Annotated in this window: 44 protein-coding genes (1 of these 44 running past the window's edge); 15 read left to right on the top strand and 29 right to left on the bottom strand. The window is 49.0% G+C overall.

Annotation, left to right across the window (positions count from 1 at the left end):
- The 5 genes from uppS to rpsB form a co-directional block, all read right to left on the bottom strand.
- Window positions 1–556: the 5' portion of a polyprenyl diphosphate synthase gene (gene uppS, locus SPL68_RS15620; RefSeq protein ID WP_323816101.1), read on the bottom strand. Its footprint begins 179 nt before the window's first position; the window shows 556 of its 735 coding nt (coding positions 1–556); the start codon lies at window positions 554–556; its stop codon lies off the left edge, out of view.
- A 145-nt stretch (window positions 557–701) separates the two neighbouring features.
- On the bottom strand, window positions 702–1,259 hold the full coding sequence (frr, locus tag SPL68_RS15615) for a ribosome recycling factor (RefSeq protein WP_323816100.1): 558 nt from the start codon (window positions 1,257–1,259) through the stop codon (window positions 702–704).
- The gene (pyrH, locus tag SPL68_RS15610; protein ID WP_323816099.1) at window positions 1,256–1,990 is read right to left on the bottom strand and encodes a UMP kinase; all 735 of its coding nucleotides are present in this window, start codon (window positions 1,988–1,990) and stop codon (window positions 1,256–1,258) included. Before pyrH ends, frr begins: the two co-directional genes overlap by 4 nt.
- Before the next feature lie 201 nt (window positions 1,991–2,191).
- Window positions 2,192–3,061, bottom strand: a complete 870-nt coding sequence (gene tsf / locus SPL68_RS15605) for a translation elongation factor Ts (protein WP_323816098.1) — start codon at window positions 3,059–3,061, stop codon at window positions 2,192–2,194.
- Window positions 3,062–3,192: 131 nt separating this feature from the next.
- Window positions 3,193–3,930: a 30S ribosomal protein S2 gene (rpsB, locus tag SPL68_RS15600; RefSeq protein WP_323816097.1), complete on the bottom strand. Its 738-nt coding sequence runs from the start codon at window positions 3,928–3,930 to the stop codon at window positions 3,193–3,195.
- 322 nt (window positions 3,931–4,252) lie between these two features.
- On the opposite strand from rpsB, the gene uxuA reads away from it, so the two are divergent.
- Entirely contained in the window at window positions 4,253–5,443 is a 1,191-nt protein-coding gene (gene uxuA, locus SPL68_RS15595; RefSeq protein WP_323816096.1) for a mannonate dehydratase, read from the top strand.
- A gap of 69 nt (window positions 5,444–5,512) precedes the next feature.
- Here the strand turns inward: uxuA and SPL68_RS15590 are convergent, their stop codons facing one another.
- Together SPL68_RS15590 and SPL68_RS15585 are read right to left on the bottom strand one after the other, a co-directional pair.
- Complete coding sequence (locus SPL68_RS15590; protein ID WP_323816095.1) at window positions 5,513–6,433, bottom strand: ZIP family metal transporter; 921 nt, start codon at window positions 6,431–6,433, stop codon at window positions 5,513–5,515.
- Window positions 6,434–6,445: 12 nt separating this feature from the next.
- Complete coding sequence (locus tag SPL68_RS15585) at window positions 6,446–7,057, bottom strand: superoxide dismutase (protein ID WP_323816094.1); 612 nt, start codon at window positions 7,055–7,057, stop codon at window positions 6,446–6,448.
- Between the two features lie 230 nt (window positions 7,058–7,287).
- On the opposite strand from SPL68_RS15585, the gene map reads away from it, so the two are divergent.
- The 8 genes from map to dapE all read left to right on the top strand — a co-directional run bounded on the left by map (window position 7,288) and on the right by dapE (window position 16,202).
- The gene (gene map / locus SPL68_RS15580; protein ID WP_323816093.1) at window positions 7,288–8,058 is read left to right on the top strand and encodes a type I methionyl aminopeptidase; all 771 of its coding nucleotides are present in this window, start codon (window positions 7,288–7,290) and stop codon (window positions 8,056–8,058) included.
- A 120-nt stretch (window positions 8,059–8,178) separates the two neighbouring features.
- On the top strand, window positions 8,179–10,869 hold the full coding sequence (locus SPL68_RS15575) for a [protein-PII] uridylyltransferase (RefSeq protein ID WP_416377438.1): 2,691 nt from the start codon (window positions 8,179–8,181) through the stop codon (window positions 10,867–10,869).
- A gap of 17 nt (window positions 10,870–10,886) precedes the next feature.
- Entirely contained in the window at window positions 10,887–12,086 is a 1,200-nt protein-coding gene (dapC, locus tag SPL68_RS15570) for a succinyldiaminopimelate transaminase (protein ID WP_323816190.1), read from the top strand.
- Entirely contained in the window at window positions 12,083–12,754 is a 672-nt protein-coding gene (gene nth, locus SPL68_RS15565) for an endonuclease III (RefSeq protein ID WP_323816091.1), read from the top strand. Before dapC ends, nth begins: the two co-directional genes overlap by 4 nt.
- 124 nt (window positions 12,755–12,878) lie before the next feature.
- Window positions 12,879–13,220 carry an ArsC family reductase gene (locus tag SPL68_RS15560; RefSeq protein WP_323816090.1) on the top strand — a complete coding sequence of 114 codons (342 nt, stop codon included), beginning with the start codon at window positions 12,879–12,881 and terminating at the stop codon, window positions 13,218–13,220.
- 18 nt (window positions 13,221–13,238) lie between these two features.
- Entirely contained in the window at window positions 13,239–14,270 is a 1,032-nt protein-coding gene (gene dapD / locus SPL68_RS15555; RefSeq protein ID WP_323816089.1) for a 2,3,4,5-tetrahydropyridine-2,6-dicarboxylate N-succinyltransferase, read from the top strand.
- 95 nt (window positions 14,271–14,365) lie between these two features.
- Window positions 14,366–15,067 (top strand): YebC/PmpR family DNA-binding transcriptional regulator, encoded by a 702-nt coding sequence (locus tag SPL68_RS15550; RefSeq protein WP_323816088.1) that lies wholly within the window; start codon window positions 14,366–14,368, stop codon window positions 15,065–15,067.
- A gap of 1 nt (window position 15,068) precedes the next feature.
- Window positions 15,069–16,202: a succinyl-diaminopimelate desuccinylase gene (gene dapE, locus SPL68_RS15545; protein ID WP_323816087.1), complete on the top strand. Its 1,134-nt coding sequence runs from the start codon at window positions 15,069–15,071 to the stop codon at window positions 16,200–16,202.
- A gap of 118 nt (window positions 16,203–16,320) precedes the next feature.
- Here the strand turns inward: dapE and SPL68_RS15540 are convergent, their stop codons facing one another.
- Entirely contained in the window at window positions 16,321–16,956 is a 636-nt protein-coding gene (locus SPL68_RS15540; protein WP_323816086.1) for a class I SAM-dependent methyltransferase, read from the bottom strand.
- Window positions 16,957–17,160: 204 nt separating this feature from the next.
- Window positions 17,161–17,577 (bottom strand): hypothetical protein, encoded by a 417-nt coding sequence (locus SPL68_RS15535; RefSeq protein ID WP_323816085.1) that lies wholly within the window; start codon window positions 17,575–17,577, stop codon window positions 17,161–17,163.
- A 437-nt stretch (window positions 17,578–18,014) separates the two neighbouring features.
- On the opposite strand from SPL68_RS15535, the gene SPL68_RS15530 reads away from it, so the two are divergent.
- From SPL68_RS15530 to SPL68_RS15520, 3 genes are all read left to right on the top strand, one after another.
- A complete protein-coding gene (locus tag SPL68_RS15530; RefSeq protein WP_323816084.1) occupies window positions 18,015–18,743 on the top strand; it encodes a lipoprotein intramolecular transacylase Lit in 729 nt (242 codons plus the stop codon).
- A gap of 363 nt (window positions 18,744–19,106) precedes the next feature.
- Window positions 19,107–20,315, top strand: a complete 1,209-nt coding sequence (locus tag SPL68_RS15525; RefSeq protein WP_323816083.1) for an RtcB family protein — start codon at window positions 19,107–19,109, stop codon at window positions 20,313–20,315.
- A gap of 19 nt (window positions 20,316–20,334) precedes the next feature.
- Window positions 20,335–20,541: a hypothetical protein gene (locus tag SPL68_RS15520; protein ID WP_323816082.1), complete on the top strand. Its 207-nt coding sequence runs from the start codon at window positions 20,335–20,337 to the stop codon at window positions 20,539–20,541.
- Between the two features lie 11 nt (window positions 20,542–20,552).
- Here SPL68_RS15520 and SPL68_RS15515 read toward each other — a convergent pair whose 3' ends face one another.
- The 8 genes from SPL68_RS15515 to SPL68_RS15480 all read right to left on the bottom strand — a co-directional run bounded on the left by SPL68_RS15515 (window position 20,553) and on the right by SPL68_RS15480 (window position 28,094).
- A complete protein-coding gene (locus SPL68_RS15515; RefSeq protein ID WP_323816081.1) occupies window positions 20,553–21,053 on the bottom strand; it encodes a VOC family protein in 501 nt (166 codons plus the stop codon).
- 132 nt (window positions 21,054–21,185) lie between these two features.
- Window positions 21,186–22,358 (bottom strand): lytic polysaccharide monooxygenase auxiliary activity family 9 protein, encoded by a 1,173-nt coding sequence (locus tag SPL68_RS15510; protein WP_323816080.1) that lies wholly within the window; start codon window positions 22,356–22,358, stop codon window positions 21,186–21,188.
- A 372-nt stretch (window positions 22,359–22,730) separates the two neighbouring features.
- A complete protein-coding gene (locus SPL68_RS15505; RefSeq protein WP_323816079.1) occupies window positions 22,731–23,768 on the bottom strand; it encodes a Gfo/Idh/MocA family oxidoreductase in 1,038 nt (345 codons plus the stop codon).
- A gap of 44 nt (window positions 23,769–23,812) precedes the next feature.
- Window positions 23,813–24,271, bottom strand: coding sequence for a DUF4442 domain-containing protein (locus SPL68_RS15500; protein WP_323816078.1), 459 nt, complete (start codon window positions 24,269–24,271; stop codon window positions 23,813–23,815).
- Window positions 24,272–24,487: 216 nt separating this feature from the next.
- The gene (locus tag SPL68_RS15495) at window positions 24,488–25,282 is read right to left on the bottom strand and encodes an ABC transporter ATP-binding protein (RefSeq protein WP_323816077.1); all 795 of its coding nucleotides are present in this window, start codon (window positions 25,280–25,282) and stop codon (window positions 24,488–24,490) included.
- A gap of 2 nt (window positions 25,283–25,284) precedes the next feature.
- On the bottom strand, window positions 25,285–26,286 hold the full coding sequence (locus SPL68_RS15490; RefSeq protein WP_323816076.1) for a FecCD family ABC transporter permease: 1,002 nt from the start codon (window positions 26,284–26,286) through the stop codon (window positions 25,285–25,287).
- Between the two features lie 22 nt (window positions 26,287–26,308).
- Window positions 26,309–27,190, bottom strand: coding sequence for an ABC transporter substrate-binding protein (locus SPL68_RS15485; protein WP_323816075.1), 882 nt, complete (start codon window positions 27,188–27,190; stop codon window positions 26,309–26,311).
- Window positions 27,183–28,094: an ROK family protein gene (locus SPL68_RS15480; protein WP_323816074.1), complete on the bottom strand. Its 912-nt coding sequence runs from the start codon at window positions 28,092–28,094 to the stop codon at window positions 27,183–27,185. The genes SPL68_RS15485 and SPL68_RS15480 overlap by 8 nt, the downstream gene beginning before the upstream one ends.
- 190 nt (window positions 28,095–28,284) lie before the next feature.
- Between SPL68_RS15480 and SPL68_RS15475 the strand changes: the two genes are divergently transcribed.
- The 3 genes from SPL68_RS15475 to SPL68_RS15465 are packed head-to-tail and all read left to right on the top strand — an operon-like array spanning window position 28,285 to window position 29,981.
- A complete protein-coding gene (locus SPL68_RS15475; RefSeq protein ID WP_323816073.1) occupies window positions 28,285–28,671 on the top strand; it encodes a PilZ domain-containing protein in 387 nt (128 codons plus the stop codon).
- Between the two features lie 44 nt (window positions 28,672–28,715).
- Window positions 28,716–29,087 (top strand): PilZ domain-containing protein, encoded by a 372-nt coding sequence (locus SPL68_RS15470; protein WP_323816072.1) that lies wholly within the window; start codon window positions 28,716–28,718, stop codon window positions 29,085–29,087.
- 54 nt (window positions 29,088–29,141) lie between these two features.
- Window positions 29,142–29,981 (top strand): substrate-binding periplasmic protein, encoded by an 840-nt coding sequence (locus SPL68_RS15465; protein WP_323816071.1) that lies wholly within the window; start codon window positions 29,142–29,144, stop codon window positions 29,979–29,981.
- A 48-nt stretch (window positions 29,982–30,029) separates the two neighbouring features.
- Here the strand turns inward: SPL68_RS15465 and radA are convergent, their stop codons facing one another.
- From radA to SPL68_RS15405, 12 genes are all read right to left on the bottom strand, one after another.
- A complete protein-coding gene (radA, locus tag SPL68_RS15460) occupies window positions 30,030–31,400 on the bottom strand; it encodes a DNA repair protein RadA (protein ID WP_323816070.1) in 1,371 nt (456 codons plus the stop codon).
- Window positions 31,400–32,320: a PDC sensor domain-containing protein gene (locus SPL68_RS15455; protein WP_323816069.1), complete on the bottom strand. Its 921-nt coding sequence runs from the start codon at window positions 32,318–32,320 to the stop codon at window positions 31,400–31,402. Before SPL68_RS15455 ends, radA begins: the two co-directional genes overlap by 1 nt.
- Before the next feature lie 169 nt (window positions 32,321–32,489).
- On the bottom strand, window positions 32,490–34,871 hold the full coding sequence (locus SPL68_RS15450) for a hypothetical protein (RefSeq protein ID WP_323816068.1): 2,382 nt from the start codon (window positions 34,869–34,871) through the stop codon (window positions 32,490–32,492).
- A 228-nt stretch (window positions 34,872–35,099) separates the two neighbouring features.
- Window positions 35,100–35,618 (bottom strand): hypothetical protein, encoded by a 519-nt coding sequence (locus SPL68_RS15445; RefSeq protein ID WP_323816067.1) that lies wholly within the window; start codon window positions 35,616–35,618, stop codon window positions 35,100–35,102.
- Window positions 35,615–36,226, bottom strand: coding sequence for an OmpA family protein (locus tag SPL68_RS15440; protein ID WP_323816066.1), 612 nt, complete (start codon window positions 36,224–36,226; stop codon window positions 35,615–35,617). Before SPL68_RS15440 ends, SPL68_RS15445 begins: the two co-directional genes overlap by 4 nt.
- Window positions 36,223–37,527, bottom strand: coding sequence for a TolC family outer membrane protein (locus SPL68_RS15435; RefSeq protein ID WP_323816065.1), 1,305 nt, complete (start codon window positions 37,525–37,527; stop codon window positions 36,223–36,225). Before SPL68_RS15435 ends, SPL68_RS15440 begins: the two co-directional genes overlap by 4 nt.
- A gap of 65 nt (window positions 37,528–37,592) precedes the next feature.
- Entirely contained in the window at window positions 37,593–38,951 is a 1,359-nt protein-coding gene (locus tag SPL68_RS15430) for an HlyD family type I secretion periplasmic adaptor subunit (RefSeq protein WP_323816064.1), read from the bottom strand.
- Window positions 38,948–41,182, bottom strand: a complete 2,235-nt coding sequence (locus SPL68_RS15425; RefSeq protein WP_323816063.1) for a type I secretion system permease/ATPase — start codon at window positions 41,180–41,182, stop codon at window positions 38,948–38,950. The genes SPL68_RS15430 and SPL68_RS15425 overlap by 4 nt, the downstream gene beginning before the upstream one ends.
- Window positions 41,183–41,185: 3 nt before the next feature.
- Window positions 41,186–55,261, bottom strand: coding sequence for an Ig-like domain-containing protein (locus SPL68_RS15420; RefSeq protein ID WP_323816062.1), 14,076 nt, complete (start codon window positions 55,259–55,261; stop codon window positions 41,186–41,188).
- 431 nt (window positions 55,262–55,692) lie between these two features.
- A complete protein-coding gene (locus SPL68_RS15415; RefSeq protein ID WP_323816061.1) occupies window positions 55,693–56,118 on the bottom strand; it encodes a hypothetical protein in 426 nt (141 codons plus the stop codon).
- A 794-nt stretch (window positions 56,119–56,912) separates the two neighbouring features.
- Window positions 56,913–57,422: a demethoxyubiquinone hydroxylase family protein gene (locus SPL68_RS15410; protein ID WP_323816060.1), complete on the bottom strand. Its 510-nt coding sequence runs from the start codon at window positions 57,420–57,422 to the stop codon at window positions 56,913–56,915.
- Window positions 57,423–57,481: 59 nt separating this feature from the next.
- On the bottom strand, window positions 57,482–57,671 hold a 190-nt coding region (locus tag SPL68_RS15405; RefSeq protein WP_323816059.1), incomplete at its 5' end, for an IS3 family transposase.

Genomic DNA, 57,671 nt, shown 5'->3' with positions numbered 1-57,671 from the left:
CTTCGCCACCGGTGCGAATCAACAAATCCAAGGGTGGTAAATCAGCAAGGGATGTTTGCGCATCCAGCGTGTCTTCGGTGATAGCTGCAGCATCCAGCTCCCCTGCCACCACTTGCTGTGCAAGTTTTTTAGCCGCTTGGGCTATATCCCAACGGCCGCCGTAATCGGCTGCGATCACCAAGGTGGTTTTACCGCCACGGGTCAGCTCTTCAGCAGCTTCTATCGCTTTTTGGATGGAGGGACTAAAACGCTCACGATTGCCAATCACACGCAGAGCAACGCCTTTCTTTTTCAGCGCTTTAGCTTCATTTTTCAGATACAACAAAAACAGCGACATCAATGCTTCCACTTCTACCGGCGGACGGCGCCAGTTTTCGCTGCTAAATGCAAACACGGTAAGCACTTCGATCCCGACATCCTGACAGGCTGACATCACATCGCGAATGCGCTCAACGCCGACTTTATGGCCGGAAACACCCGCCATACCGCGTTGCTTGGCCCAACGATTATTGCCATCCATGATGATCGCCACATGGCGAAGACGTTTGTCAGTCACGCAGAGTCTCCCGGTAGCAGGCTTTATCGCTAGATACGACAGCCCGTTTTTGCTTTTTGTAATAGTGAATTTGAATGCTTATATAGTGCATGGGTGGAGAGATTGGGCTTGTCGGCTCACGACAAACCCAATCAGGTGATGCAGATTAAACAGCCATCAGATCCACTTCTTTTGCCGCTAAAGCCTTGTCTACTTCAGCGATGAACTTATCGGTAATTTTTTGAATTTCATCCTGCGCACGACGATCATCATCTTCACTAATCGCTTTGTCTTTCAACAAGGCCTTAACATCGCCAAGCACATCGCGACGCACATTGCGCACTGCAACACGACCGTTTTCTGCTTCAGCACGCGCTTGCTTGATGAAGTTTTTACGGGTCTCCTCAGTCAGCATTGGCAGCGGAATACGGATCAAACCATTGTTGGTTGACGGATTCAAACCCAAATCTGACTTCATGATCGCCTTTTCAATCGCCGGAACCAGATTGCGCTCCCAAGGGCTGATCGACAGGGTGCGAGCATCTTCAATATTGATATTGCCCACTTGCGCCAAAGGCGTAGGGTTACCGTAGTAATCGACCATAATGCCATCCAACAAGCTTGGATGCGCGCGGCCAGTACGGATTTTATTGAAGTTCAAACCCAGCACTTCAACGGCTTTTTTCATGCGCGCTTCAGCGTCTTTTTTGATGTCATTAATCATGATTTATCCTCTTCAATCAAAGTACCCTCGTTGCTACCCACAACGATATTCAATAATGCACCGGTTTTATTCATGCGGAATACACGCACTGGCATGTCGTGCTCGCGGCACAAACAGATAGCGGTTAAGTCCATAACACCCAGTTTTTTGTCCAGAACTTCGTCATAAGACAGACGATCATACTTGGTGGCAGTCGGATCTTTTTTAGGGTCGGCAGTGTAAACACCATCAACCTTAGTGGCTTTTAATACGATGTCCGCATCAACTTCAATGCCGCGCAAACAAGCGGCAGAGTCGGTAGTAAAGAAAGGATTACCCGTACCGGCAGAGAAAATAACTACCTCACCAGAATTCAAGAAACGTACCGCACGGCGGCGATCATAGTGCTCAACCACACCACTCATAGGGATGGCCGACATAACACGGGAAGAAATATTGGAGCGCTCCAAGGCATCGCGCATCGCCAACGCATTCATTACGGTCGCCAGCATCCCCATGTGATCGCCAGTCACGCGATCCAATCCAGCTGCACTCAAGGCTGCACCGCGGAACAAATTTCCACCACCGATAACCAATCCAACCTGTACACCAATGCCTACTAACTGGCCTATTTCCAGGGCCATTTTGTCGAGAACCTTAGGATCAATCCCAAAACCTTCAGTACCCATCAGCTCCTCACCGCTGAGCTTCAACAAAATACGCTTGTACTTTTTATCTCTCGGGCTGGACATAAATGCTCTCCAAAACAATGAGTTAGCCGCTAATCCCCCCTTCAACCGAGGGTCGAAAAAATCGGTGCAGTGTAACAGAAAAAAAGCACCCGAGTGTCGCCCACTCCGTCTCTTTTTCAGACCCATCCACTCAGTAGACGACCAATAAAAAACCCGCACAAGTCACCCTGTGCGGGTTTTAGAGCAATCAATAAAAGCGAATTAGGCTTTTGATGCAGCTACCTGTGCAGCAACTTCAGCAGCGAAGTCAACAACTGCAACTTCGATACCTTCACCCACTTCCAAACGCACAAAGCTCTTCACAGTTGCGCCAGCAGCTTTAGCGAACTGAGCAACAGTTTGCTCTGGATTTTTAACGAAAGGCTGATCAACCAAGCTAGCTTCTTTCAAGAACTTGCTGATACGACCGCCAATCATCTTCTCAACGATTTCAGCTGGTTTGCCAGCCATGTCTGGTTGAGCACGGATAATTTCTTTTTCTTTCTCTACCACATCAGCCGGCATTTGATCAGAGCTAACCACGGTAGGGTTAACTGCAGCCACGTGCATAGCGACATCTTTAGCGGTTTCTTCGTTGCCACCTTCCAATTGAACCAATACCGCGATGCGGTTGTTCAAGTGCAGGTAACCACCAACCACACCACCATCAACAATACTGATGCGACGAACACTGATTTTTTCGCCAATTTTTTGAACCAAAGCTTCACGAGCCGCTTCCAACTCACCCGCCATTACTGCAGCAACGTCGGTTTGCTTGGTAGCAAAAGCCTTATCCAACACAGTGTTTACAAAAGCAAGGAAGCCCGCATCGCGCGCAACAAAGTCAGTTTCAGAGTTAACTTCAATCACCACGCCATAGCTGTTGTCTGGCGCCACTTTAACCGCAACAACACCATCAGCCGCAGTACGACCTTCTTTTTTAGCTGCTTTCAAACCAGATACTTTACGCAGGTTTTCAATTGCCAGCTCGATATCACCATTGGCTTCACCCAAGGCTTTTTTACATTCCATCATGCCCAGACCAGTACGGTCACGCAGTTCTTTTACCAGTGCAGGAGTAACAGCGCTCATGGTTAATTCCTCAAAATAAAAGTGTTCGAATTCAGTTTGAAAAAAGGGGGCCTAGCCCCCTCTTCCGACAACTCAAGCAGCCTGCAATACAGGTTACCCGAGCTTTATGGTCGTTTGATTACTACCGACGATTATTCCGCAGCGCCTTCAGCAGCTACGTACTCATCTTTGTTTGGAACAGAAGAAGCAGACTTGCTACCTTCCAGACAAGCATCAGCAACAGCAGAAACGTACAACTTGATTGCACGAATAGCGTCGTCGTTACCTGGAATTACATAGTCAACACCTTCAGGGTTGCTATTCGTATCAACGATACCGATAACAGGAATACCCAGCTTGTTAGCTTCTTGAATAGCGATGCGTTCGTGATCAACGTCGATTACAAACATTGCATCCGGCAGACCAGCGATACCCTTGATACCACCGATTGAACGCTCCAGCTTCTCCATATCGCGAGTGCGCATCAGAGCTTCTTTTTTGGTCAACTTGGTGAAAGTACCATCCTGACTTTGAGCGGTCAGGTCAGACAAACGGCGAATAGACGCACGAATGGTTTTGTAGTTGGTCAACATACCACCCAACCAACGGTGGCTCACGAAAGGCTGGCCAGCACGTTCAGCCTGCTCTTTGATGATTTTTTGCGCAGCGCGCTTGGTACCAACAAACAGAATTTTTTTCTTTTGAGAAGCCATTTGCTGCACCAAAGCCAAAGCTTCGTTGAATGCAGGAACGGTGTGCTCAAGGTTGATAATATGGATCTTGTTACGTGCACCGAAGATGTATTTGCCCATCTTTGGGTTCCAGTAACGGGTTTGGTGACCGAAGTGGACACCGGCTGACAACATGTCGCGCATGCTTACTTGTGGCATTTTAGTATTCCTACTGGGTTAGGCCTCCATATATCCCGCTCACCAACCAGCATGTTTACATGTGCAAACATTAGGCACCCAGGTTTTGCGTGTCGATATATGTGTGACGTTTGTTAATTAAGGATTTCTCTTATTTCAGCCCGGATTTAGCCCAAGCCCGAAAAAGAGGCGCGCTTTATACCACAGATAATCGAATTAATATACCGGAAACTAAATGGCCAGCTATTTTTGCCCATCAAGATCCCACCTAATGCACTAGGCCTCCCCTCTCTCAACTTGTATACTAGTGAAATCACTTATCACAACGACCGAGAAACCCATCATGAAAGAAACCTGGCGCTGGTTTGGCCCTAAAGATACCGTCAGCCTGGAAAATATTGCGCAAGCTGGAGCCACAGGCATTGTGACTTCCCTGCACCACATCCCCACAGGCGCAGCATGGCCCATGAAAGACATTCTTGAGCGCAAGCAATTAATAGAAGCAAGTGGACTTGAGTGGGCAGTGATTGAGAGCATCCCGCTGCACAACGACATCAAAACCCGCACCGGCAACTATCAGCAATATATTGATAACTATAAAGAATCTATCCGTAATGTCGGTGCAGCTGGTATTTATGATGTCTGCTACAACTTTATGCCAGTGGTGGATTGGACTCGCACCAACCTGAATTACACCCTACCCAATAATGCTCGCGCACTACGTTTTGAGATGAGCGATTTTGCCGCTTACGATGCATACATCCTGCAACGCCCCGGCGCAGAAGAATCCTATCGCCCCGACGTGCTCGCCAAAGCCAAATCCCGCCTGGACGCAATGAGCACAGAAGAAAAAGTTTTATTGGAAAAAAACATCATCGCCGGACTACCGGGCGGAGAAGGCTCTTATGATCGCGAAGGCATACGCGCTGCTATCGACCTATTCATCAAAATGGGCGATGAAGGCATGCGCGCCAATCTCTTTGCCTTTTTGCGCGAAATAATTCCTGTCGCCGAAGAAGCAGGTGTACGCATGGCCATTCACCCAGACGACCCACCTTTTTCACTATTTGGATTACCGCGCGTAGTATCTACCGCCGACGATGCTCGTGCCCTGCTCAATGCAGTACCCAGCCAGTCCAATGGATTGACCTTGTGCGCCGGCTCCTACGGCGCGCGCTGCGACAACGATCTGGTTGCCATGGCAAGTGAATTTGGCGAGCGCATTTATTTTGTTCACTTGCGCAATATCAAGCGCGAGGAAGACGGCTCCTTCTTTGAATCCGATCACCTGGATGGCGACAACGATATGGTCGGCTTGATTGATGCACTATTAAATGAAGAAGAACGCCGCACCAAAGCCGGGAGCAATCTACCCGCGATTGCAATGCGCCCCGACCACGGCCATCTAATGGGCGATGAAATTGGCAAAACCGGCATCAACCCCGGCTACTCCTATGCAGGACGCATGAAAGGACTGGCCGAATTACGCGGCGTTATTCATGCGCTTTCAACACTGCGCGCTCGTGCAGTCTGATCCAGCCCATAAAACACCTCAAATGATAAAGGGCGCATGAGCGCCCTTTATCATTCATTTATAACTCAATTAATGAAAAGAGTTATCAAGCACCATCATTAAGATAAAACCAATGGTTAAGCCTGTAGTCGCATGGATTTCATGACCCTTGCGATGAGACTCGGGAATTATCTCGTGACTAACGACAAATAGCATTGCCCCAGCCGCAAAACCAAGCCCCCAAGGCAATAACATCGCCGAATGGCCGACAATTCCAGCACCAAGCAATGCACCCAAAGGCTCTACCAAACCAGAAGCTGCACCTATCAGCACAGCCATAGTGCGCGAATAACCGGCTCCCAATAAAGCTGCAGCGACAACCAATCCCTCGGGAATATCCTGGATGGAAATACCCGTCATCAACGCATTTCCCTCTTCCAAACCGCTGGCGTATGCCACACCAATCGCCCAACCCTCGGGCAAATTGTGCAGAGTGATAGCAAACACAAACAGCCAAGTGCGACGGATAACGGAAGCCGGCCCCTCCACCCCCTTAATAAAGTGCTCATGAGGAAGGCGACTATCGATAAACAGCATCAACATGCTGCCGACAAACAAACTGAGACCAATAGTCCCAGCCGCCTGCCAGCCCTGCATACCCAATCCGCGAGCAGCATCCAAACCGGGCAATATGAGTGAAAACGCACAGGCCGCCAGCATAACGCCGGCACCAAACCCGAGCAGACTATCCTGAAACTTAGTGGAGAGATTGCGAAAAAGCAGTATCAGTGCCGCACCCAAGGCAGTACAGCCAGCGGCGATAAAACCGCCACCCAATGCTGCAGGCGCATTGGGCATAACCATCAATTTGCTCCAGCCCGCATAGATAAGCACTGCCAATCCAAGCAGATTGATAGTCAAACCAAGCGTGCGCCGAACAAATGAGACGCGCACCCAGCTCACAAAAGCGGCCACAAACCCGGTATTTTCACTAGAGGTCATATTGCTCATTTACCACACCAATTAAGCCAAGGCGCTCGCATAGCGTCGCTCAACTTCCGACCAATTAATCACATTATAGAAAGCGGCAATATATTCAGGGCGACGGTTTTGATAGAGCAGATAATACGCATGCTCCCACACGTCCAGACCCAGAATCGGTGTATTGCCGCTCATTAGCGGACTGTCTTGATTACCACTACTTTCAACTACCAATTTCTTTTCCGGTGTAACAGAAAGCCACGCCCAGCCACTACCAAAACGGGTTAATGCGGCAGCAGTGAATGCCTGCCTAAATGAATCCAAGCCGCCCAATTCACTATTGATCGCAATCGCCAAAGCCCCGCTTGGCTCACCACCACCTTCCGGCGACATCACCTTCCAAAACAAACTGTGGTTCGCATGGCCACCGCCGTGGTTGCGCACTGGATCACGCAATTTTTCAGGCAAATTTTGAATCCCAGAAAGCAGCTGCTCCAAACTGTAGCTTTCGTATTCCGTCTCCTTGATAGCTGCATTCAAATTGGTGATATAAGCCTGATGATGCTTGCTGTGATGAATCTCCATGGTCTTGGAATCAATATGTGGCTCCAATGAGTCATAAGCGTAATCAAGTGGCGGCAGTGTGTAAGTCATAGCGATCAAAGCTCCTGTGTCGATCCATATTCATTCAAAGAAAGTAGTATCTTACACCCATAAATGCAATTAATTATCATTAATAAATATAAAATACTTTTATTTGAAGAATAAAAACTGACTATGGATTACCCCTGATTTGATAATTGCCGCGGATTTTGGTCAAAAAAAAGCATGAATCGTTTAGAATGCTGCAACTTTATATTCACCTGTTGAGATGCCCTGAATTCATGTCAGTAATTATCAAAACCCCTGAAGAAATCGAAAAAATGCGCATCGCTGGCCGAATGGCCGCTGAAGTGCTGGAAATGATTGGTCCGCACGTCCAACCTGGCGTAACAACCGAGGAGCTGGACAAGCTCTGTCACGATCACATTGTGAATGTGCAGAAAGCCATTCCTGCTTGCCTTGGCTATCGCGGATTTCCAAAATCGATTTGCACCTCGGTCAATCAGGTGGTGTGCCACGGCATCCCTTCCGACAAAAAAGTCCTCAAATCAGGCGATATCATCAACATTGATGTCACCGTCATATACGAAGGTTTCCACGGCGACACCAGCGCCATGTATTTCGTTGGCACACCAGCGCCACATGCAGAGCGATTGGTTAAAGTCACGCAAGAATGCATGTACAAAGCGATCAAGTTGGTAAAACCCGGTTGTCGCTTGGGTGATATAGGTCACGTCATTCAGCAACACGCAGAAGGCAGCTACTACTCTGTAGTGCGTGAATACTGCGGCCACGGTATTGGTAAAGGCTTCCATGAAGATCCGCAAATTCTGCATTACGGGCGCCCCGGCACCGGCATGGAATTAAAAGAAGGCATGGTGTTCACCATTGAACCCATGATCAACGCTGGCAAACCGCAAACCAAGTTAAAAAATGATGGCTGGACCGTAGAAACCAAAGACGGCCGTCTCTCTGCGCAATGGGAACACACCATGGTTGTAACCAAAGACGGCGTAGAAGTCTTAACCGCTCGCACTGGCGAAGTTTTTTAAGCGATGAGCCTGCCTGATTTTTTAAAACGGGTTTTCAATAAACCCGCTCAAGCATCCAAAACAAACGAAACCGAACCCAATACCACTGCGCAGTCCACAGTGCAGGAATCCAGCAAACCCATGCTTATTAATGCGGTGCCCTATTTCGAACGGCCATTGTTTTTCTTTGACCAAAGTCGATTTCGCCGCGCCTTGGGCGAGCAACCCATCATTACCGTTTTCAAGGATGCAATTAACGCAGCAGGCACCCAATCCAATCGTCGTTTCATTGAAGGTGAGGACATTCGTACGCTGGTCTATGAGCGCGCATTATTTATCGATTGCGTTCTTCATTACGCATGGCACCAATTCAACTGGCCAGAGAGTATCAGCCTCGAAGCCGTAGGCGGTTATGGCCGTGGCGAATTGCATCCGGGTTCCGATATTGATTTATTGATTTTGCATCGACCAGAAGTGTTTGAAAGCTGCAAAGACAATATCGAAAAGTTTCTGACACTGTTGTGGGATATAGGCTTGGAAATCGGTAGCAGCGTTCGTACCGTTAAGCAAACTATTGATATTGCCAGCACCGATATCACCGTCGCGACCAATATTATGGAGTCGCGCACGCTGGTGGGCGATCAATCACTGCGCTACGAACTACTGCAAGCATCCACGCCCGATAATATTTGGCCAATCGAAGAATTCTTTCGCGCGAAATATCAAGAGCAACTTGATCGCCACAAAAAATACAACGACACCGAATACAACCTCGAACCCAATATTAAAAATGCCCCGGGCGGTTTGCGTGACATTCAAACTATCAACTGGGTTACCAAGCGCTACTTCGGTGTACGTACCATTAAACAGTTGGAAGGCAAAGGCTTTTTTACTGACGAAGAATTTTCGCTGCTCAATTCAGGCGAAGAATATTTGTGGCGAGTACGCTATGCGCTGCACATGATTGCCAAGCGCCCCGAAGAGCGTTTGTTATTTGATTACCAACGAGAGATCGCCAAATTTTTTGGCTATACCGATGACAAAGAAGGTCTCGCGGTTGAGCAGTTCATGCACAAGTACTATCGCACTGCACTTGCGCTACGCGAACTCAACGATGTAGTGCTGCAATTTTTGTCGGAAGCGATTTTACAGAAAGGCAAAACCAAAAATGTGGTGTCGATTAATGAGCGCTTCCAATTGCGCGACAATTACATCGAAGCTACGCACACCTATGTGTTTGAAGAAAACCCTTCAGCATTGCTGGAAATTTTTGTGCTTATGGCACAAAACGCGCAAATCGAAGGTGTACGCGCATCCACTATTCGCTGGATTCGCGAAAGCCGCCACCTGATCGATGACAACTTCCGCAACAATCCCAAAAACACCCAACTGTTTATCAAATTGCTGCAATATCCAGCAGGTTTGGTTGAGCAGTTAAAACGCATGTCGCGCTACGGTATTCTCGGTTTGTATCTCCCTGAATTCGGTCTGGTCACGGGCCAGATGCAGCACGATTTATTTCATATCTATACCGTTGATGCACACACCCTAAAAGTGGTGCAAAACATGTGCAATTTCTTGCTGCCATCAGCAAAAGATGATTTCCCGGTAGCAGCAACCATTATGACGCGCCTGCCAAAACTGGAGCTGCTTTATATTGCTGGTTTGTATCACGATATTGGTAAAGGTCGCGGTGGCGATCACTCAACACTCGGCGCAGTAGATGCAGAAGAATTTTGTGTGCGCCACGGCATATCGCCACGCGAAACACGCCTGATCTGCTGGTTGGTTGAAAAACATTTATTAATGTCGCAAGTGTCGCAAAAGCAAGATATTTCCGACCCGGAAGTTATTCATAACTTTGCGCTCACGGTGGGCGACCAAATGCATTTGGATTATTTGTATTGCCTTACCGTTGCCGATATTAACGGCACCAATAAAGAGTTGTGGAATACCTGGCGCGCCAGCTTGATGCGCAACCTGTATTTGGATACTCGTCGTGCACTTCGTCGCGGGCTTGAAAACAATGTTGATAAACAAGATTTAATCGAAGAAACCCAACAAGCCGCCATTCGCAAACTTGCGCGCAAAGGCATGAGCAAAGAGCAGGTTCTCGCCATCTGGGGCGATATGGGTGACGATTATTTCCTGCGTGAAAACTTTGGCGATATTGCGTGGCACACTCAAGCCATAGCAGCGCGGACAGATGACAAGCCATTGGTGTTAATCAAAAAAACCACCAATAAAGAACTGGCCGGCGCCACACAAATTTTTATTTACAGCAAAAACCAGAAAAATGTATTTGCAGCAGTAGCAACTGCGCTGAGCAACTTGAACCTCAACATTCAAGACGCCAAAATTTATAGTTCAAATTCCGGCTACACCATAGACACGTTTTTTGTACTCAACGAAAACGGCGAAAAGCTGGGCAATAATGTGGCACTGCATAAAAAAATTCAGCAAGCACTGATCGATGAATTAAGTTTGGTAGATGACAACTATCGCGAAGTGATTGGGCGCCGCACACCGCGCCGCCTTAAATACTTTGCTTCGCCAACTCGCACATCACTCAACACCGACATTATTCGCAATTGCAGCGTGCTGGAAGTTATCAGCCCTGACCGCCCCGGCCTGTTGGCCTGTATTGGTCATATCTTTATGGATTTTGATATCCAGCTACTCAATGCTCGTATTGCCACACTCGGTGAGCGAGTAGAAGACATTTTCTTTATTGTCGATAGCGACGGAAAACCTCTCAGCGATCCGCAGTTATGCGAAAAACTGCAGCAAGAAATACGCGAGCAATTGGACAAACGCGTCGATAAACTTTAATGAGTCAAGCAGTCACCATGAATCCGGATTTATCCCTGTTACACCCCTATCCTTTTGAAAAACTCGCCGCTCTCAAAGCGGCAGTTTCTGCGCCTGCCGATTTAAAAGACATAATGCTGTCCATTGGCGAGCCCAAACACGAACCACCTGCTTTCGTATTGGATACACTGGTTAAAAATCTGAATAAATTATCCAACTACCCAACAACCAAAGGATTGCCAGAGTTACGTGATGCAATAGCAGCTTGGGCAAACAAACGCTTTCATTTAAACGCCGGAACCTTTACCGCCGATAAGCATGTGCTTCCTGTTAACGGCACACGTGAAGCACTGTTTGCATTTGCGCAGGCGATTATTGATCGCAATAAAAACAATCCGCTCGTAGTATCACCCAACCCGTTTTATCAAATTTACGAAGGGGCGGCGCTTTTATCCGGTGCAGAACCCTATTTTTTAAATTGCACAGCGGACAACAATTTCATTCCTGATTTTGCATCAGTTCCCACCGAAGTGTGGGAGCGCTGCCAATTGTTATTTATCTGCTCACCGGGCAATCCAACCGGAGCAGTTATGAGCAGCGCACAACTCAAGCAATTAATTGCACTAGCGGATCAATACGATTTTGTTATCGCCTCGGATGAGTGCTACTCGGAATTGTATTTTGATGAGCAAAATCCACCAGTTGGATTGCTGCAAGTCTGCGCTGAATTAGGCCGCGATGATTTTGCTCGCTGCGTGGTATTTCACAGCCTGTCAAAACGCTCCAACTTGCCCGGCTTGCGTTCAGGATTTGTCGGTGGTGATGCCAACATTCTTGAAAAGTTTTTGCTCTACCGCACCTATCACGGCTGTGCCATGCCAGTTCCAACACAACTTGCGAGCGTGACCGCATGGCAAGACGAGCAGCACGTCATTGATAACCGTGAAGCCTATCGCCAAAAATTTGATGCAGTCTTAGCGATACTTGATGGCGTACTGGATGTTGAAAAACCGGATGCCAGTTTTTATCTCTGGCCAAAAACGCCGATTAAAGGTGAAACCTTTGCGCAACAATTATTTGCCCAGCAAAAAGTAACCGTATTGCCAGGCAGCTTTTTAGCGCGTGAAGTAAATGGCATTAATCCCGGTGAAGATTACGTGCGCATGGCATTGGTGGCACCATTAGCTGAATGTATTGAAGCCGCGACACGAATCAAGTCGTTTGTTCAGTCACTATGAGCGAAAACAAGGCACCAACCAAAGCGGAGCGGGTAAGTTTTATCCTAAGCAAATTACAGGAACTTTATCCGAATCCGCCTATACCGCTGCACCACAAAGACGCTTACACATTATTAGTTGCGGTTTTGCTTTCTGCCCAGTGCACTGATGAGCGCGTCAACACAGTAACGCCAGCATTGTTTGCGTTAGCTGATAATCCGTTTGATATGGCAAAAGTGCCGGTGGATAAAATTCAGGAAGTCATTCGCCCTTGCGGTTTATCGCCACAAAAATCCAAAGCGATTTCAGTGTTGTCGCAAATGCTAGTCAGTGAACACGACGGTCAAGTACCTGCAGACTGGGAGGCTTTAGAGCGATTACCCGGGGTCGGGCATAAAACAGCGAGCGTGGTAATGAGCCAAGCATTTGGGATTCCTGCATTTGCAGTGGACACCCATATTCATCGCTTGGCGCAGCGCTGGGGATTAACCAATGGCAAAAATGTGGTGCAAACAGAAAAGGATTTAAAACGTTTGTTTCCGGAAAGCAGCTGGAATGCCCTGCATTTACAGATTATTTATTACGGCCGCGAATACTGCTCGGCGCGCGGTTGCGATGGTACGGTATGCATGATTTGCCGAACCTGTTACCCAAATCGCAAGAAACCCAAAATTGTATTAAAACCTTAATCCCTCCTAACCTCCCTTTTACAAAGGGAGGAACTAGAAAACAACTCCGAATCTAATAACGGAGTCAAATCAGGTCTCCCTCTTTGAAAAAGGGGGATCGAGGGGGATTCAGAAGAGAAATTAAATGATTACTTTATACGGCATTAAAAATTGCGACACGGTAAAAAAAGCGCGCACCTGGTTGGATAAAAACCAGATCGCGTATCAATTCTATGATTTCCGCGCTGATGGAATTACCGAAGCACAAGTTGCCAACTGGATTAGCGATTTAGGACTGGAAACCTTAGTCAACAAACGCAGTACTACGTGGAAAGAATTGGACGAAGCCACAAAAAATAATTTTGACCAAATCGCAGTGCAAGTGATTAGCAAAAATCCAACATTAATCAAACGCCCACTGCTGGATACCGGCAAACAAAAGTACGTCGGTTTCAAAGACACTGAATACTCAACCATTTTTAATTAATAGATAGTAGGAGTCAGCATGACAAGTTTATACGCACTCGGCCTAGGTATAGGTACACAAAACTCAAAAGGTGAATGGCTGGAAGTGTTTTATGCTCATCCTGTATTAAACCCAAGCGATGCCAGCGCACGCGCTATTGCCACTATCGTGAGCTACACCGAAGGCAATCAGGCAATTGCATTAACCAATAATCAAGCCGCAGAAATCGCGCAAGCACTCACCGTTGCGGGCGACACTGCTCATGCAGAAATTGCCAAGTCGCTTGTGAATAGCAAACGTCCTTTAGTTGCTACTTTGCTGGCAACCGATACCAGCCCAGCCTCAGTTCCTGAAGGTTATTTGAAATTACATTTGTTATCGCACCGTTTGGTTAAACCACACAACACCGTACTGGCGGGCATTTTTGGTGTACTGCCAAACGTGGCTTGGACCAATCAAGGCGCTATCGATGTAAACGAATTACCAGCACGTCAATTACAAGCGCGTTTAAACGGCGAAGAACTGGAAGTATCCTGCGTCGATAAATTCCCCAAAATGACTAACTACGTTGTGCCAAAAGGCGTGCGTGTTGCACATACCGCGCGCGTACGTTTGGGCGCATACTTGGGTGAAGGCACTACCATCATGCACGAAGGTTTTGTGAACTTTAATGCAGGCACCGAAGGCCCGGCGATGATCGAAGGCCGAATCTCTGCTGGCGTATTTGTCGGTGCAGGTTCCGATTTGGGCGGCGGCAGCTCTACTATGGGCACACTGTCTGGCGGCGGCAACATTGTTATCTCCGTTGGCAAAGAATCGCTGATTGGTGCCAACGCCGGTATCGGTATTCCATTAGGCGATCGCTGCAAAGTAGAATCTGGTCTCTACGTAACAGCAGGAACCAAAGTAGTTGTGCTTGATGATGCTGGCAACGAAGTAAAAACTTTGAAAGCACGTGAGCTGGCAGGCGTATCGGATTTGGTATTCCGTCGCAACTCCATCACTGGCCGTGTAGAAGTTGTTACCAACAAAAGTGCTTTGCAATTAAACACCGCGTTGCACGCGAATTAATTTTTTGATGTTAAGGGCGCACAGGCTGCGCCCTATGTAAACCACCGACATTAATCACTACGCACATTCCGATGTGCATCACAGAGGCGATAATCATGGGCGCACAATGGAAAGCAAAACATAAAGAAGAAGCCGCTAGTGCAAAAGGTAAAATTTTTACCAAGCTAACGAAAGAAATTATGATCGCTGCACGCAGCGGTGCTGATCCGGACATGAACCCGCGTTTACGTCTCGCTATCGTGCAAGCAAAAAAAGCATCAATGACGCGCGAGACTTTAGAGCGCGCCATCAAAAAAGGCTCAGGCCAACTCGATGGTGCAGCCAGCTATGAAAAAGTAACCTACGAAGGTTACGCGCCTCATCAGGTTCCCGTTATCGTTGAATGCTTGACTGATAATGTTAACCGCACCATCTCTAATATCCGCGGTTTATTCCGCAAAGGTCAATTGGGTACTTCAGGTTCAGTATCCTGGGATTTTGATCACTTGGGCATTATCGAAGCATCACCTGAAAATAAAGATGCCGACGTAGAAATGGCAGCAATTGAAGCCGGCGCACAAGACTTCGAAGCCGATGAAGATGGCACCGCAACTTTTTACACCGATCCAACCGATTTGGACTTGGTACAAAAAGCACTGCCCGAACACGGATTTAGCGTTGTCTCTGCCAAGATTGGCTACAAACCCAAAAACCCAGTGAGCTTGTCAGACGAGGCACTGGAAGAAGTTGAAGCTTTCCTCGCTGCTATCGATAACGATGACGACGTGCATGAAGTTTACGTAGGATTGGCTGGCTAAGATGACTCTCACCCCTACCCTGCAACTCGCCACTGATTTAATCCGCTGCCGTTCAGTCACGCCTGAAGACGACGGCTGTCAGGAGATGATGATTAAACGCCTTGAGGCGATTGGCTTTAAAACCTCGCGCTTGCGTTTTGGCGAAGTGGACAACTTCTGGGCTATACGCGGCACTGAAGGGCCGATACTCGCGTTTGCGGGTCATACGGACGTAGTTCCTACTGGCCCTGAGGCAAACTGGAGTAATCCACCCTTTGAGCCAAAGATCATCGACGGCATGTTGCATGGCCGTGGCGCTGCCGATATGAAAGGTTCACTCGCGTGTATGGTTATCGCTTGCGAAAATTTTATTACCGAGCACCCTGACCACAAAGGCCGCATCGCTTTTTTGATTACCAGTGACGAAGAAGGCCCATCGATTAACGGCACCGTAAAAGTCGTGGAATGGCTCGAAGCGAACAACACCAAAATGGCATGGTGCATTGTGGGTGAACCATCCAGCACCAAAGTTGTGGGCGATGTGATTAAAAACGGTCGCCGCGGTTCTCTTGGTGCGATTTTGAAAGTGAAAGGTATTCAAGGTCACGTTGCCTACCCTCATCTTGCCGACAACCCCATCCACAAACTTGCTCCTGCACTTGCGGAACTGGCGGCGGAGCATTGGGATAATGGCAATGAGTTTTTTCCTGCGACCAGTTTTCAGGTGTCCAATATTAACGGCGGCACAGGCGCAACCAATGTGATTCCCGGTGAAGTGGAAGTGGTATTTAATTTCCGCTTTTCGACTGAGCTTACCGAGCAAATTTTGCGTGAGCGTACCGAAGCAATTTTGGATAAGCACAATCTCAAATACGACCTGCAGTGGATTTTAAGCGGCCAACCGTTTTTAACCCCGCGCGGCGATTTGGTAAATGCCGCTGTGGATGCGATCAAAGCGGAAACCGGAACCGATACCGAACTCTCAACGTCTGGCGGTACCTCTGACGGTCGTTTTATTGCGCCTACAGGTGCGCAAGTTGTTGAACTCGGCCCTATTAATGCCACCATACATAAAGTGAATGAGTGCATTAGTGCAGATGATTTGAATAAACTCACTGCGATCTACGAACGCACACTGAAAAATTTGTTGATCTAATAAAATCGACAAAACAAAAAAAGAAAAGGCGAGATAAATTTCTCGCATTTTCTTTTTTACTTACTAACTTTTAAAAAAATTACCTCCCCATTGGAGATATTTTATTCACCGCTTGAAATTACTTAGCAAGCTTATCCAACTCTACTACCAGCAAGCTTCCATCAAAACGCTTAGGTTCAAGACAATACCAGGTCAGCATTTCATTTTCCCAGCGTTCACATTTATCGATTAAATCCAAAAAAGGTTGACGGCCTGGGTCAGCCAACACCAATTTTTTTACACCAGCACTAGCGGCGCGTTTTAGCATTGCGTACCACTCATCGGTAAGTTCTGGCCAGAAGCAAATATCACCGCCGACGATTACATCGAACTTACTCAAGTCATCTTTTTTCATGGAGCTCATAGCGCCTTGACGAGTTGTGACTTCAACCCCATTCAAATCTGCTTGCAGCTGTAAAAAACTGAAAACCTGATCATCGATATCCAAGCCTGTCACTTTATGACCATGATTAGCGAGAAAAATAGAAGTCGGCCCCCAGCCGCAGCCTACATCCAGTACACGGCTTTTTTTCTTGAGAGGATTGTGTGTGAAATAATCCATTAGCAAATAACTGGAATCCCAGTGGCGATCACCGTGCGCGCTGGGCGCAGTCTCTTTTTTTACACGTTTAATGGCAGAGCTTTTATCGCTGTACAACCAGATACCATAGGCGGGATAAGTATTTTTTGCAGGAGGGATAAATAACTCGGGCACAGTAAATCCTCGCTTGTTCCAGTTGAAGTTGAATGCCAATCAATAGTGAAGCATAGTGTCTCTTTCAGTTTATGACAAAAATGCGACAATAATGTGACAATCGAAACAAGACAAAAATTAATACCGACAATTATTTATCTATAAATAAAAAAGCCGCAGAAATATCTGCGGCTTTCAAGATAACAATCCCTATCAATGCTGCAATTACACGCGGCGGCGAGCAAATAATACCGAAGCCAAGCCAATCAACATCAACATCCCCATTCCTGATTCAGGCAGCGGGATATTGGTTGTGGTTGTTGGTACACCGCCACCAAACAAGAACAAGTTGGATAAACCGCCACCTCTACCATCTAGATCCGTATAGGAAAAAGTACCAGAGGTTGCACCTTTTTCTATTGCCCAAGCAAAATAGTCCGGATCTCCATTGCCTTCACCGACATGCATAGTAATTACCGCCAAGCCATGAAGAGTCCAGAAGCTACTATCAATAGACCAAGTTCCAGCCACATCGCTATTGCCCCAACTGCCCGAGGTCAGTGACACACTAAATAAATCATTTGTGCCGTTCCCCGTTAGTTCACCCTCTTTAACCCAAGTCCCGCCAAATAACGCACTCACCTCCGCCGGGGTATTAATATTTTCACTATTCCCAGTCTTACATTCAGTAGCAGAATCTAGAATAGCCACCCTCTGGTTGGACGGTTCACACTGAATAGGTAAAGCCACAGCCGCCGATACCCAACAACTCAACACGATAGTTATTAAGCTTAAATTCCATAATCTGTTCATATTCATCACCCCATAAATGCGACATGCATCACATTTTAAATAGCAATTTTGGTGCCGTCGTATAAATCACCAATATAAACAGATAATTACAAAAAGACTGAGGCGCCAAATGACGCCTAAATAGATAAAAATGTTAATTTTCCCGACAGTTTGTTACCGAAAAAATGACAAAAACCCGACACTAGTAACAAATCAATTGGCCGCAATCAGACGCTCAGCCATACTGCCACCACCGTTCCATAAGCCCCAGAGACTCACCTAATCAGATGACCCTATTCAAACGCTTTTGCTTTTGGCCTGCCTTTTTCACGACTCAACTTATCGCGTTGGCGCTTATTAGTTGGCATTTGCTCGCCCAATTTCACTTTGCTTATCCGCTCGGGTATCAGTTATTAAATCTGGATGAACACATCGCCGAATACGCTCCACTTAACCGCTTTAAAGACGATTTTGAATTGGCATCACCGGCAGAGCACTGGCGTTTGTTTGGCGAGATTAGCGATGCAGTACAAAGCAGTGGGCGCGGCTTGCAAGCAATTAGTTACCAATTGGCTGACGGCAAAACCACAGGATTGATGCATGAAGCAGAAATTATTCACTTGCAGGATGTAGCCAATTTGATCGACGTTTTTTATGCAACGGGGATTATCTGTTTATGCATTTGGCTTGGGCTGATCGCACTCGCCTACTGGCAAAAATACCAGCTGCCATCGCTCAAAAAAATCCTGCTCGGCTTTTTAGCAGGCTTTAGCTTGGTTGCCATTATCGTGCTCGCCATTGGCCCTACCGCTGTTTTTTATTGGTTCCATGTGCAGGTTTTTCCAGATGGACACCAATGGTTTTTTTATTATCAGGATTCGCTGATGACCACCCTGATGAAAGCGCCGGATATTTTTGCATTTATCGCCATCTTATTAATAACGCTATTAATTGCCCTGTGGTGCGCGTGCCTGTACGGCATTAAGATTTTGTTGCAGCGCGCTGCATTTTCTTAAAATTCGTTGACAGGCTAAAAATTAGGCGTATTATCGCGCCCAATTTTTACCGCTCCCGATATAGTTTCAATGTGACTGATCGGCAGCTCATATCCAACCCGAAAGTTTTTCAAAAGCTTTCAATGATAAACAACAGGAGTACTCACTATGACTTACGCAGGTTATACCAACGCATAACACCTTCTGAGTACTCGACTTGGAAGGTTTTAATTACCTTCCAGGTCAGGCATAAAAGCCCTGATCGGGAAACTGATCAGGGCTTTTTGTTTTTTGTTGTTTGCTTTCACCATAAAGCAGCAAATTTCCCTTGGAAGGTTCACTCAAAAGTTTTCGCGCCTGAATAAAGGCGTGCAAGGGATTTTTATGCCTGTAAAAATTGAATTGAACAAAAACAGCAGCAATGGTTTGAAGCCGGTAAAGATTTACACCAGCGATATTGAGAACCAAGCGTTAACGCAATTAAAAAAAATTGCACAGCTGCCAATTATCCACTCACATATTGCTGCCATGCCGGATGTGCATGCGGGAATTGGTGCAACAGTAGGCTCGGTAATTCCTACGCTCAACGCGATTATTCCTGCGGCAGTCGGTGTGGACCTCGGTTGTGGCATGAGTGCGGTACGTTTATCGGTTAAGTCTTCGCAATTACCCGACAATCTCGCCGCAATGCGTACCGCAATTGAACGCGCAGTGCCTGTGGGGTTAGCTGCACACAAAACCATTAATGTGCGTACCAGTAGCTGCAACAAACTTGCTTACGGTGTGGAATGGCTTTTTCAAAAACATCCCACCGTGATGAAGATGTTAAAGCAGCCGCAGACTATTTGGACCAAACAATTGGGGACACTGGGCTCTGGCAATCATTTCATCGAAATCTGTGTGGATGAAAGTAAAGATGTATGGGTAATGCTGCACTCCGGCAGCCGCGGAATCGGTAATGCAATCGGCCAATACTTTATCCAACTGGCAAAAAAAGATATGGGAAAACATATCCATAACTTGCCCGACAAAGACCTCGCCTACTTCACCGAAGGCAGCGAACACTTTGTGGATTATGTAACAGCAGTAAATTGGGCACAGGAGTATGCGCGCATAAATCGCGATGAAATGATGGGTTTGGTATTGCGCGCAATCGCGCCTTTCCTTCCCAAATTTCGCGCTGATCGCCACGCGATTAATTGCCATCACAACTACGTCAGCCGCGAGTATCATTTTGATGCGGATGTATATGTGACACGCAAAGGTGCGATCAGTGCACGTGAAGGAGAACTGGGAATTATCCCCGGCAGTATGGGCGCGAAATCGTTCATCGTGCGCGGTAAAGGCAATGCAGAATCATTTTGCTCTTGCGCTCACGGCGCAGGCAGAAAAATGAGCCGCACTGCTGCACGTAACTTGTTTAACAGAGAGGATTTAGTCGCCCAAACCAAAGGTGTGGAATGCCGTAAAGACAAACACGTCATCGACGAAATCCCCGCTGCTTACAAAGACATCGATGCAGTTATGGAAAACCAATCTGATTTGATTGAGGTGGTTCATACACTCAAACAAGTTTTGTGTATTAAAGGCTAATCCAAATGAGGAACCTGCAATGAAAAAAGAAAGTCGCAATGGCCATGCATTCCACCCAATTATGCGCAAAGGTGGCGTGCATGAAAAAACCAACAAAGCCAAACGCAAAACTGATCGCCAGCAAATGGCGAAAAAAGTGAATGATTATTTGGCGAAAGGAAAAAAAGCCGCGGAGGATTCCGCGGCTTTTCTCTTTAATAAACTCCTAAGTTTAATAAATTCCTAAGTACCACCTGATCAGCAAGTACGCTCTTTAATTTCATCAACCACGAGATGGTGCTTATCATCAAACACCCAAATTTCTTCATAGTCCACTTCAAATAGATAGCCATCAGGGTCTTTAAAGTAACCTGCAATTCCCCACTGGGTACGGGTCGCCGGTTTTACCAAGGTTCCACCCGCCTCCACTGCTTTAGCCAAAATAGCAGGCACTTCCTCAGGAGTTTTTGCCAAATACACGAATGCGATGCCATTAAAACCTTTTTGCGTCTTTGCATCTGCCAAGGAGTCAGCCGCTAATGCCTCACGGGATAATAAACACAAGGCGTAACCACCCAAGTCAAACTTCACAAACTCATCATGCCCTGTCGGTGATTTTATCCAGCCAAGCGCTTCATAAAACGCACGGGATTTTGCAATGCTATCAACCCCCAACAAAATCAAATGCAGCCTTTGGCTTGGGGGTAAAGCATTAAAATTTTCGGATGAAAATACATATCCAACAGATTGATTCAGCATGATTAACTTTCCTTCGTTGATGTTTTTGATAAGTATGTAGAAAAATTTTGCCAATAGCTGTCAGGAGCATAATTAATTGCAAAAAAAAACGGCAACCGAAGTTGCCGTTTTGCATCACACCCTTGCGAGAATTTAATTACAACTGCGCACTAATGTCCAAGCATTTGTCCATGCCCAGCCTACACCTGGTTCGTAAGGGCCGCCTACGGTGCACCAACCACCTACAGTACAACGGTACTCATTGCCAACGTTACGCACGAGTGCGTTGGTGGCGTAAGTTGAACCGTTTACGTAAGCGGGCGATGTGCAGTTTCCTGCCGATACAGAAGAAGATGAAGACGATGGCGCTGCTGAGCTTGGAACCGAAGAACTGCTTGGTGGAGCAACGGACGATACGCTCGAACCGCTGCCATTACACGTCCCCAAATCCAACCAGTAGTTGTATTGGCCGCTGGTCAGCTCGGGATTATTGCCTTGCGTCCAGTAGTTAGCTTGATAGCGCTTGCTGTTGTATTTCACCTGATTAGGTTTGTTGTACACGACTGCCGGATCCCAAGTTGGCAAGCCCGCACAGGTATCGCTAGTGATAGAAGATGAGCTTGAGGACGATACCGATGAAGGTACCGAACTGCTGGATGGTGGCGCTACGCTTGATGAACTACCGCCGTATTGAACATCGATACATTGATAGAAGCCTTCCGGCGCATCGGCATAATCACGTTGCCAAATACTGTAGACCACATGGCGGCCAGTACGGGCAGGTAAATTTACCGTGTGGCGCGAGGTCGCCTCTTGTCCGGTTGGAGCGGATTGATGAATTTGCTCCAAGTCAGACCACTTCAGCGGATTCGCCGGGTTGTAGCCCTGCTTGGTGATGTAATAGCGGAAATACATGGTTCTGTGCTGCGCAGTGTTAGTCCACACAAATTCACGCGGCCCCGCTTGCACTTGCGTCACAGGCCAATCGGTTCTGGCTAAATCCAATCCGGCGTAGCCACCTACACCAGCACTACAGATTTTGCCGTCGGGAATCACTGCTGCGTGGTTATCCTTCACCCCGCCTATCGCAATACTTTGCGGTGAATAAAAGCCGACATTTCCAGCATTTTTAGCTGCAATACAAGCTGGTAATGTTGGGTTTTCGATGCCATTTTCCTTACACATGATCACGCGCGATTTAGGCGATGACACATATCCATGTGCGCTTGCATCCACAGCGCCGAATAGCGCGCCACTTGCGATTACAGCAGAGAGACTAAAGCGTTTGATACGGGAAACAGCGGACAGATGGTCTATGACTTTCACTTTCTTTCTCCTGAATCTGCAGCATTTATGCGCTTGATGAAAAGCAGACGCTGCTCTTGTTAGTCGAATGGATGTTTTCCAGATAAAAATCCGACAGCCAGCAAAATTGCTCAGTTTTTGCACTGGAAGGTCGAGTCTAGAAAGGGGATTTATAAAAGACCAGTCCCAGTTTTGGAATTACGGTTCGACTTTGAAGTGGGAAATTCAGATGTGAAATTTGATGCGAACTTAAAAGGTTCGACTTTGAGAAAGTGCCGTCTAATTGCAGTGACTTTACGCGGAATTCAAGCTAATTTACGGGAGACAACGTGCGACTTTGCATTTAAGCGCCACTGGAGCAGATGCTTAATCCAGCGGCGTTTGCGATAAAACTTACAACAGAATCAGCGTTTGTTGTTTGGCGCTATATTCCGCCGCCAACAATAACTCAACACCCATCAACGACTGCTGGGGCAAAAATGCGAGCGGAGCTACACCGGTAATTGCATCGACAATATTTTGATAATAATGCTCGTAGTAACCGCACTGACCGGCAATAACCGTGCGTTGTGCTTCGCCATTATTATGAACATGTAGCACTCCATAATTGTCCTCCCCTGGCTGCGCCCAACCCTGCATACCGGGAGTGATGCCGCGCATCATTTGGCCTTCTTGTACATCCTGCCCGAACTTCAGGAATGAACCTTTATCACCGTGAATAGACACAGTCGCGCCCTTCTCGCTCACATAGGTACTGGAACGCAAAATGACGCGCATATCTTCGTAGTAACAAATGGTATTGAAGTAATCGGTAGAACCTTCAGCACGGCGCAGGCTGCGCATATCTGCAAACACTGCGTTAGGTTTGCCAAATAAGCAGAGCATGGAATCCACCATGTGAATACCTAAGTCAAACCATGTACCTGAACCCGGCAAATTATCTTCTTTCCATTTTTTGTGGGTGATGTTGGTACGGTAGCGGTCGTAATGCCATTCCACTTCGACGATGCGCCCCAACTCGCCGGATTCAATTATTTTTTTTGCATCAAGATGATCGCTTTCCAAACGTTTATTTTGGAAAACCGACAGCACCAGATTTTTTTCTTCTGCCAATTTAATTAATTCATTACCCTCTTCCAAACTGAGCGTAAAGGGTTTTTCAACCACCACATGTTTGCCTGCTAACAATGCGGCTTTTGTCATTGAGTAGTGATGTTCGTTTGGCGTGTTTACCACAACCAAATGAATCTCAGGGTTAGCAATTAATTCTTCAAATGATTTAACAACATTTACCTGCGGGTAATCATTCAGCACCGTCGGCTCGTTGCGCTGTAACACGCTGTGCAAATTCAAGCGCGACTCCGCAGAAATCAGCGGTGCATGAAAGACTTTTCCTGACATACCATATGAACAAAGAGCAACATTTAACATAGTTATTCCCCAATCGATTAGCAGCGAAATAACGCCGCAAAAAATTAGTTATCCCGCGCACGCGGTTTTAATTTGATGTATACACGGCGCTTAACACGCGCGACTAGTTTGCCGTCGTCATCATTGATATCGACAATAAATTCCGGCACGTACTTTTCACCAGCAGCCGTTTTTGCGCGTATATCTGCGAGAATTTCATCGGTAATTTTAAATTGGGCGTGCACGTGGGTTTTACCGGGTGAGATGTAATCTACTTCAGCGTGTTTATCCCACACAAAATAATCACGCCCGAGGTTGTTCATGATCATCAACATATACCAAGGGTCGGTCATAGACACCAAACTGCCGCCGTACTGGGTTCCAACATAATTTTTGTTGTACCAGCGCAGCTTTAACGTTACGCGTGTTTCTCTGTAGTCCGCCGCTAAATGCGTCACTTTTATTCCTGAGAAAAACAGTGGCGGCCATAGGTTTACGAAGAATTTAAATGTACTGGCTTTCATCTTTTATCCTCAGTGATCGACACTATCTCGCAGAGGTCTTGCGATGTTTTTACTGGAACTGTCTGAGGCATGGATGCCGAAGTCGAGCCTCCAGGGATGGATTCACGGCGTGTCACAGTAAAAATTTCGCAAGACCTTTTGCACTACTCACGCTTGACCTTTTTTAGTTCACCCACGGCACACCTATTTGAAGCACTCGCTTGCGCGGGGCTATATTTAAGTCACCCGCTTGCGCGGGATTATGACCACACCATCTTCGCGGCAATCGACGTAGGCGCTAATGCCGTAGACTTGTTGTAAGTTTTCGGTAGTGAGTACGTGAATTGGTTGCCCATCGGCAATGACTTTGCCGTGATGAATTAACACCAAGCGCGAACAAAAACGTGCGGCCAAACTTAAATCATGCAACGCAGCAAACACAGCGCCGCCCTGTTGCGCATGTTCTGCAAGCAATTCCATCATGTGCAATTGATGATAAGGGTCGAGCGCAGCGATGGGTTCGTCGGCGAGAATAATATCCGGCTCGCCGGCAAATACACGTGCAAGCAAAGTGCGCTGCAACTCACCACCAGAAAGTGTAGTCACTATACGATGGCGCAATTGCGTTAACTCGGTAATTTCCAGCGCACGCTCAATCGCCAGTGCATCGCGCCCGGATTTTCCGCTCATAGGCTTATGCCAGGGTGCACGCCCAAGTCCAACCAAATGTTCTACTTGCAGCGGCCATGCAGGTGTTTCCTGCTGCGGTAAATAGGCAAGCATTTGCGCGCGTTCGCGGTTGGGTAACTGCTGGAGTGCTGTATTCGTATGCGTTTTATTGCTGATACTAACGCTGCCTGAATTAGCATCGCTCAAACCGGCCAGCACACGCAGCAGCGAACTTTTACCTGCGCCGTTAGGGCCAATCAAACCGACGAATTCGCCAGATGCCAGTTGCACGTTGATGTTGTCGATAATGGTTGAATTATCGCGTACCACTGAAATGGATTGGGCGTTGAGAGTCGTCGTCATGATCAAGCCCACCGTGAACGGGTTTTTAAAATCAGTAGCAAAAAGAAAGGCGCACCGATTAATGAAGTCACTACACCGAGTTTTAATTCGCGCGCGCTATCAAATTGACGCACAAAAATATCGGCCAAGACCAACAACAAAGCGCCGCCCAAAGCACTGGCAAACATTAATCGCCCAGGGCGATAACCGACAAACGGCCGCAGCAAATGTGGAATCACTAAACCGATAAAACCAATCGCGCCACTCACCGCTACACAAGCACCGACACCAATTGATATGCCTAATAATAAAATCCAGCGCTCGCGTTGATTGTTAAAGCCAAGCGAACGCGCGCTGTCTTCACCCAAGCTAAGCGCATCCAAAAATCGGCTGCGGCTTAACATCATTACCCAGCTAAATAATGCCAGCGGCAGCGCGATAGTTACGTGATCAAAATGGCGGTTCGCCAGCGAACCGAGCAGCCAAAATACGATTTCCTGCATCGCATACAAACTCGGTGCGAAATTCAAAGCGACGGCGATAAGCGCCGTCATAATCGCGCTCATAGCCGTGCCTGCAAGAATTAACGCGAGCATACTGCTGTGCAAACCAGCGAGCACATACACCATAAATAAGGTAAACAAAGCACCGACAATAGCTGCGCCCGGCAACCAAAACCAAGCACTAGCCGCAACACCAAAATATAAAGTACAAATCGCGCCAAAAGCCGCACCACTACTCACCCCCAACACACCGGGGTCAGCAAGTGGATTGCGTAACAAACCTTGCATAGCAGCGCCGCTCATACCGAGGGTTGCACCTATCACTATGGCGAGAATCAAACGCGGCAAACGAATTTGACCGATAACATTTGCCGCGAGACTTTGCTCGCCGCTAAAAAAATCCCGTATGCCTTTAACGACATCGATCTCGGCAAGGCCAGTATTAAGGGCGATAACAGATGCAATAATTATCGCGGCGATCAGCAGGCCAGTTAAAGCTGTATATGAGATTCGGTTTTGCAAAGGTTTCTACCTGTTCGCGAGTTTATTCTGCCAAAGCACTTTTTAATTTGCTGGCGACATCACCAATCACCGTCGCCGCACAACCGGATAACCCCGCAGGCAAAGTGATCACTTTAAAATCTGCATGCTGTAATGCAGGGTGCGCAAGATATTCACGCGCGAGTGAAAACGCATCATCACTACCCTGCTCCACAATTAAAATTTGCGGTTTGGCACTGAGCAACAATTCCAAATCCAGTTGATTAAAACCAAACATGCCGCGCTCAGCAGCTAAATTGCGCAAACCTGCCAACTGCATAAATTCATGCTCCAAAGTGCCATCGCCAATCACTACTCCATTAGCCGAATACCAAAAGGCGGTGAGCGGCGTTTTACCTTGTTTTGCTGCTTCTAATTTAATAGCTTCCAGTTCAGAGATTTGAGTCTTGATCGCAGCGACCATCAGTTGCGCTTGTTGCTGCGCGCCAACAAGATCAGCCAGTTGGATAATTTGTGTATTGATGTCATCCAGCGTGCGTGGCAACGCCAATCGCTCTACTCGCAGATTCAGCTTTTTTAACAATTCGATAGCATTAGGCGCATCGAATTCGCCAGCAAAGATGACATCGGGTTTGAGCGGAACAATTTCCTCAGCCAAACCATGATTCACAGGGACAGCTTTCACCTGCTCAGCAATGGGCGACCAAACCGGATTGGCGGTGAGATAACTGATCGATACCAAGCGCTGATGGTCTACCAGCTCCCATAAAAGTTGGTCGATACAAATATTCAGCGATGCAATACGCTGCGGCGATGAGTCCGCCTGAACTTGCGCCTGCGCAGAAAACACCAGCGAATAAAATAAAAAAACCATCATGCAACTGATGGTTTTTTTAATGCGCAACAAAACGGCAAGCTTACGCAAGTGGATTTAACCAAGCCGCGCCGCGCACGCCGCTGGAGTCGCCATGCACAGCGGGAAGTATTGGCGTATCGCATTCGCGACCAAACACATAATGCGGTAGCAATTTCGGCACCTCGGTATAAAGCGCTTTAATGTTCGAGGCACCACCACCCAGCACAATTACATCCGGGTCAATGGTATTAATAATCGCAGCCAAACCGCGCGCGACCTGATCGAACCAGGTCATCAAAACTTCTCTTGCCGCTACATCGCCCTGTTCGGCAAGCTCGACAATTTCATGGCCTTTGAGTTTTTCGCCGGTGATGAGTTGATAAGACAAACACAAACCCGTGCCCGACAAAAAGGTCTCCTGGCAACCTGATTTGCCGCAATAGCAAGGGCGCGCGGTCAACTCTGACTCAGAGGTCCAGGGCAACGGGTTATGCCCCCACTCTCCTGCAACGCCGTTAGGGCCGACAATCGGCTTACCTTGGTAGGCGACACCAGCACCGCAGCCAGTGCCGAGAATGCCGGCAAACACCAAATCGTAACCGCGCCCAGCACCGTCCGTCGCTTCAGAAACGGCAAGGCAGTTGGCATCGTTCGTAATCTTAACGTCGCGTTTGAGATACTCAGATAAGTCTTTTTGAAAGGGTTTGCCGTTGAGCCAGGTGGAGTTGGCATTTTTGACCCAGCCAGTCTTGCGCGAAATAGTACCGGGAATACCAATGCCCACTGGCAAGTTGGATTCACCCGCCGCTGCCTCGGCTTGGGCAACCAGCCCGGCAATATCGCGCAGGGTTGCAGCGTAATCGTCGCGCACTGTGGGAATGCGCGTGCGAAAGAGTTCGTCACTCTTTCCGTTTAGCAAAATCACCTCGGTTTTAGTGCCACCGAGATCAATACCGATACGAAAATCTGTCATAGGAATCAACCTGTTATCAAGCGTGGCGGGATTATAGGTGGCGCAGCTTTGCCTAGGCAAATAACTGGCAGTGTGTAAACAATGGCGAAACAGCGCGAAGGAGCTACACTCAACGACAGGCTTAGCCGCTATCACCAATGATAAAAGACTAAAAACTACCGAAGACTGCAAACTACCGAAAGCCCCGATTATGAACGACACCACAAAAACAACTGCCGCCAACGAGCGCCGCAAATTTAGTCGCATTTTGTTTGATGCCCATGTCGAATTGGCACAGGGCGAATTTCACTGGCGCGCCAGTTTGTTGGATATCTCTCTCAATGGTTTATTAATCCAGCAAACCCTGCCCGCGCCCGTCACCGTAAAAGAACCGATTCTGGTCAAAATATTACTCTCCGATAACACCAGCATCGCCATGTCGGTCACTGTTGCGCACCAGCACCACAACCAAACCGGGTTGATGTGCAACAGCATCGATATTGATAGCGTCAGCCATTTGCGCCGCCTGATTGAACTGAATTTAGGCGATGCCAGGGCGGCGGAACGGGAATTGTCTGAACTTGTCAGCGATTATTAATTCCGGTTTGCACCAGCACACCCGATTCGGAGAGGACTACTACAATGACTCAAGCCCAAAAAACTGACGACACAGTCGATGCAGACAAACGACGTCACCCGCGCTTTCCGCTGCGCGCCTATGCCGATTTGAAATACTCCAGCAAAGAATGGGAGGCGCATGTGTTGGATCTCTCGGAATCCGGTGCGCGCTTGGCGATTTTAAGTGAGCATTTGCTGCAAAAAGGTGATGCCTTGCGTTTACGCATTCAGGTGGACGAGTTAAACCTGCTGACATCCTCTAAAAAAACACTCGACTTGCACGGTCAGTTAATTCATGTGCGCGAACATTTACTGGGTTTTGAATTTCAACCCGATACACCTGTAGATAAAACCCTGCTGTATGAGTTGTTAAGCTATATCGAAAATAGTCACTAAACTGTAGTTATAAAACTGTAGCTATTGAACTGTCGTTACTGAACCCTAAGCCCTATGCGATCTGTTGTAATTTTTTATGTGGGTTTGAGCCTGTTACTGCTTTTTAGCGGTAACAGCACAGCAAGCAATGTGGCTGAGCAAGAACTGCATCTGATACTACCTAAAACAGGCTCACTTGAACCTGAATTGACCAGCCGTTTTTACGAGCAGGCATTACAGCTGGCACTGGAAAAAACCCGCCGCGAATCCGAAGAAATTCACATAGATTTTTATCCCGCCCAAATCAATCGCGAACGCGCACGCCTCTTGGTCAAACAAGGCAAACTGGATGTTATCTGGAGCAGCAGCAACAAAGCGCGTGAAGCAGAATTAACCCCCGTCAAATTCAACTTGATTCGCGGTATTAATGAATATCGCCTGCTGTTAATTCGTGCCAGTGAACAACCCCTATTCGACAAGGTTAAAACCTTAACGGATTTACAACAATTCAGGATTGGTACGGGAACTCATTGGAGTGATACAGAAATCTATAGCTACAACGCCCTACCGCTCGTAACCGCTTATTCTTACCGCTCTATGTTCCGCATGTTGAGTGCCAAGCGTTTTGATTACATGGCACGGAGTATTCAAGAGGTAAATTACGAACTGGAGCACTATGGGAAATCGGGCTTGGCAATTGAAAAAAATCTGGTGATTCACTACCCGCAGCCCATCTATTTTTTTGTAAATCTCAATAATCAGGCGTTGGCGGATCGCATACAAAAGGGATTAGTAATCGCGCGCGATGACGGCAGCCTCGACGCGCTGTTTTTGAGTATTCCCAACTTTCGTCAGGCGTGGGAACAATTACAAAAACTCAATCGCACAATTATTGAGCTGCAAATCCCGGAATAAAAAGCCCCGAAATAAAAAGTCCCGGAATAGATTTGCAACTCTCCGAAGCTAAAGTGCATCCAGCGCTTCTTGCAGATTTTTAACAGCAACCACTTCGATACCCGGATGTTTATCGCGCGGGGCATTAGCAAAGGGAACTATCGCGCGTTTAAAGCCATGCTTGGCCGCCTCACGCAAACGCTCGTGACCGCTGGGAACCGGGCGAATTTCACCCGACAAACCTACCTCGCCAAAGACGATTAGATCCTGCGGTAAAACACGGTCGCGGAAGCTGGAAACAATCGCCAACAGCACCGCCAAATCGGCGCTGGTTTCCATGACTTTTACGCCGCCGACAACGTTCACAAATACATCCTGATCACCCACCATAATGCCGCCGTGGCGATGCAACACCGCGAGCAACATCGCCAGACGGTTTTGATCCATTCCCACCGCAACTCTGCGTGGATTGCCAAGATGACTGTCATCGACCAAGGCTTGCAGCTCGATTAGCAGCGGGCGCGTGCCTTCCCACATCACCATGACTACCGAACCCGATGCTGCCTCTTCCGCGCGCTGCAAAAAAATCGCCGAAGGGTTATTCACCTCGCGCATGCCCTGCTCGGTCATGGCAAATACGCCCAGTTCATTCACCGCGCCAAAGCGATTTTTATTGCCGCGTAGCGTGCGGAAGCGCGAGTCGTTATCGCCTTCAAGCAGGATCGAACAGTCGATCATATGCTCCAACACTTTAGGCCCAGCCAAGGTGCCATCTTTAGTGACGTGACCAACCAGAATCAGCACAGTGCCGGTTTGCTTGGCAAAACGGGTGAGATAAGCAGCACTCTCGCGCACTTGCGACACCGAACCCGGTGCAGAGGAAATATCCTCCATATGCATCACTTGAATCGAGTCGATCACCATCACCTTGGGAGCGATTTGTTGGGCAATAGTGCAAATGCTTTCAACACTGGTTTCGCTGAGCATTTGCAGGCGATCTGTCGGCAAGCCAAGACGCTGGGCGCGCATTGCTACCTGCTGCAACGATTCTTCACCGGTGATGTAAAGCGTAGGCATGGTGCGCGCCAGATTGCACAGAGTTTGCAGCAGCAGAGTCGATTTACCCGCACCCGGATTACCGCCGATCAACACTACCGAACCGGGCACAAAACCACCGCCGAGTACGCGGTCAAACTCACCGGCGCCGCTGCTAAAACGTGGCACATCGTTTAAGGCGATCTCGGCAAGGGTTTGAATTTTGTTGCCGCTGGCACCGCCCGCGTAGCCTTCAAACTTTGCCGAGCGATTTGCCGGTGTAGGCCCCAAGCGCACTTCGCTCAAGCTGTTCCATACACCGCACTCAGTGCACTGCCCTTGCCATTTTTTATAATCGGCGCCGCATTCGTTGCAGACAAATGCACTTTTGGTTTTGCTAGACATTAGCGTTTTTCACTGGTCAGTTTGAGATAAGCGCCCAAGCCTACCAACAAGGCCACAGCAGCAAACAACATAAATACCGCCGAATCCAAATGCCCTGCATCACCCAATAGCGACTTAAACATCAGCAACAGCGATTCAATCGATACCGCAATCACAATCGCCGACATAAAGCGCGCAATGGTGCGGCGAGTTGAGCCGGTGTGATGAATATCTTTGTGCAGCAACACTTCCTCTTCGAGAATCGTTTTACCCAAATCAAAAATCGCCAAGCCCAAAGTCACCAGAACGACCGATTGGAATGCTTGAGTTACCGTATTGGCGTGTTCATGGATCATATGGTAGAGCGACTCACCCGCTGAAAACAGCAACAGTATGGACACCGCTACCAGCATACAGCCGATAACACCATAAATAATTTGAAATAGCGGATGCACAACTCGGCGCAGGCTATCACCATTTAAAAAGGTGATCAGTTTTTCAAGGTTAAAGTTGATCACCAGATACTGGGTAGCATTCGTTCGATCAATAAAACGCTGTACCGCTGAAATCGCCAATTGATGAGTCGCACTGGAAAGGTAAGGCTGAGTCACCGTTATCTTTGAGTTGTTATCGCGCGCAGTCCGGTAGTAGATACGATTGCTGCGATCTGATCCAAAGCCCGGCTCGCGACGCTTGGGGTCAGGCACGGTTGGCGATGCAGCAGACTCTGTGGTTTGCACACCATTTTCATCAAGACAGTAAAGTAACTCCACAAACGGATAAGAATTGTGCAATCGCTTAACAACTTCATTTAATTGCTCGTGTGAGGTTTCCAATTTATTGGGGGAAAGCGAACTCACAATCGATTCGAGTAAACGCTCGATTTGGGGTTGGTACTCATCGTATTTTTTTAGCAAATATAAATAGTTACGCGGGGTCATATCTCACACTCATCAACACAGCAGGGCTGCAAATCGGCCGGCAGTTTACCTTATTCACTCGCATTTATTGTGCCATGCCACAGTAATTTCCTGCGTCAAAAAGAAACCCCGGCAAGCCGGGGTACTGGTTAGGAATAACGTTAAAAAATCGGACTCTGCGATTAGCTGATCAATATGCAGGCAATTCGATATTGGCTGGTGCTGCGCCACCTATCGCCACATTGCCATTATTCAGCACAAAGGTGACAACCTGAGTCTGTAGCTCAGCCGTCACTTGCGGTGCGCCACCCTCGGGGCGCAGCAGAGACACATGGCCGCCCGCCGTGTGTTTAACGTAGCCACGCCCTAATTGGGTTGAGCCTAACCCCAACTGCGTAGTGTTCAGCAAGGTTGCCAGCACATTGGTGCCCATTAACGGAGCAACCTCGGCGCTATTGGGCATCACCGCATCATTATTGATCTGCTGCACCAGAGTCGGCACACCAAGAGTCGCCAGAGTTTGTGCATAGTTGACCGGATCGCCTGCATCCATCGCACTTTGCGCGGCGTAGAGGAAGCGCTCGTAATTGCTGGTTCCCACATTCACACCGCTGGCCGCTAAACCACCGTTAATTGCTGGTGCAAAAGTGGCTGAATTCACCAGCACCTGCGCGACTTGGGTTGCCGCTGCACTGGCGACCAAACCGCGAATCGGATTGAGATTGGACGACAAGCCCGCACTGGCATCATTAGTAATAGCCATTTGATTCACTGTGGTGAATACGCTGCCGAGAATTCCACCCAAAGAGACGCCCACAACATAGACGCGGTTTACATCCAAACCAGTGCTAAGGAATTTACGCATTTCGGTATTTACGCTACTAAGACTGGCGTTGAGATTGAGCAAATCCATCACCGCCTGACGGTTGTTATCGCGCGTATTAGTCAAATACCCGAGATTGACCCATTGCGCACCAGAACCATCATTCGCACCGGGCGATTCAAAGTTCATCGGCGCAGGCGCTCCACCACTGCCCGCCACGTTGAAGTGGCGCTCATGAGGCGCATTGGCACCATAAAGCGTGGCAAAAGGAATCGATTGACTCTTTTCTACGTTCAACACATTGACCAAGGCGCTATTGGCCGGAATGCCATGCACTGGCAAATCGATAGCGACTGTCGCGATACAACGGCTTGCGAGCGTATGCCCCAGCGCCAGCACCGAGGCGCGGTCGCTGGTGATGCCGTGGACATAGATCACCGTTGGATAACCCATCGCCGCATAAATTTGTCCGCAATTGGCTGCTCCGGCATAGCCCGGCACCCAGTTGTCTTGCGGCATGGTCACTTGTAGCGGCACAGATTCATCGCCCGTTTTCGCTGCAAACGGGTAGCGATAGGTGACGTTATAGCTGCCGTCTACATCCGTAGGTACAGTCACCCCCAAGGCGCCCGCAAGGGTGAGATCCGGCTTCCAGCTGCGCGTTAAATAGGTACCAAATGGTAAGCCTGCCGCCGCCGTCTGGTAATACGGCAGCTTGATGTAACCGGTATAGAGCTTGCCGACATTGGCAGCCAACTGGGCGCTAAAGTTATTGAAATCAATCCCCGTCAGACCCGATACACCCAAGTCACGCGCCTTGGGCGTTGGTAGCAAACCGGCAGAATCCAAAGTCATCGCATTAGCGACCGCTGCCGAAGGCGCAACACCTGCGGCAATTTGCGTGCTGGCGATAGCGGCGCGCGGCGATGCCATCGCCACCATGCCGGTTTGTGGATCAGTCGTCGTGAAGGTATAGGTCAGCACCAGTTTTTCTTTCGCAGCTGCTGTTGTCAGCTGGCCGCCACTGACCGCAGCGAGAAAACCACTGGCCAGCGTCTCCCAACCGATAATCGCATTACGCACCGGCAACAATGAGCTGAGTGTTAGATAGCTAGGGTCGCGCAGCGCGTTGTAATTCCAGGAGCGCGTCAGGCTGGCGCCGCTGGTGTTTTTGACATCATCGGTAATAAACACCAAGTACTTGGCCTTGGGTTTTAACGGCTTAGTGGGGCGGACACGGATAACGTTATTGGCGCCGCCATCTTGTGATACCACTACCGCATCATAATTTGCCAAACCGGCTATACCCACCACATTGGCGGGGTTAAGTGCATCTTTACCGCCGGTATCCAGCTCCACCAAAAACACGGTTTGCGAAGCCACTACCGAAGCAGCATTCACGCTGTCGCTGAGCAAAATATCGAAAAACGCCGAAGTCGAAAAACCATCCAACTGATTCATAGTCGCCCGTACCGGATCAGTTGCGGCGCCCAAACTGGCAGTGCCGTCAGTGGTCGCCGCAGCGGCAAAAATCAAGTCAGTATTAAATGGCAGGTCAGACACTATCGGGTCGAATCGAGGATAAGTACCCACAACATAAGCATCGGGGCCGGTCAGCTCTAGCGGTTTTTCGGTACCGCTACCGCCACCACAGCTAATTAGGCCAAAAGATGATGCGATAAGAGATGAAGCGAGTAATGAGCGAATAACTGGGGACGATAAAACGAACTGATTAGATTTATTTTTCATGGTGACTTCCGCAGCAACTATTATGGGTTTTATGAGGGAAGTGTAGCCAAGTTTTCGGTTCCTGCTAAGCTATGCGCGATACATACGCGATAAAAGAAGCTTGAGCTAAAAAGGCTGGGGGAAAAGTGCGCAAAATAAAAAAGCAAACCCGAGTGGATTTGCTTTTTATGATTTTATTGAGAGTTTTGTGAACAAACACGCAGGTTTTAATCTACTCAGCTAACTTTTTTATCTATAGCCGTTAACAAATTCAGGTTCTGCCAAGCCCAGTTTTACTCGCCACATTTTTTTAACAGGCTTGGGCAATGAATAAAAGTTTTTATCGGGCAATTGCTCCTGAAAATCATCGCCAATAAGTGTTTGTAGATTTTGTGCAAGCGCATTGCGCACATCACCTTGCGGGGGATAATTCACAACCAGATAAAACAGCGAACCAGAATCCATCGCTGCCAACTCATCGGGCTGGCCAGATGGTTTGATCGCGGTCAGCGGCAACACTGTTGGGAAATAGCCAAATTTTTTCTTAAAGGCCAAGACTTGCGCTTCCGGCCAAACGCCTTGCGAAAGCGCGGCATTTGCAGCACCGGACAACACCGCTTGCGGCGCAACGGCCACCGGCAAATGCTGCTGTGCCAGCAGACCAACCAACTCATCGGGAATAGTATTAGCAACAGCCACTTGCCCGCTGCCGACTAACAAGATCGCGCTATAGATTGCAGCGCTGCACAATTTCTGTAGCTGCTTCATTTTTTGCCTCCTGCACGATTTTTCGCTTTAAGTTCAGCGTTATAAATATCCCATTTTTCAACCGCGGTAGTACCTGGATACTGCACGCGCACAATGGTGCGGCGCTCGCGTTTTTTCATCACCGTTTGCATCAGCGATTCGTCGTAAACAAAACCGGTGATCAGTTGCGGAGCAACGCCGCGCGCAATCAATTCTTTGGTCACTACGTCTGCGCGCTGAGTTCCCAAGCGATGATTAATTGCATCGGTGCCTTCGGGGCTGGTATCACCCACCAGCAAAACTTTTGCACCGGGATAATTGCGCACCAAGCTTGCCGCATCATCCAATAAAGGCTTTTGTGCTTCCTTGATGTGATAGCTCGCCATATCGAAGGTGAGTACAAAATCGCGCTGCGCCAAATCGCCCAATGCCCGCGCACAACCTTGCACATCGACTTCACTGGTTGGCGCTGTACCATCACAAATGTCACGCGCATTGATCACACCATCTTTGTCGGTATCTTTTAAATCGAGAATTTGTGCCGAGCTGTAGGGTTTTTCAACATGTGCCTGACAGGCGCTGAGCATGATGGCGATAAGCCCGCAAAAAAATACTGAATAAGGTTTCATTGTTCACTCTCCTTGCCCGCCCACTCTTGGGGATACGCAATACGCAGCGCATAACCCAAACGCCCGGTTGCATTTAGCAAGCGGTAATTGGATTGCAGCTGATTGTATTTAGTCGCGAGATAATTGCGCCGCGCCGAAAAGACTTCCACTTTGGCGTTGAGCAAATCCAACAGTGTGCGCTTGCCGAGTTTGTACTGCTCCATGTAAGTGGTTTCCGCCAAACTGGACGCATCTACACTTTGGCGAATCAATAACTCTTGTTCGGTGAGCGATTGCAGCGCGTTCCACGACAGCGCCGTGCCTTCCATTAAATCGCGCTCGGCAGTGGTGCGAATTGCCAAAGCTTCGTTGTAGCGCCAGTTGGATGCACGTGCTCTGGATCTATCGCGGCCGCCGTTAAACAGGTCGTAACGCATAGTGAGCATTACACGATAGTCTTCATCCGGCCCTTCAAAACCGCCTTGGTCATGGCCTTTATTGGCGTAGCCTTCGATGCTGATTTTTGGATAGTAGCCAGACTTGCTTGCGCGCACTTCCTGTTTAGCTGCTTGAATATCGGACATGGCTGATTGCAATTGTGGATGAGAGGCTTTGGCCCACTCGACAGCTTCTTCCAGTGTCTTGGGTAGCAAGACACTGTCTGCAACCGGATCAGTGAGGTTGGACGGCATTTGATTTACCAAACGCAAAAACTGCGCGCTCACATCGCGATAATTATTTTGCGCAGACACTAAGGAAGAACGCGCATTGGCTAAACGTGCCGACACCTGGGCAACATCGCCATCATTGGCAAAACCGGAAGACACCAAGCGTTTTACATCATTCATGATTTGCTCGTGGTCTTCTACGTGATGTTTGGAAAGCGTTACCAACATCTCTGCTTCGCGTGCCTGCAAATAAATATTGCATACATCCAGCGCCAGATTTTCTGCATCGGCAATCAGTTGCAAACGCTCGGCTTCTGCCTCGTGCGAAAGACGCTTGGAATTGGCTTGGGTTTCAAACCCGTTAAAAAGCAACCAACCGATTCGCAAACTGGCCTCGTCGCGAGTGAGTTCTTCATCGATCAACTGCCCTGAACTGTATTTAGTTTCCTCTGGGCCTATACCCGCGCTCAAACTTAACTGCGGCCAGTATTCCGAGGTAACTACACCCCGCTCTTCCAACAGTGCATTAAATCGCGCGTAGCGCCCCATCAACGTCGGGTCGCTACTGATCGCAGACGCAAGCGCTTCCTCCAGAGTTATTGCTTCGCTGGCGAGCGGAAACAAAAGCCCAGCACATAACAACAGTCGCTTCATAGGATGATTCCTTAACTATTTCCTTCAAAAAAAATCGCCATCAACTATCAATTGTTACCTATGCGTTAAGCCTCACGCATAGATTCGGCACGCGCGCGCAATAATGGTTTTAACCAATACTGCAAAATGGTTTTTTTGCCCGACAAAATATCCACCTGCGCTTGCATGCCCGGAATAAGCGGTTTGTCTTTCCACATGGCAGATTTCCATTCATCCGCCTCACCCACTATGTGAACGATGAAATAGGAATCGCCTTTATCATCGGTAATCGCATCGGGGCTGATGTGCAACACGCGCCCTTTCATGCCGCCGTAGATTACAAAATCATAGGCGCTTAATTTGATGATCACTTCCTGCCCCTGCTGAATACGGGCGATATCTTTTGGCGCTATTTGCGCTTCTATGCGCAGCTGATCGCCTTCGGGCACTATGTCCATAATCGTTTCACCGGGACGCACCACGCCGCCGATGGATTGCAGCAAAATCGATTTCACTTTGCCCGACATAGCCGCATAAATTTTGGTTTGCTCCAACTGGCTACTTAAACCGGCCAGCATTTCTTTTAAGCGCGCCAAACGGCCTTCGGTATCGGTGAGATCATTCTGCGCACGCGCGCGAAATTCATCGAACAAAGACGCGCGCGCTTGTTTTGCTTCCGCCACCATCGACTCGATTTTTTCAATGGTGATTTTGACTGCATCCACCTGCCCCACCAGCCCCACTCGCTCGCGCTCCAGCTTGCGCGCTTCAGCGGCGCTCAGTGCACCACTTTCCACCGCCGCTTTGGTCAGGCGCATTTCCTCGTCTAATAACGTCAGCGCACTGCTTAGCGTTTGTTGTTTTTTGCGTGCTTCACTTAAATCGCGCAGTTGCTGGACGATGGTTTCATCGGCCTGATTAACTCGCCCTTGCAGCTCGCTCATATCGGCGCGATAGGTAGCAGCTTCGGCTTGTAATGAGGCGTTATCCGGTGCTTGTTCAGCATCAATTACAGTGGTGGATGACAAATAACGCGAGCTTTCCAGCGGTGAGAGAGTCACTGCTTGTTCGTCACCGTTTTGCACTGCGATTGAATCGAGTTCATGCAATAAACGCAGACGTTTTGCTGCGAGTGTTTGCTGCTCGGCAAAGGCTTCGGCGTGGCTGGCTTTTGCCCGCGTCTCGTCAAGCGTCATCAACAATTGCCCCGCGCTGACCTGATCGCCTTCGCGCACATGTAGCTGCCGTAAAATTCCGCCATCCAAACTTTGCACATGCTGCACAGACGCAGATGGAACCAATTTACCGGTGCCTACAACAACTTCATCGATATGCGCCAGACTCGCCCACACAATTGCAGCAAATACCAAACCGCCGATCAGCCAAATAATTTGCCGCGCGGCATAGGCTTGTTGCACCTGCGGCCAATAACCGACGCTGCTCATGTTGAAGTTCCCTTAGGTGTAATAACCACTTGGCGTTTGGGCGTTGCTGTAGGTGTGATTGTAGGTGTAGCTGCTGATTTTTTTGCCCCAAACGAATTGGCGACAAATTCCGAGCGGGGTTGATCTAGAATAATTTTGCCGCGCTCCATCACCAGCACGCGGTCGCAAATATTCAGCAGCGATGGTTTATGAGTGGCGAGGATAAATCCGCGCGTTGATGGCAATTTGGAGAGAGTTTGGATAACCCGCTGCTGCATGGTGTCATCCATCGCACTGGTGGGTTCATCCAATAACAGCCAAAGTGGATCGTTCATCATAGTGCGTGCAAGAGCGATGAGTTGACGCTGGCCGCCCGAGAGCGCCAAACCGCCCTCGCCCACTGGCGATTGCAAACCATTGCTCAAGCCGGCGATAAAATCGTTAATGCCCAAACTGGTCACCAGATGGCGCAGGTGTGTTTCGTTTTCTACTGCTTGGCCACAGGTGATGTTTTCAAGAATACTGCCCCACAACAGCTGCGGGTTTTGCGCAAGCCACCCCAGTTGCGAACGCAAATGTGCCAGCGGCCAGCGCTCGCGTTCTATATCGTCGTAATAAAGCAAACCAGAAGTGGAATCCAACTGCCCCGCCAACATAGACAGGAGCGTCGATTTACCGCTGCCACAAGCACCGAGAATCGCAATGCGTTCGCCCGGTTTGATCGCCAGTGACAACTGCTGCAACGCAGGCTGGGTTTGGTCGCGATAGGCGAAGGTCACATCCTGCATCCGCAGTGAACCGGTGAAAGTCAGCTCGGTAAATCTATGCTGTTGATTTTCCTGCTCCAGCGCCATGATGCCATCCAACCCGACAACCGCCGCTTTGGTTTGGGTGTAACGCAACAAGAGCAAAGCCACCTGCCCCATAGATTGCGCGGCGCGCCCGCTGAGCATGGTGATGGCAATCATCCCGCCCATACTGAGCAGGCCTTCGCTAATACGCGCAACACCCCAGATTAATAACCCGACCGTTACCAAATATTGCGACAACATTAACAAGTGGTTGAGTGAGCTGCTCACATCGCGCGCGCGAATGTTGTAATCGGCAAGCTGGCCAACCAGTTGTTGCCAGCGGCGCACAAAAAACGCTTCCTGATTTTTTTGTTTTAACTCGGTGAGTAATTGCAGGCTTTCAATCAATTGCGCTTGACGCTGGCTGGATAAACGCCCCGCTTCGGTGATGGCGGCGGTGATTTTTCCGCGCGCCATTACCGCCACTATACAGAGCGCAACCAAAGCGATAATGGGCACAAACACCAGCGGACCGCCGAGCCAGGCGATTAACCCTAAAAACAAAATGGTGAACGGCAAATCCACCAAGGTGACCAGCGTGGCCGAGGTGAGAAAATCCCGCACCGTATCCACTTCTTGCAATTGTTTAGCAAAGGCTCCAACCGATTGCGGCCGCTGCCCTAGCTTCATACCCATGACTTTGCGATAAATTTCGGTGGAGACGGATACATCAATCTGACGGCCAGCCATATCCGTAATACTGGCGCGCGCATTGCGCAGCAACCAATCAAAAATCAGCGCGATAGTGACGCCAATCGATAACACCCAAAGCGTATCCATCGCCTGATTAGGCACCACGCGGTCGTACACATTCATGGTAAACAGCGGCACCAGCAAGGCGAGCAAGTTCACCACCAGCGAGGCAAACAATAAATCGCGATACCAGGGGCGTGCTTGCAGAAGCGCTTTTTTGAGCCAGTGAACCGGCACTTGCGGGAGTAAATCTTCCGAGCGACGGTCGGCAAGCTGCTCGGTAGATACCAACAACATAGCGCCGCTTAATTCGCCGACGGGAATTGCACGCTGTTGTTTTTCGTCGGCCAGATAAAGATTGGCCGTGCCATTGGCGATGCTTTCCACAATCCCCAGCTGCTGATTGTGCAGCACTACAAACGGCAATAACTGCTGATCAAATTCAGCTCCAGCCTGTGTTTGTAGTGCAAGGGTTTTGCTATCAAGGGTTTTATTATCAAGAGTCAGCTGCAACCCCAATTCCTGAGCACAACTGTGCGCGGCAACTTGAGTTAAATCTAACGAATTACACGCACGCAATGGATCCCATTGATTTTGCGCAGGCGTGGGCAAATGAAAATACACCCGCAGATGTTCCAGCACCGCTCGCCATTGACTGCGAGCATTGGCGGCGGCGACATCTGCCTGTAGGTCGGGCGTCATATTCATAGCTTAGGTTCCCGTTACCAGCGTTTGATCGTCGATCATTTTTTGCAGGATCATCGCATCGGTTGCCCCTGAACTATCCGCGCCATACAAATCATTTTTGGTTACATCGGTGAGACTGATAGTTTGTACCACGCCACCACCCAAGTTGATTGAGATGCTGGTATTGCCCGAAGCCTCGGAAAAAGAGATGACCGTACTGCCACCCAAAGCAATATCGGTGAAGCGCAGCTGATCACCTTCGCTGATATTGAAGTCGGTAATGGTATCGTTGGCGGGGGTGCCTACACTGCCGAGATCCGCAGTGCGGAAGACAAAATCATCAGCCCCGGCAGCACCAGTCAATGTGTCATTGCCGCTACCGCCGACCAGATAATCTATTCCCGCCGTACCTGTAAGTGTGTTATCGCCCGGCGCAAATACATCTACTTCCAGACTCTGCTGATTGCCACTCACAGTTTCGCCGTTGAGGGTCGAACGCGGCTCAATAATCAGGTTGTAACTTTCACCAGCAACCGCATTGGTGATGCGCAAACCGGCGACATCCGCCGAGGTAACCGTCCACTGTTCGCCGGATTTAGTGCCCGCACTCAGCGTGATGGAAGACGGCAAACCAGTGATAAGAATATCGCTGGTTTCACCGGGAGCGGGATTATCCTGCGTCAGCTGTAATCCGAGCGACACATTGGTGTCGGTGGTGATGAGAGTGTCGCCGGGGCGCGTGAGCAGCGGCGGATCAGGCATGGGGCTAATGTCGATACTGATCGACTGGGTTCTCATATCGGCAACTGGCGTTTGATGCGTTTTCACTACGCCATCCACAGTTGCGGTATCCAGTGAGCCCACCGAAATATCCACATCCATATGACCAAAGGCATTGCTGCCAGCAAATAATTCGATGGTCTCAACCAACGCCAAACTGGTCACTATAGTGGCTGAATAGTTACCCGAATCCGGCGTAAACACGCCGACTTTTCCATCGCTGGCGCGAATACCAATTAACGTCTGCACCGCACTTGGGTCTGAGGTTCCTTTCACGGTGATGCGCACCACGACGGTTTCATTAGGGTCGTTGACCTCAATGGCTTTGGCATAAACCCCCAGCGTAATCGCATCGCCCTCGTTGACGGCCACATCCGTTGCCACTTGCGTAAATTGAGCGCCATCGGCAATGGGGTTGATATGAACGACAAAATCCTTGGCGTTGCTGACAATTTCCTGCGTGGACAACTCCATAGAAACAGATTCGAGGCTAAGGGTCAGATCGCCGGAGAAATCAGGTGGTGGCAACAACACCAAATCCTCGATTTGATCGGCAGTAAAACTCCAGACATAACCGCCAGCGCCGTCTGATCCATTATTAGCCAGCTGCACGCGGGTGCCGCCGTTATCCCAAAACAGTACCGCCCCTTCAGGCACGCCCCGAATGGAAAGCGACAGAGTTTCAGAGCCGTCCTGATCGGTATCCAGCACATTTAATCCCACCAGTGCGATGTAAGAATCCTCATCGCCGGTTTGGTCTGCCACAATAACTGGCGCCGCATCAGTTACGGCGGTGACTGTGATACCAATACTCTTGGTCACATCCTGACTTACGGGATTAGTCAGACTGCCCAAGGTTAGACCGGTGGTTTGGTCGGTCACAGTCAGCACCACATCGAGACTAAAACTGCCGTGTTTATTTAATGGCGGGCGATAGTAAATGTCGTTAATGCGACTAAGGTCCGTAAGCCTATAGCCACCCGCTTCGGCGACCAATAAACCATTCGGATCGTATAGTTCGCCTTCTGTTGGTGCCACAAACAGCACACCAGTGACAGTTTCCAGACCTTCGCTGGCCAGCGTACTGCTGTCGCCCACCAGCGATTGCAAATTGATGTTCAAGCGCGCGGGAATGTCTTCCAACATATTCAAGCCCGGGATATCGCTCACCGCATCCACCACCGGGCCGATTTCGATTGCCAGTGTCTCGGTAGTCACTATGCTCGCACCGAGTGGATCAGTTGAGATTTTGTGCACCAGCATTGAGGTGACGCCGGCAAAATCCTCATCCCTTATATGCAGGGTTAAGTTGCCCAAACTGGCAGTGGTAAACCAGTAGGCGATCCGCGTGGTGCCATCACTGGCATATTGAATCTCAACATCAGCGCCGGTAATAGTGCCGCCATAGGGAATGTCGGCTGAATCAATGCGGAAGCTGACGATGTCGTTAGCATCACCCTGTACATTAGTATTTATATGCCCGGACAGATCAACCGCACTACCCTCAAGGCCATCAATAATAGAGGTTTGCAAGGTACCTACAGCTTGCACAGAACCCAAGTCACCGGGAGCGAGGAATTGCACTTGAATTACATCGGAGATGATGTCGGCATCGTCGTCTTCGGTGGTATCTATCACCCGCGCTGACACTAACACCTCAATAGGTGCACTGTTGATATGGTCGCTGATAATGGTGGCACCGTTGAGTAAATCGATAATATCGACGGTGCTGGTAGAAGTACCCGTGGCCTGGATCATCCAATTGCCTTTGCCATCATGCAGTGCGCCGTTGGGATGGGTGATGTACCACCCATCGGCCTCAGGCAGACTGATCATGATGTAATCGAGATATTCCGAACCGTCGATATCTTCTTCGATAAAGGTTGCCGCGCCACTCAGGCTAATAGCACTGCCATCGCTGGAGACCAGCAATGTGTCTGTACCTTCAATGCGAGTAGGAACTTCGGTGCCATCATCAACAATGGCAGTTATCTCTACATTCAAAGTGCCGGCAACATTTTTAACAGCAATTTCGCCCGTATCTGATGTATCGGTGATCTCATAGATAACATTGACTGCCAAGTCATCACCTGAGTCTTCCAGCGGCCTAACCGTGAGGCGACCACTGTTGATCAGAGTGGAAAAGTCGGTGCCATTGGCCGGGGCAAAACTGCGCAGATCCAAACCGCCACTGGGCACAGGGACAACCGCGCCATCAAACAGTAGCAACATGCCCGAAGGCAGGCTTTGCAACGTGATATTGGTAACGACTTCCGAGCCATCAACATCTGCCACACCCGGCGCAAAGTTCAATTCGATGTCAGTATCTTCCGCCCCTTGGCTATTGGCGGAGATGCCATCCGTAGTATCCACTACAGGCAGCAAATTAATGTTTACCGACATTTCATAACTGGCGCTATCGCCATCGGGTTCGGTATTGGTTTGGAAAATATCGAAACTCAGCAAACCGCTGAAGTCAGCCAGAGGTTTAATAAACAGCGTGGATAGCTGCGCCGCCGTTACCGAATACATGGGCTGGCCATTTTGCTCGCCGACGACGGTCAAGCTCACCGGATTGCCGTTGGCATCGGTGATCACTACGCCTTCAGGAATATTGGCGATCACCAAATCCATAATTTCGGAGTCATCATCATCTTCGGATGAGATCAGGAAGTTGAGCGGCACTAGCGTGTCTTCATCGAAGGTGGCGGTAATAGTTCCGGCAGCCTGATCAAAATCCCAATAGTTATCTGGCCCCGAATCGACCGCGGGCAAATCCACCACACCTGTGAGTTTTACCGTCACATTGCGCGCAGCTGATTGTGCTTCTACCAAGCTTGGCGCTATGCCATCCACGGTAGATTCAGTGGCGATGGAAACCACACTGATGGTGAAATCGCCATTGGTGGTTGAGCTGATATCTTCCAGCGGTTTCACAAACGCCTGATTACCCGTGACCTGCGCCTCAGTCACCCGATATACACCGGGGCTGACCAAACCGAGTTCAGCGCCGTTTGCATCCACCACCGACCAGCCACTGGGCATCGTCAATTGGAAGCTCAGGGTTTCGGAACCATCGGTATCTTTCAGCGAGCCAGTCATAAAACTGGATAGTGCAATCAGTTGATCCTCGAACCCCTGCACAGAAGTATTTGTTGCCACAGTTGGCATGTCAGCCACAGGAGCGATATTGAGGGTGACGGTTTGCGGGGCTTCATCACTCTCGCCGGTGGAAGATTCAGTCGCAATGGCGATAGCATCAAACGTGCGCACACCCGCCGCATTGGCCGCAACGCTAATCGTTAACGCCGCCATCTCGGAGGCCGACAAAATCGAACCATTGGTAATGGTGCGGCTACCGGATTTTAGGGTGAGATCTGCACCGATATTTTCGATGCGGTAAGTCAGCACCTCAGAGCCATCAGTATCCTGCAGGTTTGCCGACAAGTTGAGCGCTGGCGCTGCTGCATCTTCATCCATGCTGTAGGTGAATTGCGATGCGTTATCCCACACTGGCTCATCCACTACGGGGGTCACGCTGACGTCAAAACTTTCTGATTGGGTGCGAGTACTGTTGGTGATGCTCACAATCATGGTGACGTTAAAAACCACGTTATGAGTCGGATCAGAGATGTTGGCGGCCGGGGTGTATACCAGAGTACCGTTAGGTTGAACTTCTCCAGTTATCGAATCAATTAAAACCAGATCTGAGCCAGATAAAACTATCCCGCCCGCACCATTAGAAGGTAAAGCAACACCATTGAGCGTGAGTATTCCGCCCTGTAATCCGGCCTCATCAAACACCAAGGATGTGATCAATTCGCCCTGATCCAGATCGCCAGGAGAAGCGCTGAGAGTCAGTGTTAATGGGGTATCTTCTGCGGTTTGTAGCGGGCTGAGGTTGATACTACCTGCCTCATCAACCACATTCAGAAATACATCTTTTGCGACTACATCACCGTCAAAATCGGTGATGTCGATGTTCATGCGGTCAATAAAGTCGGCGTTGAATGAAGGGACTGTGACGATTTGCCCTGTACCATCGGCATTAACAGTGAATGTCCCGTATTGAGCGCCGCCATGCATCAACAAAATCACAATCGGGTCTTTATTAGCGTTAAACACATAAACTTCAGTGCCACCACCTTGAGGGGTGTATCGAATTTCGGTCACCTCCGCCCCATCAGCACCTCCGCGATTATCGGATAGCAAATTAAACGGACTGTTGTATCCCTCAGTTAATTGCATCGTCCGACTGCCGTCATCGGGAATATCATCAACCACATTCACCGTGAGCGTGCGCGGCGCAGACAGATCGCCATCGGCATCACGCAATACAGCATCGAAAGTCAACGGCAGCGTGTTTTCACCATTGCCACTAGCATGGTCAAGCGCGCGGCTCAGGCGAAATTCGGTTTTGCCATCAAGGCCGATTTTTACGCGGAATACTTCGTTGCTACCTGCGCTACCAATCCACCAACCATCGCTGGTTGGGCTACCCGCCAGCACAACATTCACACCATGACTGGTGACGGGTGATGTGAGGCTGAGCAATACAGCGACAGTTTTATCGCTGCCCGGTGTGGCATAGCCAAAACCTGTGTCGCTGGTAGCACTGGTATAGGTATCGTCTTCATCGACCGTGAGCGTATCGAGCGATTGCCCGGCCGGATCGCGCCCGTCATAAATACTGATAGCGCCGTTGAGTGTGGTAGTAGTGCCATCGCTATCGATAAAGTTCACCGGGATATTAACGGTCAGGTTATTGAGCGATGTGCCATTACTGGCGAGGTGATCCAGCGCGCTGAGTACCGTCACTGTTAGCGGGACTGATTGGGAAGTGCCTGCGGCTATATCCACATCCGGTACTGTGGCGCGCAGAACACTGGTGCCGCTGCTGGTTTTGGCCTCCCAGACTGTGCTACTGACTTGACGCCACACCAATGCCGAGCCATTTACTGTGAACTGACGACCACTTGTATCCACTGCGGCAACGCCATCGGTAAAGCCAATACTGATCTGGGTGATGGGGTCTTTGGTCGCAGTAAGGCTGAAATCCACTGAAAGTGTGGTTGGGGTATTAGCATTCGCAGCCGACTGGGGTGATTCGGACAGTTGCATAACCACATCGCTACCGGTGGCAGCAGTGCTGTCATAAACCTTGATATTCAAATGACCGGTAAAACGATCACCATCGAAATCGACAATCCTGTAAGTCAGTGCCAGATTTAACGGGTCACTGGAAGATTGATCCAACGCTTTGTAGAGCGTGATGTTGTATGGCACAGAGCTGTTGGCTGTCGCACTGGGGCTGCCGGTGAAATCCACCACAAATACCGGATCGGCCAGATTACTGGTATAACCAACCAACCGTTGTCCAGCGTTTTGAACTTGATACTGGATAATCTCACCACCACTGGTAACCGCTGGTTGGTTGTTATTAATAAACTGCAGCGTAGCTATCTGATCGCTGCCGATAACCAATGCAACCGAGCCTGACTCAGTCACGCTGGGTGATAGATTGTCCTCATAAAGACGTATCTCGGCCGAGCTACCGCCAGGGTTGGCGCCATCTTTGATATACAAAGTCGCGGAACTGATGGCTTCAGTTCCATCTATGTCCTCTGCCACTACGGCTATAGGGAAATTAAACAGATCGATTTGTGTTGAGTTGGCATCAATGTGATCCAGTGGACGGAGCAGCGTCAATACGCCAGTACCTGCAATATCACCGTTGGTACCGGCCACTGCGCTGATCGAGATAGTAAAGACTGCTTGACCATTAGCTTTGGCAGTCAGCAAGGTACTGGAGGTCAACTCATAGGTTAAAAGATTACCTTCGCTCTTATAGCCCAATCCGGCCAACAAATTGACTTGGGTTTCGCTAAAGGCCACTGTGCTTGGCACCAAATTATCGGAACCTGCATGGATGGTAAACGCGATATTGGTCGGCGCCACAGTGTTGTAAACAAGCTCGCTGCTTTCGTGTGTACCATTGGGGAAATACCCTGCTGCGCCGTCGCGAATCGTGATGGTGACTTGCGCGGTGTCAAAGTCCTTATCCAAATCCAGGGCCGAGTATTCAAACTGCAATTGCTGCAGCAGAGTGTTGTCGAGATTGCGCGCGGGTAAGAGCGTCCAAGTGCCATCGGAACGCACGGTCAGCTCACCTTTGGAGGTCATCACCACCGCCGGAACGTTGACAGCAACCGTGTAGCTATTGCCCTCGACGGTAATGCGCGTCAGCGTGAGCGGACCTTCTGCCTGATTGTCATTATTGAAAACATTGCCCGTGGTTTGCACGGCTTCGGTTGCGTTATAGGCATCGTCGTAAGTGAATTCACCTGAGTCGCGAATATGCACAGGCACACTGGCGATTACTGTTTCGCTGGTGCTGTCGGCATCGACCTGAGTTGCTTCCAATTGCAAACCGGTACGGAGGGTATCGGTCAAGGCGCTCTGGTCTACCGGTGCAAACAGGGTGACGGTAATTGTGCCATCGCCATTGATGACTGCACTTAGCACCGGTTGCACATCGTTTGTCCGGTTGGCAGTAAGACTTTGTCCATCGCTCGCGACGGTAATGATCAGCTCCGAGCCAAGGGACTTCACCAGCGCCAAATCCGGTTGCGATGTACTAAAACGCGCAGTGTCGTATTCAGTGATGCGGATGGTGCTTTGCGCCGGGTAACCGGCGGGATAGTTACTTAATGCATTTTCAGATAGCACTACTTGCGTAGGTTGGATCAGCGTCGGTGTGGAATCCGAAGCTGTGTTGCCTGCCAGATCACTCACACTGGCACTCAAATGCCAGGCGGACACCGTACTCAAACCACTGGCAGTTGCAGCGGCCGTCCATACACCACCGGCCTGCACTGTAGCGGTGAACGTATTGGTGTTATTCAAGCCATCCCGAATCGTAACCGTCACTGTTTGCCCGACTTCTGCGTCGGTAGTACCGGAAATCACTGTCGCCTGCCCTGAGCGCAATTGGGCGATATTCAAACCAGCACCTGTATCTATATCGATGCTGACGAGCGTATCTTTGATCGCGGTGTCGGTATTGGTCGCCAGGTTACCTGCCAGATCGGTTACCGATGCAGTGGCATTCAGGGTTCCCTCGTTGTAACCACTCAAATCCAATGCCGAGGTTTGCCAAACGCCTCCCACCTGAACGATTGCCGTCACCGATTGGGAGTTGACGCCATCGCCAACAACAACAGTGACCGTGCGCCCAACTTCTACATTGGTTACCGAGCCACTGAGGGTCACGGCGCCAATTTCATTGGTGCTATAGCGCTGATCACCATCGAAAGTGACAACTACCGACGCCCGCGTATCTTTGGTAGCTGTATCGCTGTTAGTCGCCAAGTTGCCTGCAAGATCTGTAACTTCCACACTGGCGGTCAAAGCTCCCTCATTGAAGCCCGTTAGATTTTGCGCCGTGGTATTCCATACTCCGCCTGCCAGTACTTGGGCTGTAGTGGTTTGGGTGTTCTCACCATCGGTAATGGTGATGCTAACCGTCTGCCCTACTTCAACATTGGTTACGGTTCCGCTTAGCGTTACCGCGCCGATTTCACTTGCGCTGTAAAGTTGATCGCCATCGAACACTACTTGAATGCTGGCTTGGGTATCTTTAATCGCAGTTGCTGTTGCCGATGCAGGGTTTCCGGCGATATCGGTCACCTGCGCGGTGGCCGTCAGGTTGCCATCGTTCAAGCCGGTGACATCGAGTGCGCCGGTTTGGTAACTACCATTGGCTTGCACCAACGCGGTGATCGATCTGCTGTTAGTGCCATCACTAACCGTCACCGTCACCGTCCGCCCCGGCTCAACATTGGCCACGCTGCCGCTTAGAGTGACTGCGCCAACTTCAAAGCTGCTATAGCGCTGATCGCCATCAAACACGACTTGAATACTCGCTTGGATATCCTTCATGAAAGAAGCAGTCTGAGTGGCGATGTTCCCCGCCAAGTCAGTGCTACGCATCGCCACTTGGATCAAACCATCTGCCAGCGCTGCCAGATTTACCCCCGTCACCTGATAGCTGTTGTCGCCGAGTATCACACCCAATCCATTCACTTCGGCGCCAAGGCGATCGGTAAACGTCAGCTCCACTTCTCGCCCAGCACCGATCTCAGCAGTAGTGCCATTCAGGGTGAGATTCAATACCTCGGTACCGTTTAACAAGGTGCCGCCACTGGAGGTCAGGTCAGCATTGATCGCCGCCAGAGTGTCGATCACGGATGTATCGGAAGCAGATATGGTGTTGCCAAAGTTATCAGTTGCCGTCACAACCAATGTGAGCAAGCCTTGAGCAAGACCGCTCAAGTCAACATCAGCAATACTCCAGGCTTCAGCAGCGGCTGTAGTGGAAAGCACAATCTGTGTGCCGAGGGAATCGGTCAGGGTTACGGTCAGTTCGTGGCCATCGCGAATATCCAGCGCCGCGCCGGATAAGTCCACTGCCCCCACCTCAAACATATTGACGTAGTTATCGCCACCATCATCAATATAAGCTCCCAGCTCCGAAGGGGTTGCGTCCGGTTCAATGGTGACAGTTACGGTAGCGCGGTCAAAGTCGCCATCGCTATCCAAGGCAAAATAATCGAACGTAAAACTGATAGGTGTATTACCGAAAATGCTGGTAGCCAATAGCGACCAACTACCATCAGAATTAATCTGTAACTGACCGTATCTAGTCAGTCCAGCCGCTGGATTTTCATTGGTGACAGGATAAAGAATATTGTTGAAATTAACTGCTATGACCTGCAGGGGGGCTTCGATTTGGTCGTCATTTGCCAGTATATTGCCGGTGATCGGCTGTTTCTCCATGACGCTGAATGCATCATCCACCGCGAAATTACTTAAGCCTTCAACAATGGTGATGGGCACTTGTGCCAACACCGTCTCACTGGTGCCATCCGCATCGTTTTGAGTTGCCTCTATCAGCAGGCCTGTAGAGACTTGATCCGTCAACAGACTTTGATCCACCGGGCCGTGCAAGGTGATACTAATTGTCCCGTTGCTATTAATCACAGCGGAGAGAATCAGTTGATTGTCCGATTGGCGCACCGCATTCAAGCTTTGTCCGTCACTCGCCACTGTAACCACAAGCGGTGAATCAATAGAGGTCAACTCACCAAGCGGAGTCTGGTCAGCACCAAAACGGACGATGTCATAACCAGTAATATTGATGGTGCTATCGCCACTCTGACCATCAGGCGATTGACTTAATGCATCTTCCGAAAGTATCACCAAACTGGGTAGCACAATACTTGGAGTAAGGTCACTCGCTTGATTGCCCGCCACATCCATCACACTGGCACTCAGCTGCCAAGCAGATAAAGCACTCAAAGCGCTGACCGTTGCAGTGGTCGTCCATACGCCACCAGCCTGCACTGTGGCTGTGAACGTATTGGTGTTATTCGAGCCATCCCGAATCGTAACCGTCACCGTTTGCCCGACTTCTGCATCGGTTGTACCGGAGATCACTGTAGGTTGCCCTGAACGCAGTTGGGCAATATCCAAACCAATGCCTGTATCTATATCGATGCTGACAAGCGTATCTTTGATCGCGGTGTCGGTATTGGTCGCCGGGTTACCTGCCAAATCCACTACCGATGCTTCCGCAGTCAGGGTTCCCTCGTTGTAACCACTCAAATCCAATGCCGAGGTCCGCCAAACGCCTCCCGCCTGAACGATTGCCGTCACCGTTTGGGAGTTGACGCCATCGCCGACAACAACAGTGACAGTGCGCCCGACTTCTACATTGGTCACCGACCCACTTAAGGTTACAGCGCCAATTTCATTGGTGCTGTAGCGCTGGTCGCCATCGAATTGGACTTGAATGCTGGCTTGGGTGTCTTTAATGGCGGTATCACTATTGGTGGCGATATTGCCTGCAACATCCTCTACCGTCGCAGTAGCGGTTAATGTGCCCTCATTAAAATTACCGAAGTCCAGCGCCGTGGTATTCCATACTCCGCCTGCCCGTACTTGGGCGGTAGTGGTTTGGGTGTTCTCACCATCGGTAATGGTGATGCTGACCGTCTGCCCTACTTCAACATTGGTTACGGTTCCGCTTAGCGTTACCGCGCCGATTTCACTTGCGCTGTAAAGTTGGTCGCCATCGAACGCAACTTGAATGCTGGCTTGGGTATCTTTAATCGCAGTTGCTGTTGCCGATGCAGGGTTTCCAGCGATATCGGTCACCTGCGCGGTGGCTGTCAGGTTGCCATCGTTCAAGCCACTTATATTCAATGTGCCGGTTTGATAAGTGCCCCCCGCTTGCACCAAGGCGGTAATGGAGCGACTGCTCACCCCATCGCTGACCGTCACCGTCACCGTCCGTCCCGGCTCAACATTGGCCACACTGCCGCTCAGAGTGATCGCACCGACTTCAAAGCTGCTATAGCGCTGGTCGCCATCAAACACGACTTGAATACTGGCTTGGGTGTCTTTCAGAAAGGTCGCAGTTTGATTCGCGATATTTCCCGGCACATCCGTTGCGGTCATGGCAACGCTGATTTGCCCATCTACCAGCGACGATAAATCTACGCCGCTAACCTGATAACTTCCCCCCAGGGTAGTAATGCCAGACGCAACTATTTGCGTACCCGCCGTATCAGTAAATGTGAGCTGCACTGTGCGCCCAGCGCCAATCTCGGAGGTGGTGCCATCAAAGGTGAGATTCAGGACTTCTACAGCATTCAGAAGCAAACCAGCATCAGCAGTCAAATCCGCATTGATAAATGCCAGCGTATCGATCACTGATGTATCTGAGGCAGAAATGTTGGTGCCGAAATTGTCAGTCGCTGTCACCACTAGCGTGAGCAAACCTTGGGCAAGGCCGCTCAGGTCAACATCCGCAATACTCCAGGCTTGGGCAGCGGCGGTAGTGGAAAGCACAATCTGTGTGCCGAGGGAATCAGTCAGGGTGACGGTCAGTAAGTGGCCATCGCGAACATCCAGCGCCGCGCCAGATAAGTCCACCGCCCCCACCTCAAACATATTGACGTAGTTATCGCCACCATCATCAATATAGGCTCCCAGCTCCGAAGGGGTTGCGTCCGGCGCAATGGTGACAGTTACGATAGCGCGATCAAAATCCCCATCGCGATCCAAACCGTAATAATCAAAAGTAAAGGTGATGGGTGTATTGCCAAAAACACTGGAGGCCAAGAGCGACCAACTGCCGTCAGAATTGACTTGCAGGTCACCGTACTTAGTCAGTCCTGCTGCAGGTTTTTCATCAGTTACGGGGTAAATAATATTGTTAAAGTTGACCCCAATAACCCGCAAGGGCGCTTCGATTTGGTTGTCATTCACCAGCAAATTGCCGTTAATCAGCTGGTTTTCTTTGCCGCCGAACACGTCATCTACTGCAAAGTTGCTCTGTCCCTCACGAATAGTCACCGGCACTTTCGCCAGCACTGTTTCGCTGGTGCTGTCAGCATCGTTTTGAGTTGCCTCTATAAGCAGATCGGTGGTGATTTGGTCGATCAACACCCCCTGATCAACCGGGCCAGTGAGTGTTACTGAAATAGTGTTGTCGCTATTAAGCACCGCTGAAAGCACTGGTAACCCGTCGGACTGGCGCACAGCCACAAGGCTCAAACCATCCACTGCTACTGTGACCAGCAGTGGCGAGCCCAAAGAAGTAACGGAACCAAGTGGAGTCTGGTCGGCGCCAAATCGAATCAGGGTGTAATCGGTGATATTGATGCTGCTGTTATCAACATAGCCGTCGGGCAGATAGGTCAACGCATCTTCTGACAGCAAAATCGCACCGGGCAATACGAGTGTTGGGGTTGAATCACTAGCCTGATTTCCCGCTACATCCATTACGCTGGCATCTAACATCCAGGTCAAATTGGTATCGAGTTGGGTGATGGCTACCTGAGTAGACCAACTGCCGTCGGCTTGAACTTGTGCCGTAAAAATTTGCTGCTGATTTGCAGTATCACTAAAACGAACCTGTACCATCTGCCCCGGTTCAGCATCCGTAGTCCCTTTGATCGTGAGCGTCTGCTGGGCTCGCAGCAGATTAATGTCGAGACCAGTACCCGTATCTATATCAATAACCAACACAGTGTCTTTGGTTGCATCCGCCGTTGCCGATGCAAGATTACCGGCGACATCCGCTACTGCCGCAACTACTGACAGACGCCCATCATTCAAACCGGTCAAGTCGACCGCATCACTCTGCCAGAGGCCACCATCTTGAACTACTGCAGTGACGTTGACACTATTGATGCCATCACTGATCAGCAGAGTCACCGTCTGCCCTACCTCAACCTGAGTCACTGTCCCACTCAAAGTGACAGTGCCGATTTCAAAGCGGCTGTAAAGTTGATCGCCATCGAACTGAACAGAAATCGCTGCTTGAGTATCTTTTACTATGCTGGTGACTTGGGTGGCGATATTGCCCGCCAGATCGGTACTGCGGTAGGAAATGGTGATAGTGCCATCCGCCAAAGCGGATAAATCCAAGTCGTTGATCGCGTAGCTACCATCCTCTGCCACTTGTGTGCTGGCAGTCAGGGTTGCGCCATTCTGATCGGTAAACACCAATTCAATAGTGCTACCGCCATTGATAAATTCCGTTTTACCAACAAGGTCAACATCCAAAACTTCAACTGCATTGAGAAGATCGCCACCATTCAAAACGGTTTCATCGGTAATCACTGCCCAGGTATCAATGATTGAAGTATCAGTCGCAACTATAGTGTTGCCGTAAAAATCCCGCGCCGTCACGGTAAGCGTTACCGGGCCTTGCGCTAGGCTGCTGAGATCGACATCGGCCAGCGACCATTGCTCGCCAAATATTTGTGTCGTAAAACTCAGGGTCTTACCTTCGGAATCAGTTAAAACCAGCTCCAATAATTGCTCATCTCGTAACTTGATGCCGGTGCCAAAAAGATCAACCATATTCACTTCAAATTGGTTGATGAAACCATCGCCGTTATCCTCAATAACAGCGGTTAATTCTGCATTTCTATCAATAGGGGGAATGGTCGCGGGAGTGTGAACTTGGGGAGTGTTATCGCTGACAAAACGGCGTTGATGAGTGGTAAAACCTGACTCGGGCAGCACCTCATCTGCGGTACGCAATATAGTGGCTCGCAGGATATTAAAATCGACCGAGGCAGATGACCTACCCGCCACCTGCGATGCAATACTCGCCTCATTGCCATCCAGAATGATGGCATCCGCTGGAACCTGATCGCGGCTCACCTCTACTAAGGAGCCATCCTCCATCAATCGCCAATAACGGCCATCAACCAGCAAAACGATAATCTTCTCACTCGCCATACACTACATCCTTTCAACAGGGCGACCTGAAACAATTAAACGCCTAAGACGTTACAAACAAAAACCCAAAGTAGATAAGCGCAGCGTTTCTCATTACAAAAGGCATCGAGTTTTATTAAAGCACCAAGATCCTGATAGGCAAATCCATTTTGATATATCACGACCAGCAGAATGAAAAATGCGCCACTATTTTTAAAAACGCGCCAAGATGCTCGCCAATGGCAGGAAATTAAGAAGATATAGACTGTAGACAGGAATGGAGCGGAGCTGGTATCTCCGTAAGATTGTGATTCCTGCGTATACCGCTAACGCCATGCTCAGCGGCAGTTTGTAAGCGTGGTTTTGTTGGTTCCTTTTGCGGTTGCTTTTGCGTGAAAAATCGCGACTTACAAACTCTCCAGTCCACATAGGGCGCTGGTTGCTACGAATTGCTATGAACTAGTTAATGCCTCAAAGCCAGTTATTGCGAATATTGCACCTACAAACAGAAGAGCGAGTAATATTAGCCCTCTTACTATGTAGAAAAATCCCGAAAAATTTGAGTTCCCAGCACAAGCCCAGAGAAAACGAACAGTGCAAATGTAATAAATAAAACTAAGTATTACTAAAGCAATTTGAACAATGGCGGCTATTGTACTTGGCTCTGAAAAGACAGATTGAAGGCCTATACTTACTAAGATTAAGGCCAAGGTGAATAAAAAATTTCCTAAAATAAAATGCCCCCAAAATGCAGATATCAGCTTCGCTCGACCGTTCCAATGCCGCAAAAAACTCAGCAAAAGCGTTTCTATTGAGCCTTTCTCAGCAGCTTTATTATTGAACCCCGCTACCGGTGGACTATATGGATTTTCGTTCATTGCACCGTTCCTTTAATAGCGCCGCAGTAAGCGGCAGAGTTTAAGTTGTGGTTTTGAGTGATACTTTTGCGCAACAAAACCACAAAGCCGCGACTGACAAACTGTCCAGCGCACGAAGTACGCGGGTTGCTACGCCTTGTATGATTGATTTCGACAGTTTTCTTATCATTATTAAAGCGATAAGGTGAAGCCCATACCTGCTGCAACAGGTATTCAGCAAGGTAGCCCGGTGCTACGTTGGAGCCGAACAACCGAGCCCGTTAACAAGCGTGGGCGCCTTGCTGATTCTACTTTTAACTCGAACAGCCGAATGGGCTACGAGCCCGAATGTAGCAAGGGTGAGTTATGAATACGCCTTGTTATAGAGCGATTAAGGAAACCCAAAACGCTGCGTTCTTTCAGAACAAAAAAACAAGACAAAATATTGGAGCTGATTTTTACCGAGTTTTAGTTTAGTGGCAACGGGAAAGAAGCTACAAGACTAGAATTCCATTTCCACCAACCAAGAAAATCACTATTTCTGCAAACCCTGCCCTTTTAAACCGGCCTACTTTCTTAATAGCACAAGGAACAACGCTACTTATTTTGAACTTACTGCGTTGCTCAAAAGTGACTGCTTGCGAGAACCTTTCTACTTGCTCACGTAAAACGAACGAGCACCTATAACGCTAAGCTCAGCCGCAGTTTGTAAGTTGATGCTTTGTGGATTACTTTTGCGTAGCAAAACCACAAAGCGGCGACTTACAAACTGTCCAGCGCACGTAGTGCGCGAGTTGGAACACTTTGTTAAATTTTTACAATTTGGTAGATAGCCATATTGCAAATTCAGTTGCTTGCCTAACCAAATAAAATATTGGTTTATAAACCAATGAGTTCTTATCATTTGTTTGGCCAAACTCTTGATGCGCTTCTTCGTCAGTTTTTATGCTTAATACTGCATTATGAACTTCTAGGTCATTTTTACTTAGAAAATCTAGCTGCCACTCAAGATGATGTAATACCGTACTTTCAATTGAGTTGGTGCAAACCCATATTGCATTGCGCCCAATAAGCGCTGTAAAAAGACCCAATATAAACCCACCAAATGCCCATAAATGAATTGCATAACAATGGCGAATTGACCTTGAAACTAGGATTTTATTAAAAGTATTGAAATGCACCTTTTCGTGGGAAAGCATTTCTTCTAACTGCGAAGCAATGTCTTTGTAAAAGATGCGAGCTACGAAAAGTTGTGCTCTGTAAATATTGATTGCTCCAAATTCACCAGCATGATCAACTCTGAGAATTCGCTCCACCTCTTTCATTACACGAATATCTTCCTAATTTGCAAATTGGTCTTACCCACAAAAAGTAGACACTCTAACTATGCAGCTAGCGCTGCCCTTCGTTCAAACTCAGCGGGCGCCACATAACCAATACTGGAATATCGGCGCAAGCGATTATAGAACACCTCAATGTATTCAAAGATACTGGATTTAGCTTCATCAATCGAGTGAAACTGCTGGGTGTAAATCAACTCGACTTTCAAGCGACTAAAGAAGGACTCCATCGGT

The organism is Cellvibrio chitinivorans, from assembly GCF_035117775.1.
Taxonomy (GTDB): Bacteria; Pseudomonadota; Gammaproteobacteria; order Pseudomonadales; family Cellvibrionaceae; genus Cellvibrio; species Cellvibrio chitinivorans.
Note: the sequence above shows the minus strand (reverse complement) of the source record. Positions and strands in the feature narration are given on the sequence as shown.

Coding starts and splice junctions, on each gene's coding strand:
- dapD (WP_323816089.1), top strand. CDS start 13,239: ATGACAAGTTTATACGCACTCGGCCTAGGTATAGGTACACAAAACTCA.
- SPL68_RS15585 (WP_323816094.1), bottom strand. CDS start 7,057: ATGACTTACACACTGCCGCCACTTGATTACGCTTATGACTCATTGGAG.
- SPL68_RS15435 (WP_323816065.1), bottom strand. CDS start 37,527: ATGAAGCGACTGTTGTTATGTGCTGGGCTTTTGTTTCCGCTCGCCAGC.
- SPL68_RS15440 (WP_323816066.1), bottom strand. CDS start 36,226: ATGAAACCTTATTCAGTATTTTTTTGCGGGCTTATCGCCATCATGCTC.
- SPL68_RS15500 (WP_323816078.1), bottom strand. CDS start 24,271: ATGAAAGCCAGTACATTTAAATTCTTCGTAAACCTATGGCCGCCACTG.
- SPL68_RS15520 (WP_323816082.1), top strand. CDS start 20,335: ATGAAAAAAGAAAGTCGCAATGGCCATGCATTCCACCCAATTATGCGC.
- SPL68_RS15550 (WP_323816088.1), top strand. CDS start 14,366: ATGGGCGCACAATGGAAAGCAAAACATAAAGAAGAAGCCGCTAGTGCA.
- frr (WP_323816100.1), bottom strand. CDS start 1,259: ATGATTAATGACATCAAAAAAGACGCTGAAGCGCGCATGAAAAAAGCC.
- map (WP_323816093.1), top strand. CDS start 7,288: ATGTCAGTAATTATCAAAACCCCTGAAGAAATCGAAAAAATGCGCATC.
- SPL68_RS15455 (WP_323816069.1), bottom strand. CDS start 32,320: ATGACCCCGCGTAACTATTTATATTTGCTAAAAAAATACGATGAGTAC.
- SPL68_RS15410 (WP_323816060.1), bottom strand. CDS start 57,422: ATGAAAGAGGTGGAGCGAATTCTCAGAGTTGATCATGCTGGTGAATTT.
- SPL68_RS15505 (WP_323816079.1), bottom strand. CDS start 23,768: ATGTTAAATGTTGCTCTTTGTTCATATGGTATGTCAGGAAAAGTCTTT.
- radA (WP_323816070.1), bottom strand. CDS start 31,400: ATGTCTAGCAAAACCAAAAGTGCATTTGTCTGCAACGAATGCGGCGCC.
- SPL68_RS15415 (WP_323816061.1), bottom strand. CDS start 56,118: ATGAACGAAAATCCATATAGTCCACCGGTAGCGGGGTTCAATAATAAA.
- SPL68_RS15420 (WP_323816062.1), bottom strand. CDS start 55,261: ATGGCGAGTGAGAAGATTATCGTTTTGCTGGTTGATGGCCGTTATTGG.
- SPL68_RS15450 (WP_323816068.1), bottom strand. CDS start 34,871: ATGAAAAATAAATCTAATCAGTTCGTTTTATCGTCCCCAGTTATTCGC.
- uxuA (WP_323816096.1), top strand. CDS start 4,253: ATGAAAGAAACCTGGCGCTGGTTTGGCCCTAAAGATACCGTCAGCCTG.
- SPL68_RS15530 (WP_323816084.1), top strand. CDS start 18,015: ATGACCCTATTCAAACGCTTTTGCTTTTGGCCTGCCTTTTTCACGACT.
- tsf (WP_323816098.1), bottom strand. CDS start 3,061: ATGAGCGCTGTTACTCCTGCACTGGTAAAAGAACTGCGTGACCGTACT.
- dapE (WP_323816087.1), top strand. CDS start 15,069: ATGACTCTCACCCCTACCCTGCAACTCGCCACTGATTTAATCCGCTGC.
- SPL68_RS15525 (WP_323816083.1), top strand. CDS start 19,107: ATGCCTGTAAAAATTGAATTGAACAAAAACAGCAGCAATGGTTTGAAG.
- SPL68_RS15575 (WP_416377438.1), top strand. CDS start 8,179: ATGCTTATTAATGCGGTGCCCTATTTCGAACGGCCATTGTTTTTCTTT.
- SPL68_RS15590 (WP_323816095.1), bottom strand. CDS start 6,433: ATGAGCAATATGACCTCTAGTGAAAATACCGGGTTTGTGGCCGCTTTT.
- SPL68_RS15465 (WP_323816071.1), top strand. CDS start 29,142: ATGCGATCTGTTGTAATTTTTTATGTGGGTTTGAGCCTGTTACTGCTT.
- SPL68_RS15515 (WP_323816081.1), bottom strand. CDS start 21,053: ATGCTGAATCAATCTGTTGGATATGTATTTTCATCCGAAAATTTTAAT.
- SPL68_RS15475 (WP_323816073.1), top strand. CDS start 28,285: ATGAACGACACCACAAAAACAACTGCCGCCAACGAGCGCCGCAAATTT.
- dapC (WP_323816190.1), top strand. CDS start 10,887: ATGAATCCGGATTTATCCCTGTTACACCCCTATCCTTTTGAAAAACTC.
- nth (WP_323816091.1), top strand. CDS start 12,083: ATGAGCGAAAACAAGGCACCAACCAAAGCGGAGCGGGTAAGTTTTATC.
- SPL68_RS15495 (WP_323816077.1), bottom strand. CDS start 25,282: ATGACGACGACTCTCAACGCCCAATCCATTTCAGTGGTACGCGATAAT.
- SPL68_RS15560 (WP_323816090.1), top strand. CDS start 12,879: ATGATTACTTTATACGGCATTAAAAATTGCGACACGGTAAAAAAAGCG.
- SPL68_RS15430 (WP_323816064.1), bottom strand. CDS start 38,951: ATGAGCAGCGTCGGTTATTGGCCGCAGGTGCAACAAGCCTATGCCGCG.
- SPL68_RS15470 (WP_323816072.1), top strand. CDS start 28,716: ATGACTCAAGCCCAAAAAACTGACGACACAGTCGATGCAGACAAACGA.
- pyrH (WP_323816099.1), bottom strand. CDS start 1,990: ATGTCCAGCCCGAGAGATAAAAAGTACAAGCGTATTTTGTTGAAGCTC.
- rpsB (WP_323816097.1), bottom strand. CDS start 3,930: ATGCCACAAGTAAGCATGCGCGACATGTTGTCAGCCGGTGTCCACTTC.
- SPL68_RS15480 (WP_323816074.1), bottom strand. CDS start 28,094: ATGACAGATTTTCGTATCGGTATTGATCTCGGTGGCACTAAAACCGAG.
- SPL68_RS15425 (WP_323816063.1), bottom strand. CDS start 41,182: ATGAATATGACGCCCGACCTACAGGCAGATGTCGCCGCCGCCAATGCT.
- SPL68_RS15445 (WP_323816067.1), bottom strand. CDS start 35,618: ATGAAGCAGCTACAGAAATTGTGCAGCGCTGCAATCTATAGCGCGATC.